Annotated in this window: 45 protein-coding genes and 2 tRNA genes (1 of these 47 running past the window's edge); 13 read left to right on the top strand and 34 right to left on the bottom strand. The window is 42.1% G+C overall.

Translation table 11 applies throughout. The features are described 5' to 3' along the window. A protein-coding gene (gene gltX, locus VJ786_RS11655) for a glutamate--tRNA ligase (RefSeq protein ID WP_336557776.1) crosses the window boundary here: on the bottom strand, positions 1–159 show its 5' portion. 1,362 nt of this gene lie to the left of the window's left edge; the window shows 159 of its 1,521 coding nt (coding positions 1–159); the start codon lies at positions 157–159; the stop codon falls past the left edge of the window. Positions 160–237: 78 nt separating this feature from the next. Between gltX and VJ786_RS11650 the strand changes: the two genes are divergently transcribed. From VJ786_RS11650 to VJ786_RS11630, 5 genes are all read left to right on the top strand, one after another. Then, the gene (locus tag VJ786_RS11650; protein ID WP_336557775.1) at positions 238–1,458 is read left to right on the top strand and encodes a sensor histidine kinase; all 1,221 of its coding nucleotides are present in this window, start codon (positions 238–240) and stop codon (positions 1,456–1,458) included. Next, positions 1,439–1,975, top strand: a complete 537-nt coding sequence (locus VJ786_RS11645; protein ID WP_099367799.1) for a DinB family protein — start codon at positions 1,439–1,441, stop codon at positions 1,973–1,975. The genes VJ786_RS11650 and VJ786_RS11645 overlap by 20 nt, the downstream gene beginning before the upstream one ends. Next, complete coding sequence (locus VJ786_RS11640) at positions 1,962–2,390, top strand: hotdog fold thioesterase (RefSeq protein ID WP_336557774.1); 429 nt, start codon at positions 1,962–1,964, stop codon at positions 2,388–2,390. The genes VJ786_RS11645 and VJ786_RS11640 overlap by 14 nt, the downstream gene beginning before the upstream one ends. Before the next feature lie 210 nt (positions 2,391–2,600). Next, entirely contained in the window at positions 2,601–3,866 is a 1,266-nt protein-coding gene (locus VJ786_RS11635; protein ID WP_336557773.1) for a sugar MFS transporter, read from the top strand. A 134-nt stretch (positions 3,867–4,000) separates the two neighbouring features. After that, the gene (locus VJ786_RS11630; RefSeq protein WP_336557772.1) at positions 4,001–4,849 is read left to right on the top strand and encodes a DUF2911 domain-containing protein; all 849 of its coding nucleotides are present in this window, start codon (positions 4,001–4,003) and stop codon (positions 4,847–4,849) included. A 169-nt stretch (positions 4,850–5,018) separates the two neighbouring features. Here VJ786_RS11630 and VJ786_RS11625 read toward each other — a convergent pair whose 3' ends face one another. The 3 genes from VJ786_RS11625 to cdaA form a co-directional block, all read right to left on the bottom strand. After that, positions 5,019–7,940, bottom strand: a complete 2,922-nt coding sequence (locus VJ786_RS11625; RefSeq protein WP_336557779.1) for an FAD-binding and (Fe-S)-binding domain-containing protein — start codon at positions 7,938–7,940, stop codon at positions 5,019–5,021. 7 nt (positions 7,941–7,947) lie between these two features. After that, complete coding sequence (locus VJ786_RS11620; protein ID WP_336557771.1) at positions 7,948–8,853, bottom strand: DUF1338 domain-containing protein; 906 nt, start codon at positions 8,851–8,853, stop codon at positions 7,948–7,950. Between the two features lie 104 nt (positions 8,854–8,957). Further along, positions 8,958–9,752 carry a diadenylate cyclase CdaA gene (cdaA, locus tag VJ786_RS11615; protein WP_099367805.1) on the bottom strand — a complete coding sequence of 265 codons (795 nt, stop codon included), beginning with the start codon at positions 9,750–9,752 and terminating at the stop codon, positions 8,958–8,960. Between the two features lie 95 nt (positions 9,753–9,847). On the opposite strand from cdaA, the gene VJ786_RS11610 reads away from it, so the two are divergent. Then, complete coding sequence (locus VJ786_RS11610) at positions 9,848–10,567, top strand: pyridoxine 5'-phosphate synthase (RefSeq protein WP_336557770.1); 720 nt, start codon at positions 9,848–9,850, stop codon at positions 10,565–10,567. 305 nt (positions 10,568–10,872) lie between these two features. On the opposite strand, the gene lepB is transcribed toward VJ786_RS11610, so the two are convergent. Genes lepB through VJ786_RS11585 form a run of 5 tightly spaced genes read right to left on the bottom strand, consistent with a single transcriptional unit; the run spans position 10,873 to position 15,559 of the window. Further along, on the bottom strand, positions 10,873–12,303 hold the full coding sequence (lepB, locus tag VJ786_RS11605; RefSeq protein WP_336557769.1) for a signal peptidase I: 1,431 nt from the start codon (positions 12,301–12,303) through the stop codon (positions 10,873–10,875). Positions 12,304–12,306: 3 nt separating this feature from the next. Beyond that, entirely contained in the window at positions 12,307–13,050 is a 744-nt protein-coding gene (gene dapB, locus VJ786_RS11600) for a 4-hydroxy-tetrahydrodipicolinate reductase (protein WP_336557768.1), read from the bottom strand. A 19-nt stretch (positions 13,051–13,069) separates the two neighbouring features. Further along, on the bottom strand, positions 13,070–13,840 hold the full coding sequence (locus VJ786_RS11595; RefSeq protein ID WP_336557767.1) for a DUF5683 domain-containing protein: 771 nt from the start codon (positions 13,838–13,840) through the stop codon (positions 13,070–13,072). Further along, positions 13,840–14,760 (bottom strand): ParB/RepB/Spo0J family partition protein, encoded by a 921-nt coding sequence (locus VJ786_RS11590; RefSeq protein WP_099366730.1) that lies wholly within the window; start codon positions 14,758–14,760, stop codon positions 13,840–13,842. Before VJ786_RS11590 ends, VJ786_RS11595 begins: the two co-directional genes overlap by 1 nt. Position 14,761: 1 nt before the next feature. Then, complete coding sequence (locus VJ786_RS11585) at positions 14,762–15,559, bottom strand: ParA family protein (protein ID WP_099366731.1); 798 nt, start codon at positions 15,557–15,559, stop codon at positions 14,762–14,764. 216 nt (positions 15,560–15,775) lie between these two features. Here VJ786_RS11585 and VJ786_RS11580 point away from each other — a divergent pair, with 216 nt between their 5' ends. Beyond that, the gene (locus VJ786_RS11580; protein ID WP_336557766.1) at positions 15,776–16,297 is read left to right on the top strand and encodes an NADPH-dependent FMN reductase; all 522 of its coding nucleotides are present in this window, start codon (positions 15,776–15,778) and stop codon (positions 16,295–16,297) included. A gap of 101 nt (positions 16,298–16,398) precedes the next feature. Then, positions 16,399–17,091 (top strand): 3-keto-disaccharide hydrolase, encoded by a 693-nt coding sequence (locus tag VJ786_RS11575; protein ID WP_336557765.1) that lies wholly within the window; start codon positions 16,399–16,401, stop codon positions 17,089–17,091. 415 nt (positions 17,092–17,506) lie between these two features. On the opposite strand, the gene VJ786_RS11570 is transcribed toward VJ786_RS11575, so the two are convergent. The 20 genes from VJ786_RS11570 to nagA form a co-directional block, all read right to left on the bottom strand. After that, positions 17,507–17,581 (bottom strand) — tRNA-Val (locus VJ786_RS11570). 44 nt (positions 17,582–17,625) lie between these two features. Continuing rightward, positions 17,626–17,703: transfer RNA gene (locus VJ786_RS11565), tRNA-Val, on the bottom strand. A 560-nt stretch (positions 17,704–18,263) separates the two neighbouring features. After that, positions 18,264–20,252 carry a putative porin gene (locus VJ786_RS11560; protein WP_336557764.1) on the bottom strand — a complete coding sequence of 663 codons (1,989 nt, stop codon included), beginning with the start codon at positions 20,250–20,252 and terminating at the stop codon, positions 18,264–18,266. Positions 20,253–20,305: 53 nt separating this feature from the next. Further along, positions 20,306–21,121, bottom strand: a complete 816-nt coding sequence (locus VJ786_RS11555; RefSeq protein WP_336557763.1) for a purine-nucleoside phosphorylase — start codon at positions 21,119–21,121, stop codon at positions 20,306–20,308. 67 nt (positions 21,122–21,188) lie between these two features. Further along, positions 21,189–22,700 (bottom strand): sodium:solute symporter, encoded by a 1,512-nt coding sequence (locus tag VJ786_RS11550; RefSeq protein WP_099366736.1) that lies wholly within the window; start codon positions 22,698–22,700, stop codon positions 21,189–21,191. A 9-nt stretch (positions 22,701–22,709) separates the two neighbouring features. Further along, positions 22,710–23,528, bottom strand: a complete 819-nt coding sequence (murQ, locus tag VJ786_RS11545; protein WP_336557762.1) for an N-acetylmuramic acid 6-phosphate etherase — start codon at positions 23,526–23,528, stop codon at positions 22,710–22,712. A gap of 85 nt (positions 23,529–23,613) precedes the next feature. Further along, positions 23,614–24,207: a polysaccharide deacetylase family protein gene (locus tag VJ786_RS11540; protein WP_336557761.1), complete on the bottom strand. Its 594-nt coding sequence runs from the start codon at positions 24,205–24,207 to the stop codon at positions 23,614–23,616. An 86-nt stretch (positions 24,208–24,293) separates the two neighbouring features. Next, positions 24,294–26,096, bottom strand: coding sequence for a glycoside hydrolase family 9 protein (locus VJ786_RS11535; protein ID WP_336557760.1), 1,803 nt, complete (start codon positions 26,094–26,096; stop codon positions 24,294–24,296). 42 nt (positions 26,097–26,138) lie between these two features. Continuing rightward, on the bottom strand, positions 26,139–27,986 hold the full coding sequence (locus VJ786_RS11530) for an outer membrane protein assembly factor BamB family protein (protein WP_336557759.1): 1,848 nt from the start codon (positions 27,984–27,986) through the stop codon (positions 26,139–26,141). A 2-nt stretch (positions 27,987–27,988) separates the two neighbouring features. After that, positions 27,989–29,440, bottom strand: a complete 1,452-nt coding sequence (locus tag VJ786_RS11525) for a glycoside hydrolase family 10-like protein (RefSeq protein ID WP_336557758.1) — start codon at positions 29,438–29,440, stop codon at positions 27,989–27,991. A 104-nt stretch (positions 29,441–29,544) separates the two neighbouring features. Then, complete coding sequence (locus VJ786_RS11520) at positions 29,545–30,963, bottom strand: DUF4623 domain-containing protein (protein WP_336557757.1); 1,419 nt, start codon at positions 30,961–30,963, stop codon at positions 29,545–29,547. Between the two features lie 31 nt (positions 30,964–30,994). Further along, positions 30,995–32,797 carry a RagB/SusD family nutrient uptake outer membrane protein gene (locus tag VJ786_RS11515; protein ID WP_336557756.1) on the bottom strand — a complete coding sequence of 601 codons (1,803 nt, stop codon included), beginning with the start codon at positions 32,795–32,797 and terminating at the stop codon, positions 30,995–30,997. 18 nt (positions 32,798–32,815) lie between these two features. Further along, positions 32,816–36,274 (bottom strand): SusC/RagA family TonB-linked outer membrane protein, encoded by a 3,459-nt coding sequence (locus VJ786_RS11510; protein ID WP_336557755.1) that lies wholly within the window; start codon positions 36,272–36,274, stop codon positions 32,816–32,818. A gap of 185 nt (positions 36,275–36,459) precedes the next feature. Continuing rightward, complete coding sequence (locus VJ786_RS11505; RefSeq protein WP_336557754.1) at positions 36,460–37,695, bottom strand: exo-beta-N-acetylmuramidase NamZ family protein; 1,236 nt, start codon at positions 37,693–37,695, stop codon at positions 36,460–36,462. Positions 37,696–38,030: 335 nt separating this feature from the next. Further along, positions 38,031–39,008 (bottom strand): phosphodiester glycosidase family protein, encoded by a 978-nt coding sequence (locus VJ786_RS11500; protein WP_336557753.1) that lies wholly within the window; start codon positions 39,006–39,008, stop codon positions 38,031–38,033. 2 nt (positions 39,009–39,010) lie between these two features. Further along, positions 39,011–39,832, bottom strand: coding sequence for a DUF4397 domain-containing protein (locus VJ786_RS11495; RefSeq protein ID WP_336557752.1), 822 nt, complete (start codon positions 39,830–39,832; stop codon positions 39,011–39,013). Positions 39,833–39,848: 16 nt separating this feature from the next. Further along, the gene (locus VJ786_RS11490) at positions 39,849–41,435 is read right to left on the bottom strand and encodes a SusD/RagB family nutrient-binding outer membrane lipoprotein (RefSeq protein WP_336557751.1); all 1,587 of its coding nucleotides are present in this window, start codon (positions 41,433–41,435) and stop codon (positions 39,849–39,851) included. A 10-nt stretch (positions 41,436–41,445) separates the two neighbouring features. Beyond that, positions 41,446–44,532 carry a SusC/RagA family TonB-linked outer membrane protein gene (locus VJ786_RS11485; RefSeq protein WP_134776139.1) on the bottom strand — a complete coding sequence of 1,029 codons (3,087 nt, stop codon included), beginning with the start codon at positions 44,530–44,532 and terminating at the stop codon, positions 41,446–41,448. 615 nt (positions 44,533–45,147) lie between these two features. Continuing rightward, positions 45,148–46,800 carry a glycoside hydrolase family 10-like protein gene (locus VJ786_RS11480; RefSeq protein ID WP_336557750.1) on the bottom strand — a complete coding sequence of 551 codons (1,653 nt, stop codon included), beginning with the start codon at positions 46,798–46,800 and terminating at the stop codon, positions 45,148–45,150. Positions 46,801–46,871: 71 nt separating this feature from the next. Next, the gene (gene nagA / locus VJ786_RS11475) at positions 46,872–47,984 is read right to left on the bottom strand and encodes an N-acetylglucosamine-6-phosphate deacetylase (RefSeq protein ID WP_336557749.1); all 1,113 of its coding nucleotides are present in this window, start codon (positions 47,982–47,984) and stop codon (positions 46,872–46,874) included. A gap of 111 nt (positions 47,985–48,095) precedes the next feature. On the opposite strand from nagA, the gene VJ786_RS11470 reads away from it, so the two are divergent. Genes VJ786_RS11470 through lipB form a run of 4 tightly spaced genes read left to right on the top strand, consistent with a single transcriptional unit; the run spans position 48,096 to position 52,569 of the window. After that, positions 48,096–48,488: a RidA family protein gene (locus tag VJ786_RS11470; protein ID WP_336557748.1), complete on the top strand. Its 393-nt coding sequence runs from the start codon at positions 48,096–48,098 to the stop codon at positions 48,486–48,488. 4 nt (positions 48,489–48,492) lie between these two features. Continuing rightward, entirely contained in the window at positions 48,493–50,598 is a 2,106-nt protein-coding gene (gene recG, locus VJ786_RS11465) for an ATP-dependent DNA helicase RecG (protein ID WP_336557747.1), read from the top strand. A gap of 41 nt (positions 50,599–50,639) precedes the next feature. After that, positions 50,640–51,830 carry a GTPase HflX gene (gene hflX / locus VJ786_RS11460; RefSeq protein WP_336557746.1) on the top strand — a complete coding sequence of 397 codons (1,191 nt, stop codon included), beginning with the start codon at positions 50,640–50,642 and terminating at the stop codon, positions 51,828–51,830. A gap of 40 nt (positions 51,831–51,870) precedes the next feature. After that, entirely contained in the window at positions 51,871–52,569 is a 699-nt protein-coding gene (gene lipB, locus VJ786_RS11455) for a lipoyl(octanoyl) transferase LipB (protein ID WP_336557745.1), read from the top strand. An 89-nt stretch (positions 52,570–52,658) separates the two neighbouring features. Here the strand turns inward: lipB and VJ786_RS11450 are convergent, their stop codons facing one another. After that, the gene (locus VJ786_RS11450) at positions 52,659–53,483 is read right to left on the bottom strand and encodes a hypothetical protein (protein WP_099367622.1); all 825 of its coding nucleotides are present in this window, start codon (positions 53,481–53,483) and stop codon (positions 52,659–52,661) included. A gap of 465 nt (positions 53,484–53,948) precedes the next feature. Further along, on the bottom strand, positions 53,949–54,161 hold the full coding sequence (locus VJ786_RS11445) for a hypothetical protein (RefSeq protein ID WP_099367623.1): 213 nt from the start codon (positions 54,159–54,161) through the stop codon (positions 53,949–53,951). 99 nt (positions 54,162–54,260) lie between these two features. Here VJ786_RS11445 and VJ786_RS11440 point away from each other — a divergent pair, with 99 nt between their 5' ends. Continuing rightward, positions 54,261–54,653: a S1 family peptidase gene (locus tag VJ786_RS11440; protein ID WP_336557744.1), complete on the top strand. Its 393-nt coding sequence runs from the start codon at positions 54,261–54,263 to the stop codon at positions 54,651–54,653. A 77-nt stretch (positions 54,654–54,730) separates the two neighbouring features. Here VJ786_RS11440 and VJ786_RS11435 read toward each other — a convergent pair whose 3' ends face one another. The 3 genes from VJ786_RS11435 to VJ786_RS11425 form a co-directional block, all read right to left on the bottom strand. After that, positions 54,731–55,564: an MBL fold metallo-hydrolase gene (locus VJ786_RS11435; RefSeq protein WP_245153259.1), complete on the bottom strand. Its 834-nt coding sequence runs from the start codon at positions 55,562–55,564 to the stop codon at positions 54,731–54,733. Between the two features lie 16 nt (positions 55,565–55,580). Next, on the bottom strand, positions 55,581–57,008 hold the full coding sequence (locus VJ786_RS11430) for an L-serine ammonia-lyase (RefSeq protein ID WP_099367625.1): 1,428 nt from the start codon (positions 57,006–57,008) through the stop codon (positions 55,581–55,583). Positions 57,009–57,445: 437 nt separating this feature from the next. Beyond that, the coding region (locus VJ786_RS11425; protein ID WP_336557743.1) for an integrase core domain-containing protein at positions 57,446–57,671 on the bottom strand (226 nt) is incomplete at its 5' end.

Here is a 57,671-nt window from a genome sequence, read left to right as displayed (position 1 = left end):
AAAACGGGTCTGATCGGTATCCTCTATCCTAAGGATAAATTCTCCACCATGATGCTTAGCAAATAAATAGTTGAACAAGGCAGTGCGCACACCACCTAAATGTAATCCGCCGGTTGGGCTTGGGGCAAAACGCACCCTTACTTGTTTTTGTGAACTCATAAACGCAAAATTAAGCATTTCTAAATTTCTTTCTCGAAGCTATTGGAAAATGATTATTTTGGAATCACTTTTTAGGCTATGAAGCAACATCCTTATCGTTACAATAAACAACAGTGGAAATTTTTGCTGTTTATTTTTGCAGCATTGATCGCTGCAGCTTCCTTGCTGTACAGTAATTATTTGGTCAAGAGTTTGTCCCTATCCGAACGTACCAAAGCGCAGGTTTGGGCAATGAGTACCAAAAGTGTGGTCAGTATGCCCGATGTGGATGATGAATTCATCAGTTTCATCTTTGCAGTTCGGGACAGTTTGAGCTTGCCCGCTATCATTACCGACCAGAACGACAAGATCATCCTTTGGCGAGATTTAGACAGTACCAAAACGGCCATTGAAGATTCTACCTCCACTTTGGAATACGACCCGGTTTATTTTGAAAAACAGCTGAACCAGATGAAAAAAGCGCATCCAGCCATTGAACTATCGCTGGATACGAACGAAAAATGGTTCGTTTATTACCATGATTCCAAAGCCTTAAAACAACTCCGCATATTCCCTTATATCCAGTTATCGTTAATTGCTTTCTTTTTAGCCATTGCCTATACCGTATTCAATTCCATCAGAGATTCCGAACAGAATTTGGTCTGGGTGGGAATGGCCAAAGAGGCGGCCCATCAATTGGGAACCCCCATTTCTTCCCTGATGGGATGGCTCGAGTTAGCTCGGGTCACCTATGAGCCGAAGGACGACACGCTATTGAATGAAATGGAACGGGATGTGCAACGGCTAGAGATCGTGGCAGACCGATTTTCAAAAATAGGCTCTACGCCTTCCCTTTCCAACCATGTGGTTTATGGAATTGTGGAAGATTACGTCAATTACTTTAAGATCCGCACCAGTAAAAGGATCACATTTGAGCTCACGGGAGACCAACATGTCGAGGCCAAACTCAATGTACAGGTCTTCGATTGGATCATTGAAAATCTACTTAAAAATGCAGTAAATGCCATCGAAGGTGAGGGCAAGATTACTGTTAACATTTCTGAAAACATTGCAAAAGAGGAAATTTTTATAGACATTAGCGATACGGGGAAAGGCATTCCCCGCTCTAACTGGGAAACCATTTTCCTACCCGGATTCACCACAAGGCAGCGCGGTTGGGGTTTGGGCTTAAGTCTAACGAAACGGATGGTGTATTACCACCGAGGTCAGATCTTTGTGAAGGACTCCGAAATAGGAAAAGGCACCACCTTTAGAATAGTATTAAAAAGCAATCTACGATATGAGCCCACTCAAATCTGATGAGTATCCAGCGATCTTCAACGATTATATCGAAACTGTTACAGGCGATGTATATGATGATCTGAACGACCAACTGACCACCTTTCCCGAATTTATAGCCAGTATCCCCGAGGATCTGGGCAGCTATAAATATGCGGAAGACAAATGGTCCATCAAAGAAGTATTGAACCACATCATCGATGCCGAACGCATCATGACCTATCGTGCATTAAGGTTTGGCCGGAATGACATGACCGCATTAGCTTCTTTTGAACAAGACGAGTTTGTTGCCAATGGTCGCCATAACGAACGAAAAATGGAAGATCTTGCGCAGGAATTCTATCACCTCCGCAAAGCAAACCTCTACCTTTTCAATTCCTTTGATGAAACGGAATTGGCAAGAAAAGGGATGGCTTCAGACCGATTGATTTCTGTACGCGCATTTCTGTACATTATCGCTGGCCACTTGAACCACCACGTGTTAATCTTAAAATCACGTTATCTTAAAGATCAGAACATCAACAATGATTTGGCATAGAGAATACAGCTTGGAAGAGGTGAATGAACTGTTCGCCATCAACATGACAGGCTTCTTGGACATTAAGGCAACCTCCATTTCCGATGATGAAATCATCGCCGAGATGCCGGTCAACGAGAAAGTAAAACAACCTTACGGTCTATTGCATGGTGGAGCATCCTGCGTATTAGCAGAATCGGTAGGCAGCATTGCTTCCAATATGGTCGTTGATGGCAATGTATATGCAGGTGTGGGTTTGGAGATCAATGCCAACCACATCCGACCAGTCACCAAAGGTAAAGTTACTGCCATCTGCAAACCATTGCATATCGGCAAAACAACCCATGTGTGGGACATCAAAATCAATAATGAAAGAGGTGCATTGGTCTGCATTTCCAGGCTGACCATTGCGGTCATAAAAAAACCTTCGATCTAAAAACAAACCGCCAGTCTGTTTGTTCATCCGATAATAATACCATTTTGGTTTTATGATACGGTTTAGGTTTTGAAGAGACATCGCCCATTCGATGTCTCTTCATATTTTATCAGAACGCAATCGTTTGCTTATTAAATTTCATTTTATTTTTCCAATTTATTTTATTAGCCTTGTGGTTAGCTAAAATTATTAAATCCATAAATCGAATTTATGAGTAACCAACAAAATCAATCTACCCTTGGACCCATGATCATCATCGGTTCCTTGTTCTTTATTTTCGGATTTGCCACCTGGCTAAACTCCTTATTAATACCCTACTTAAGGATCGCCTGTGAGCTTACCGAAGTTCAATCTTACTTTGTAACCTTCGCTTTTTATATCGCTTATTTGGTCATGGCTCCAGTTTCTACTTGGGTACTGAACAAATTTGGATTTAAGAATGGTATGGCTATTTCATTAGGAATTATGGCTGTAGGTGCTTTATTATTCATTCCAGCAGCATATTCCCGTACCTATCTGTTATTTTTAACCGGATTATTCATCATGGGTGGTGGTCTGGCTATCCTTCAGACAGCCTCCAATCCTTATATTACCATTATTGGTCCTGTGGAAACTGCGGCGCGCCGTATCAGTATCATGGGTATCTGTAATAAATTTGCAGGCGCTTTAGCTCCAATCATTTTAGGTTTGTTCCTAAACTTGAGCGAGGCCGATAAGGTTAAAAATTCCTTAGCGACCATGAGCCCTGAAGAATCGGCTGCAGCTTTGGACAAAATCGCCCTACAAGTGGTTAACCCGTATATCGGTATCGTTGTTGTTCTTTTGGTATTGGCATTCTGGATTTCCAGAGCAAATTTACCGGAAGTAGCGGGTGATGAGGAAGAAGATGCTGCCCATCATAACATTACCGAAGGAAAACAGAGTATCTTCGATTTCCCACACGTATTGTTAGGATTTATCGCTTTGTTCGCTTACGTAGGCGTGGAAGTATTGGCTGGTGATACCATTATTGCCTACGGAACCTATTTGGGTATTCCATTGGATACCGCAAAATTCTTCACCTCATTTACCATGGGTGCGATGGTGGTTGGTTATTTGATCGGTATTGTGGCCATTCCTAAATATCTTTCTCAAGAGACTGCATTAAAGCTTTGTGCGATCTTGGGTATTATCCTTACGGTAGGTATCGTCATGACGGACGGTATTGTATCCCTTACGATGGTCGCTTTATTAGGTTTGGCCAACTCCTTGGTATGGCCGGCAATTTGGCCTTTGGCGTTGAAAGGTGTGGGTAAATTTACAAGTGCCGCTTCCGGTATCTTGGTTATGGGTATCGCCGGTGGAGCGGTAATCCCATTGCTTTACGGACAATTGGCACATTTCACCAATTCGCACCAAGCGTATTGGATCGCATTGCCTTGTTACCTGTTTATTTTATACTATGCCATTGCTGGACACAAAGTTCGCAAGCACTAATATTAATCGAGAAATAATATTAATCGAGCATTATTATTAATTAAAATGACATAAAGCAAACGTAGATATTAACCTATCTCCGTTTGTTTTTTTATTAGGTATTAGTATCTTCGAAGAATAGAACATTTATGATTATGAAAAAATTAGCATTCACCCTATTGCTTGCAACGGGTCTATTGTTCCATGCTCAACATGCTGATGCACAGATAAAACTCCCTCCAGCAAGTAGCACGCAATTTATTATCCAGGATCTTGGAATTAGCCAGGTAAGTATCATCTACCAAAGACCTAATATCAAAGGCCGGAAAGTATTTGGTGATCTAGTGCCTTATAATCAGATCTGGCGTACTGGAGCAAACAATGCCACCAATATTACCTTTCAGGATGAAGTGAAGATTGAGGGCCAGACTTTAGCTGCAGGAACCTATGCCATGTTCACTATCCCTACGGAAAAGGAATGGACCATTATCTTTAACAGCAATGCCAAACAATGGGGCGCATATACCTATGATAAGGCAGATGATGTGTTACGTGTGAAAGTAAAACCTATCAAATTAAAAGATAAGGTAGAATCCTTTACGATCAGTTTTGATGATGTGAATGATCAGCACATGAAAACTTCATTGGCATGGGAAAATACAAAGGTTTCGTTCTTGATTGAGGTTGATCAGAAAGCGGAGATCTTGGCGAGCATTGATTCGGCGATGAAAGGCGAAAAGAAACCTTATTTCCAAGCTGCGCAGTATTATTTTACGCATAATGTAGATGTGAAGAAAGCTGCTGAATGGATGGTAGAAGCGGATAAAGGGAATACCAAAGCTCCTCATATTAAGTATTGGAAATCGTTGATTCTTGCGAAAGCAGGTGATAAAGCTGGTGCGGTTAAAGCTGCACAGGAAGGCTTGGAAATGGCGAAAAGAGATAAGAACTCGGAGTATATTAAGTTGAATACGCAGGCTTTGCAAGCTGCGCAGAAGAAATAGAGCGGTGATTTGAGATGGCTCTGCCATCAGAAATATTGGGCCTTGTCATAAGAATAGGACCATGTCATCAGAATTTGGCCATGTCATCCTGAGCGAAGTCGAAGGATCTGTACGGTTACAAACGAACAGATCCTTCGACTTCGCTCAGGATGACAATAATATTACACATTCACCTCAGCGCCTTAAACAATATCTCCACCGGATGCAGCGCCAATTCCTTAGTTCCATCCATGATCTGATGCCTACAGCTCGCTCCTGGCGCAGCAACAACCACCCCTCCTTTCTTCTCCCGAACTGCTGGAAACAACACCAACTCCCCGATCTTCATCGACACCTCATAATGTTCCTTTTCATAGCCAAAAGAACCAGCCATCCCACAACATCCTGAAGGTATATTCTTCACCTTAAAATTCTTCGGAATACCCAACACCCTTTGCACAATAGGCAACAATCCCCAAGCCTTCTGCTGACAATGTCCATGCAACAAAATCTCCGAGCTTTCTTCCGTAAACTGTTCCTGCCTAATATTCCCCGCCAAAAACTCCTCCAACAAAAACTCTTCTATCGTCAATGCCAATGGCGCAATCCTTACCGCATCTTCCATCAGTTCCTCATCCACCAAATCCACATACTCATCCCGAAAAGTCAGAATCGTCGATGGCTCCACAGCAACCAGTTTCACTTCTACCGACAATCTCCCCCGAAAAACCTCCACATTTCTATTCGCCAATTTCCTCGCCTCCCGCAATAAGCCTTTCGACAACAATGCCCTACCGGAAAAAGCATGCGGGACCATCAACACCTGATAGCCCAGCCTTTCCAATAGCAGAATGGCCTTCTTCCCAATCTCCACATCGTTATAATTCGTAAACTCATCAAAAAAGAAATAAACCGATTTGATGGGACTCGAACCCGCCGTATATACCTTATCCTTCTTCACATACCAAGTCCGCAATGTCCTGGAAGCAATTTTAGGGATATGCCGTTTCGAAGAAAAGCCCACCATCTTCTTCACCAGATTTCCGGTAAGGACATTTCCGGCAACCGCATTGTACAGCCCCGCTATGGGCTGCATAAACTTGGTCAAGGTATCCACATGCCCAACCATCCTCGCCCTTAATGGCACCCCATTCGTATCATAATAAGCCTGCAGGAATTCAGCCTTCAATTTCGCCATATCCACACTGCTCGGACATTCCGATTTGCAGGCCTTACAGCTCAAACAAAGATCCATTACCTCCTTCAGTTCCGGATGATCAAAGGGGTTTGCCTTGGTCGAATGGGTCAACATTTCGCGAAGCATATTCGCCCTTGCCCTGGTGGTATCCTTTTCCTCCTTGGTCGCCATATACGATGGACACATGGTTCCACCGGATAGATGCGTTTTCCTGCAATCTCCCGAACCGTTACATTGTTCGGCATGCTGTTGTATCGTTTGTGGTCCATAACGGAACACCGTTTTTATTTTCCTATCCTGCTGTCCGGGTTCATGCCGCAGAAAAGTGTTCATGGATGGGGTATCCACAATCTTCCCCGGATTAAAGATCCCATGCGGATCCCAAGCCTTTTTGATCTCCTTCAACAATTGGTAATTATGATCTCCGATCATCAAAGGGATAAACTCCCCACGCAACCTTCCATCACCATGTTCCCCACTCAACGAACCTTGGTATTTCTTCACCAGATGCGCAATTTCTAAAGCTATCGTTCTGAACAAGGAATTGCCATCCTCCGTTTTGAGGTTGATGATGGGTCTTAAATGCAGTTCTCCGGTAGCTGCATGCGCATAATGCACCGCATACAAGCCATATTTCTCCAATATCTTATTGAACTCCTCGATATAAGCCGGAAGATCCTCCACATCAACGGCCGTATCCTCGATCACAGCCACCGGCTTTTCATCGCCCGGCACATTGCTCAGCAAACCCAATCCCGCTTTTCTTAGGTTCCATACCCGTTTTTTATCAGCTCCTAAGATCAATGGGAAATGATATCCCAATCCATTCAATCGCATTTCTGCTTCCACTGCCAGCACCTTTTGCAAAATCTCCGCCTCATCCTTTCCATCATACTCCACGATCAATATGGCCGCCGGATCGCCCTCCACAAAAAAGCGGTTCTGGAACTGCTCCAGATTACCCTTCGTACATTCCAGGATGTAGGCATCCATCAATTCACTCACCAAGGGCCGATGTTTCAGGGCAATAAGATTCCCCCTTAAGGCATCCTGTAAGGAATGGAAGTGTACACACAATAGCCCAGATGGATTCTCGGGCAATGGATCAACATGTACTTTAATAGATGTGATAAAGGCTAAGGTTCCTTCCGAACCACAGATCAGTTTACAGAAATTAAAAGGTTCGGCATCTGCCACAAATGGATCGGAATCCAATAATAGATCGACCGCATAACCCGTATTCCGTCTCAGGATAGAAGCTTTAGGGAAGTTGGAACGTATCTGTTCCTGGTTATCATAATTCCCCAACATGCTCCTCATTTGCGCATATAAGGCTCCTTCTAAGGTCGGAAGATTACTCTTCTCGATAAACTCATCAAAAGATAAGCTCTTAAAGCACACTTCCGAGCCATCACTCAGTAGGGCTTCGATCTCCAGCGTATGCTCCCTTGCACTTCCGTAGATTAAGGAATTGGATCCGCAGGAGTTATTGCCGACCATACCACCTATCATCGCCCGGTTGGCGGTGGAGGTCTCAGGTCCAAAATATAATTTATGCGGTTTTAAGAAAAGGTTCAGTTCATCCCGGATCACGCCAGGCTGCACCCTCACCCAGGATTCTTCCGTATTCAGCTCCAAGATCTCCGTGAAATAACGGGATACATCCACCACAATACCCGATCCCACTACCTGTCCGGCCAAGGAAGTCCCTGCCGTTCTTGGAATCAAAGAAGTTTTATGATTCTCGGCAAATCGGATCAACTGTTTGATATCCGTTTTGTTTTTCGGATAAGCAACAGCCAAAGGCATTTCACGATAAGCTGATGCGTCGGTGGCATAGAGCACCCGCATCTTCTCATCCCAAAATAGCTCACCCTCCAACTGCTGAGCAAGCAAAGACAGCTGCTCTTCCATCATGGTCTTATCCTTTTATTTGTGTGGTATAGGTACTCTCGAAAATCTTATCCGCATTATTGGTTTCAAAACCATCCCTGCGGTGCTTGGATTCAATTTCTTCCTTCGGTAAATCCTTGGATTGAGGGAGCACACTTCGCTCCGCAAATTCCACATAGCTACCCGCGATCTGAATGGTTTTATCGTCCGCAAATTTTGCATCGTATAACGCAGAAACCGTGCTGCTCTGACGAAGCAACCCATCTTCACTAGTCTTGATCTTCCCTCCGGAAGTATTCAATTTCACACCGATACTTTCCAGAAAAGCATTAAATTCTTCCAAGGTATTGTATCCATCCTTTAATTCATGGATACTGATCGTATAGTGATTCAGGTAATACCTATTGTAGATTACCCAAGCGGCGTATTCACTTTCCGCCAATAAGGTTTCATATTCTTCCGAAGTTGGGAGCCCCCAAAGTGGCTGTTGTAAAAAGGCAGCAACCTCCGGACCATTGTTCAGGTCCAGATCATCTACCGGATCTGAGGTAATCTGCGCGGTGTATTTATAGATGATATCCTGAGCAGCCTGACTCAATTCATTCACCCTAAGTTCCGAAACAAAGATTCTCGGATAGCCTTCAATCGCTGGCGCATACCAATAGGCGTTCAATTTCTTACCCTCAAAATGGAAATAATCCTTCTTTGTATACCCAAAAGCCAGGAATATTTTTTCAAAGGACTGGATTCCCAGATGCGGAACACCCAATGTTCTAAAAGCAATATGGTCGTTTACTATATCATCTTGGGATTGTACAACCTGACGGTCCAAAAGAGCTTTGGTTATTTTATCGACATCAGCGACATTCTTGCGATAATGTTCGAACAGGTCATTCAGAACAAAATCAACAGGTTTATTTTCATCAAAATGCATCTCAAATAATTTAAATTTACAATTAGAATAAAGTTATCGAAAAATTGACAAACAAAAACAATTATTCAGTAAAATATTAAATAATGAAAATATTATTCAGCGAATTATAATTCTTCCATAAGAATCTTCTCCAACTCGTCGGCAGTAAGGTTCATGTTGATGTTTCCATCTTTGGCAAAGGAAATCTCCCCAGTTTCTTCCGATACGATGACAGCAACGGCTTCCGAAACCTCGGTTACCCCAATGGCTGCACGGTGTCTCAATCCAAATTGTGGCGGAAGGTCTTCAGAGTCTGATAAAGGAAGCACCGAACTCGCGGTCATGATACGGAAATCGACGATAATAACCGCACCATCGTGTAATGGGGAATTTTTGAAGAAAATGGATTCCAAGAGTCTTTTGGAAATCGGAGCGTCGATCACGGTTCCACTGGTCTGGTAATATTCTTCGTCGAAGTACCTGGAAAAGACCAATAGTGCACCGGTCTTTGCGCGCGACATATTCTGGCACGCTTCTACGATCGGACGGATATATTCGGAGTTATCTGCATGGCTGCTCTTTTTCGTACCGAAAATATTCCAGAAGAACTTTTTCCGTCGGAGGGAAATGTTCTTACCGATATGGAGCAGGAATCGCCGTATTTCCTGCTGGAAGACGACAATCAAGGCGATGGAACCCACGGAAATAAAACCACCGAATATTTCGGTCAGCAAACGCATTTCCATCTGCTTAACGACCAGGTAGATCCCGTAGAACAGACCAACACCTATCAGGATATTTACCGCAATCGTACCCTTGATCAAACTATAGATATAGTAGATAATGATTGCTACGAGTATGATATCAATAAAATCCTTGAGCCTGAAGCCACTTAAGAGGTTGAAATCTAGTCCATCCATATGTTATGCAATTTAAAAAAATTTATCCATTGATTTAGCGTTATTACTTAGTAAAAGGAATGCTAAAACATTAAATTTGTAAAAACAGATAAATCATGACTAAACTATCCGTCAATATCAACAAGATTGCAACCCTTCGTAATTCTCGTGGTGGGAATGTTCCAAATGTACTATCCGCAGCATTGGCCTGTGAACGTTTTGGTGCTGAAGGGATTACTGTACATCCTCGCCCGGATGAAAGACATATCCGCTATCAGGATGTGTATGATTTGAAAGCGAATATCAAGACCGAGTTCAATATCGAGGGGAATTGTCAGGAGCAAAAATTTGTGGATCTGGTGTTGGCGAATAAGCCTACGCAGGTGACTTTGGTGCCGGATGCGCTGAATCAGTTGACGTCGAACCATGGTTGGGATACTATTGCGAATAAGGATTATCTTATTGAGATGGTGAAGATGTTCAAGGACCAAGGGATTAGGGTTTCTATTTTTGTTGATCCGGTGGAGGAAATGGTGGAAGCTGCGGCGGAGACAGGAACTGACCGCATTGAGCTTTATACAGAAGCTTATGCAGCGGAGTTTGGATTTGATAAGGAAAAGGCTATTGAGCCGTATTTTAAGGCAGCTGTGAAGGCAAGGGAAGTAGGTTTGGGATTAAATGCTGGGCATGATTTGGATTTGAATAATTTGGAGTATTTTAATCAGCATATTCCGGAGTTGTTGGAGGTAAGTATTGGACATGCTTTGATCGCGGATGCGATTTATTTAGGCTTGGAAGAAACGATAAAGAGGTATTTGGCTGCGCTAAAGGGGTAATTCGCTGGAAGGGTCGTTCGCATCATTGCGAACATTACGTCATTGCGAGGGCCATGCGTCATTGCGAGGAGGTACGACGAAGCAATCTTTGTACTTTGTCATCCTGGCCGTAGTCTTTGTCATCTTGAGCGCCGTCTTTTTGTCATGAGCGTAGTCGAAGGATCTGTACGGTTACTAACGAACAGATGCTTCGACTACGCTCAGCATGATATGCGGGAAGATTGCTTCGTTCCTCGCAATGACGTAGGCTCGCATGGTCGCATGGCCCTCGCCCCCCCACAAGGCCGCAAGGCCCATATCCCCCCCTATTCTATCCCTTTAAAAATCCGATTCCACCTAATCTTACTCAAGAAAGAACCATCCTTATCCCAGCTCATCCAAGTAAACAACGCCTTTCCAACAATATGATCCTCCGGCACAAATCCCCATCCCCTAGAATCAGCTGAATTATGGCGGTTATCCCCCATCATCCAGTAATAATCCATCTTAAAGGTATAACTATCCGATTTCTGTCCATTAATATAAAACCCATCTGCACGTTTCTCCAATTGATTCCCCTCATACACCGTAATCACCCTCTCATAAATCGGCGCTGAAAGACTATCCAACTTCACAGAAGCCCCCTTCTTAGGTACCGTGATCGGGCCAAAATTATCATAGTTCCAAACCGGACCATTCTGATAATGCGGGAAAGCATCACTCAACGCATCCGTCGTTCCCTTCGGATAGATCAACTCCTCAAAACGTTTCACCTGTGGCCAGGTTCTCACCTGCTCTGCCTCTTCTTTCGTCATATGGATCACATACAAACCTTGATCAGGATTGGTATAATTCATATCCAACTCCAATCGCAATTCCACCAATCTATTCAAGTCCAACCCATTAGGATCCGTCTGAATAATATAATTGGTCTGAAACTCAGGCGAAGTATAAGCCTTCTCCCCATTCACAAACAAGGTCGCATCTTCCATGGAGATGGCATCTCCAGGTAAGCCCACACAACGTTTGATGTAATTCTCTCTTTTATCGATTGGTCTATGCGTTTCTTCCGGATAGTTGAAAACTACCACATCATTACGCTTGATTTCCTGAAAACCAGGAAGACGTTTGTAAGGAACCTTAATGATTTCCGAATACGCCTTACCACCCGTTATCGGCATGGTATGATGTGCGAAAGGAAAAGCAATCGGCGTCATCGGCACACGTGGGCCATAATTCAATTTACTCACGAACAAGAAATCACCTACCAATAGGCTTCTTTCCATAGATCCCGAAGGGATCATATACGCTTCGATCAAGAAACCACGGATCAACGTAGCAGCAACCGTAGCAAATATGATCGCATCTGCCCATTCCCTACCCGTAGATTTCTCATAAGGGTATTTTTTCTTGAACTCTTCCGTGGTCGATTGACCTAGATATTTGGTGTTCGGATCCCTGCCCCACATCGGAAGCACAATGAACGGCACCAAAACGGCCGCAGCATTTTCCCAGAACCTTCGCTTACCGAAAGCCTTAATAAAATTCAGGAAAAGATCGTAAAAGATGAACACATTCACGATCGGCACAAACAACCAGATGATCCACCAGGTAGGTCTACCGACCAGTTGCGCCATGACGTATTGCCCATAAAAAGGAACAATAGCTTCCCATCCCTGTTTTCCTGCTTTTCTATATAGCAGATATAGGCCGTATAAAGACCCAATAACAAAAATGGCTAAGAATATATACCACATATATTAACTGTTAAAATCAAACATTTCTGTAACCTGGAAAAACCCTTTTTTCCCTTGTAGCCACTCGGCAGCAATCACTGCACCCAGGGCAAATCCTTCACGGCTATGCGCCGTATGTTTAAACTCGATCTGATCCACTTCCGAACTATACAACACGGTATGTGTTCCTGGAACCTCTTCGATGCGTAAGCTTTCGATCAGCAATTCATCAGGTTTGGCGATCACTTCCTCGCCAGAACCTTCCACCGAGTTTACCCAGGATTTCTTCTGGTCCACTTCGCCAAGGATCCCCTCAGCAATGGTGATAGCAGTTCCGCTCGGTGCATCCAATTTATGGATGTGGTGGATCTCTTCTACCTGAACATCATATTGTTTGTAGGGATTGATCGCTTTCGCCAACATCTTATTGATATGGAAGAAAACATTCACCCCAATACTAAAATTAGAACCATATAATAGGGATTGGTCGCTAGAAAGTGTAATTTGTTTCACTTCTTCTAAATTTTCATACCAACCCGTTGTTCCCACGACAATAGGAAGGTTGGCTTCAAAGCATAAACTGATGTTATCCAGTGCCGCATGCGGGGTACTGAAATCAATAGCCACATCAGCATCCTCAATATCTTCCAGCTCGATGGAATCCCGGTTTTGCTCATCAACGATCAACACGACTTCATGGCCTCTTTTGAGCGCGAAGCGTTCGATCAGTTGCCCCATTTTTCCATAACCCAATAAAACGATTTTCATATTTAAATTGGTTAATATTTTATTTTAACGTAAAAGTCATCTTGATACCCGGAGCGAACATGCTCTTTCCAGAAAAACCATTCATGCCCAGGGCATAGGAATTGGTCGGCATAAAGGTTGGTGACATTTTAAAGGAAAGGTCGTCACTCACGTTCCAACGGTTCTTAAGGATGGAATCCACATAGGCTTCCACGATATTCAAACCGTACCAGCCCAGGGTAACCAATACCGTAAGGTCTCGGTTTCGGCGGCCATAGTCCTTGAATTTGACCAAACCCGCTACATCCCAGTTGCTATCGATACCCAAAACCCCGTTCGATGGTTGACCTTCGGCTGCCCTATACTGCAATTCATCCAGAAATAGCTTATAATACCATTGCCAGTAATCAAACACGAAATAGGAAGCTACAAAACCCCCATAGATCACCGGAACCTTGATCCACCATAACCCTTGGTTGGTATATTGTCCCCAACCGGGTAGGATCATGGATCTCTTCCAGGCAACACGGGTCAGGCGTTCGATCTCCAAACGTGCAGAATCCTTTAAAATATCCTTGTAATAATATTTCGCACGTTCCTTTTCCGCCTTTTCTCGTGCCTTCCGCTCTGCTCTGGTTTCCTTTTTGGTCGTATCCTGTTGGGCAACCGATTTTAGCGTGTCCTGCGGATCGATCTTTTTCGTTGTATCCTGTAAAGCGACCTTTTTGGTTGGCGGAATGCTGTCTCTATTCTGTCCATAAACCAAGTTTATAGCCAACAACAATCCCAATAGCAAGATAATCCTTTGCATTACCAATCAAGTAATTCTAAAATACGGCTTAAATCATCTTCGGAATCAAAAGGAATTTCAATGGCTCCTTTTCCTTTGGTAGATTTCACATTCAGTTTAACACGGGTAGCGAATTTGGAAGCCAGATCATCCTCAATTTTTTGGTATTGGAATGTCAATGCTTTTTCTTTCTTACCCTTCTGTTTTTTATCCTTGGCTTGCTGCACCTCACGAACCAATTGTTCGGCGGTACGTACAGAAAGACCTTTCTCTACAATCTCTTTGAAGATATACAGCTGTTTGTCCACTTCGCCAACATTGATCAATGCGCGGGCATGACCCATCGTCAGATCGCCGTCGCGGATGGCTGCCTGAATCACCGGAGGTAATTTCAATAGACGCAGGTAGTTGGTTACTGTTGACCTGTTTTTGGAAACACGGTCGCCCAATTCTTCCTGTTTAAGGCTGCATTCTTCGATCATACGCTGAAAACTCAATGCAATCTCAATGGCATTCAGGTTTTCACGTTGTATATTTTCGATCAAGGCCATCTCCAACATCTGTTGGTCATTGGCAGTACGTACGTAAGCAGGGATCTCCGTGATACCGGCAAGCTTGGAAGCGCGTAATCTACGCTCTCCACTGATCAATTGGTATTCGTTTTTCGCTACTTGGCGTACGGTAATTGGCTGAATAAGGCCTTGAACTTCTATGGATTCCGACAATTCCCTCAGCGCTTGCTCATCAAAATCAGTACGTGGCTGAAAAGGGTTGATGGAAATTTGGTCTACTTTGATAAAATTGATACTACCAGCCGGACTGGTAGACGGTTTCGCTACAGGAACTTCAGCAGGCGTATTCTTTGCAATTCCGATATCATCTTGCTGCAATAAAGCGCCTAATCCTTTTCCCAATCCTGTTTTCCGCTGTAATGCTGCCATATTATGCTGTTACTGTTTGCGTATTTTCTTTTAATAATCCGTTTTTCTCTAATATTTCCCGAGCAAGGTTCAGGTAGTTGATTGCTCCTTTGCAGGAAGCATCGTGCATGATCACCGAAATACCAAAGCTTGGTGCTTCACTCAATCGGGTGTTACGCTGTATGATCGTATCGAAAACCAGATCATGGAAATGGGTCCTTACCTCTTCAACCACTTGATTGGATAGGCGCAGGCGCACATCGTACATGGTCAATAGAATTCCTTCGATCTCCAACGCCGTATTCAATCTGTTCTGAACGATCTTGATCGTATTCAATAGTTTACCCAATCCTTCCAAGGCGAAATATTCACATTGAACAGGGATAATCACCGAATCAGAAGCGGTTAGGGCATTGATGGTGATCAAACCTAAAGATGGTGAACAATCGATGATGATAAAATCGTATTCATCTTTCAGGCTATCCAAAACGCGTTTCATCTTATACTCCCGCTCTTCCAGGTTGATCATTTCGATCTCCGCACCGACCAGGTCGATATGCGCCGGAAGAAGGTCCAGATTTGGTGTGTCGGTATGTTGAACGGCTTCTTTTGGATCTAAGTCATTGATCAAGCATTCGTAGATGCTTGCTTTGATGCCACGCGGATCAAAACCAATCCCCGAAGTAGAGTTTGCCTGAGGATCTGCATCCACTAGCAACGTCTTGTATTCTAGAACGGCTAAACTTGCTGCAAGATTGATAGAAGTTGTCGTTTTACCTACTCCCCCTTTTTGATTGGCTATGGCAATAACTTTTCCCATTGTGTAATTCCTCGATTATGAAAACTAATTTTGAAGCGTCGATACGGACGTCCCTTGCAAAATAACATACTGCATCGATATATGATAATTAAATGATGTTAAATTTGCTACTTTTGGACAGTATCCTGCACATAACGCTCAGGATGCTAAGATACAAAAAATAGATTTAGGTAAGGATATCTATCTAACATGCTTTTTATAAGTAACATATAAACAATGAATTTAATTATATCCGGAACGAATAGAAAACATGCCAACTCCCTTAAGGTGGCAAAATTTTACCAAAAAGAACTCGCAGAACGCGGCGAAGAGTTCCAAATCCTGTCGATGGAAGAGCTACCGAGCAACCTCATGGAAACGGATCTTTTCGGAAAACGTTCGGAGGAATTTGCAGCTATACAGCAGCAGGTTTTTGATGCGGATAAATTTGTATTTATCATCCCTGAGTACAATGGAAGCTACCCAGGCGTGCTGAAATTATTCATTGATGCCTGCGCTTTTCCAAGTAGTTTTTACCATAAGAAAGCGGTATTGGTAGGGGTTTCTTCCGGGAAATATGGAAACATCCGTGGCGTTGATCATTTTACAGGGGTTTGTAATTACCTGCGTATGCATGTATTGCCCCTGAAGATCCATATCCCTCATATACAATCCGAATTGGATGAGCAATTGAATTTCCATGATCCCCTGACCTTAAAGTTCATCAACGAACAACTGGATGAGATCGTTAAATATTAAGTCTTTAGGGTTATTAAACAGTAAGCCTTTAGGGATATTAAACAGTTAGCCTTTAGGGATATTAAACACTAAGCCTGTAATGGTTTAAAAAATCTAAGTTTATGAAGCTTTTACAATCACTAGGAATACTTGTTTTGGCCGTTTTAACGGGATGCCAATCTGGTCAAAATGCCCAATCGGAAAACAGTTTCTTCAATGGGAAGGATTTGAGTGGGTTTCATGTGTTTAATCAGGGCAATGAACCATCCAAATGGAAGGTGGTCAATGGAGAGATCATCTGTGATCCTAAAGGTACAGGTGTTTTTGGTGATCTGATCACGGATAAGGAATATGAAAATTTTGAATTGGATTTTGAGTGGAAGGTTGGAAAAGGAGGAAATTCAGGCGTATTCATCAATGTAAAGGAAGATTCAAGCTTTGCGGCTACCTTTGCGACGGGATTGGAAATGCAATTGCTGGATAATGCGAATGCGGAACCTAGGCATCAAGTGGATTCTACGCATTGGGCAGGATGTTTATATGCCGTGGAATGTATCGGCAGTAACTCCAAGCCAAACTCTTATGGAGAATGGAATAAGGGCAAGATCAGACAAAAGGATGGTGAGGTTACTTTCTGGCTGAACGATAAGATCACCTTTCAAGAAAATGTGACTACAGAGGAATTTAAAGCGAAGGTCGCTACTACGAACATGAAGAATTACCCAAGCTTTGGGACGTTTAGAAAGGGAAAAATCGCCTTTCAGAACCATACTGATTCCGTAGGATTCCGGAATTTAAGGTTAAAAGAATTATAGTCGTTTATATGCAGCCTGTTTTTATAGATGCAGCTTGTTTTTTTAGATGCAGCTTGTTTTTTTAGATAGGTTCGGAGTAATAGCATACTGAAAGTATACCTAAAGTATGTAAAATGTATGTTCGGTATACTTTTTCCATACTTTAACCTGCCTTTAAGCATACTTAAAGCACGATTCTACCCCTAATAAAAACATATTTTGAATAGTCAGCATAGAATGAGTCCAGAGTAAATGGATAATAAAAGTTAGGATTAGTTGCGAGAGTCGCGTCATTGCGTGAGTCGCGTCATTGCGAGGAGGTACGACGAAGCAATCTTCACACTAATCGAAAGATTGCTTCGTCGTGCCTCCTCGCAATGACGTAAAAAAACATGTCCAATAAAAAAAAGCTCATCTTTCGATGAGCTTTCGTCTGTGGAGGCTACTGGATTCGAACCAGTGACCCTCTGCTTGTAAGGCAGATGCTCTGAACCAGCTGAGCTAAGCCTCCTTGTTTTTCCTTTTTTATTTTGAAACAGTTAAGGATTCTGTTTTTGGTGGAGGCTACTGGATTCGAACCAGTGACCCTCTGCTTGTAAGGCAGATGCTCTGAACCAGCTGAGCTAAGCCTCCTTTTTTCCGTCTTGCGGTGTGCAAATATAGGGCTAAAATCTGATTTACAAAATATTTTGAATCTTATTTTGATATTTTTTTAGCAATATATTCAAATACAAAGAGATAAATTTTGGATTTTTTTTTACGGGGATGGGTGTTTAAAGGGGATTGTTGTGCCTGCATTACCCGTGCCCCTATCAATAGCACGGGTAAACAGGACTTATGTAAGTTGAAACTATGTGCGTATTGCTGAGGTAAAGATATGGTTTATTTAGAATGATTATAAATAATTTGAAGGATTTTGTGTGATATGACATTGAGATTATTTATTACGCAAAACGGGAGGAGGAGTCATCCTGAGCGTAGTCGAAGGATCTGTACGGGTACCACATGTAGATGCTTCGACTTCGCTCAGCATGACATGTCTAAAGATTGCTTCGTTCCTCGCAATGACGATAGGCGCGCAAAGATAGGCGTGCAAAGATAGGCGTGCAAAGATAGTCGCGAAGAGATAGGCGCTCAAACATGGCCGCCATAGGTCTAACTACTAAATACTCACTACTAAATACTCCAAAAAACTAGTCATAAAACTTCCAGGAAACACCAAACCTCAAGAATGCAGGGTTCATCGGGTATCTTCTTACCGTATAATACCCATTCGGATAGATATGCTGATTCGCGAAATTATAACTCAAGAACAAATTAACCCTATCAATATTCGCTGTCAACCAAAAATCAACGATCGGATAGGTCGAAAATTCGATCCCTACATTATCATTATAAAACTGTCCTGCATTGATCGCATAGGAAGGGGTCTTAAATGGCGTATTAAACTTCACATCCATACCGATCCGAAAATCCATCACATTATACAGGATATTCGCATAGTATAGACTATGGAAAGTATACAACTCCGGCGTTGCCAACACATCCATGGCATCCGATTTCTGATAAACCACCATATTATCCAAGTGGAACTTCCGGAACTTAAAGTTCTGCCCTACGGTCAGTTTCAATAGGTTTAAGTTTCCAGCTTGGGTAGGCTTGATCTGCCTAGCGAAAAGAATATCATTGCTAGGGTTCTCCAACTCCCGGAAATACGTGTAATTATTGATCAGAAAGTACTCCGCCTTTCCACTAAATCCAATCTTTGAGTTCGAATAGGAAAAGGAAAGGTTCTGTGTTTTTATCTTATCCAGGTTAAGATCCTCTTCCCGCCAATTATGATAAGAAAGATTGGCATTCTGAAAAATCATTTCCGGCGATTTATTCTGCGAATAAGCGCCTATCCTCAATTTTCCGATTACATCACTCAGATGCACATCGGCATAAGCTTCATATAGGAAATCCCCAAAATTACGGCCCAACACGATCTGGTTAGCCGCAAAATTAAGATCCACCTTATCACTGAACTTATACCCTATCGACCCTTTCACCATGGAATTCTGATAGAAATTATTCATGAGCGAATCCGAATACCAGATCAGGTCATTTTGGAATCCCAGCTCCACCTTCGCCTCGTTCTTCAGATTCCTCCCTCGAAGGAAGAAAGAATAGGTAAAATCGTTGGTAATACTGGTTATCTTGGTCGTATCATCCACCCGCACCAATGAATCGGAAGGAAAGGCATTATACAAATCCGCCTGATTCTTAAAGAAGATAAATTTCTGCTGACGGATACTGGAATTATGGGCCACCACATTGGTTGGATGGATCTCCCCATCCGGACCATTACCATTCACCGTATCGATCCTGCCCAGATAATAGGACTGCCTTAGGAATAGGGCCATATCCTTCCATTTATTGAATGGTCTATTCGCCTGGGTTCCATTCAGTTTCACAGGATAACGAGAAGGCGAGGTATTATCAGACGTATCCCTAAATACGGTATCATTCAGGATGGAACCATTTTCAGTCGCATCCAAGGTGTTAAAAGTTAAGTTGGAAACCAGGTTATACCGCTTACTTGGCGATTCGTACCAGGCAAAAACGGCTCCCTTCCGATCGCTATAGGCCTGGTTGTTATAATAGCCATCCGTATTGGTTGCATGGTATTCTGCCCCAATATTCAGATGCGGATTGATATTCTGCGCTAACCGAGCTTTGAAAACCTGATCATCGAAAAAGAATCCTACTGCATATAATTCGGAGAATCTTGCCCTTGCCCTAAAATATTGGACAGAATCTGAAGTTACTAGATAACGCTCCAGGGCATGGTAACCCGATTGAAAACCAATCGACTTATTGGGGTTGAAGAGTAGATCTCTGGATGCCAGACCATAAGAACCTAAGTTTATGGTTGGGTTCCAAGGAAGATTCTGTTTATTGTAATACTGGAAATTAACGTGGGAGGTATCAAGCGCATAGGTCCTGGTCAGGCGTTTCAAGGTGGCCAGGTTGGTATACCTTACATATTTTGCCGTAAAAACCACAGAGTCCTTTTTATTGTCTTCTTTGTTCCTAGCGGAATCCAAGGCAGAACTAAATTCATCCTCGACCTGGGCATAAAGCTTAGGCGAAAGGCTAAACAACACTAATACAAACAATAACCGCTTAAGTATACTCATGTAAGGACCGATACAAAAATTTAATTCAGCAAAAATAGTTCAAAAAAGCAGAATTATTGCAATGCGATTAATTCTTTTAATATACTTGTCATTTTTGGTTCTGCTTCTGCCGCTACTGCAACGATTTCATCCAAAGAAACAGGTTGTAGGTTTTCGTGGAATCCCTCATCGGTAATCACGGAAATAGCAAATACCGGAATTCCCATATGATTGGCCACGATAACCTCCGGAACGGTACTCATGCCAACGATATCGCCGCCTATGATGCGCATATATCGATACTCAGCACGGGTTTCCAAGTTGGGACCTGGCGCAGAGACATAAACCACCTTATGGGCTTTGATCTGCAATTTATTGGCAATTTCAAGACCTTGCTTCAACATATCGAAATTATAGGGCTGGCTCATATCCGGAAAACGCGGACCAAACTCTTCATTGTTCCTTCCCCGTAATGGATTATCGGGCAAGAGATTGATATGATCTTCAATGATGCCTATATCGCCCTTTTTGATCTCCGGATTTAGGGATCCGGAGGCATTGGAAACAAACAGTTTCTGTATGCCCAATGCTTTCATCACGCGAATAGGAAAAGTGATCTCCTGCATACTGTATCCCTCATAGTAATGTAGACGCCCTTGCATGGCCACTACATTTTTCCCATTGAGCTTTCCGAAGATCAATTTACCGGTATGGAATTCAACCGTTGAAATCGGGAAGTTCGGGATATTGGAATACATCATCTGATGCTCCACGTCGATCTCGTTGACTAATTTACCTAGACCAGTGCCTAAGATGATACCAAATTCGGGATTAAATTCGCCTATTTTGCGGCGTATAGCTAGTATGGATTCTTGAATCTGTTGATACATGTGTGCAAAAAAACTTTATAATCAAACTTACATTTATTTTTTTGCACACACAAATCAGCAAATAAGGCTAACGACTTCCTGCAATCTTGCCTTCTACCTTACCTGGGGAGGTAAGCAATAAAAGAAGGTAAGTTACCAGTCCGTTATATACGATCAGTTCAAACCCGATCTTATAGTTCGTATGCGGCAACACATAGGTTGTCAACAAGAACATCAGAATAGGTGATAAGACACAGATCAGAGGGACCAAATTGTCATTTACACGACGTTTGGTCAGGATTCCGAAGGAGAATAAGCCCAATAAAGGACCATAGGTATATCCTGCGATCTTGAAGATGGCAGAGACCACCGATTCATCGTTGATCCAATGGAACAACAAGATCACCAAAAGCATAACCACGGAGAATGCCAGGTGCACCATATTACGTTGTTTCACCAATTTTGGATCATTCGGATTTTCCTTTTTGTTGAAGTTCAGGAAGTCTACACAGTAGGATGTGGTCAATGCAGTTAGAGCGGAGTCTGTTGTAGCAAACGTTGCTGCTGTTAAACCCATCATAAAGATGATCCCTGGTAATAAGGTTAAATGACGCAATGCAATTTCAGGGTATAAATAATCGGATTTACCCAGTTCGGCCAAGGTGATTCCGTTCGCTTCTGCATAGAAATACAACAAAGCACCTACGGCTAGGAAGAACAGGTTGATAACCACGAAAATACTGGTGAATACCATCATGTTTTTCTGCGCTTCGCCAATGGTTTTCATACTCAGGTTCTTCTGCATCAAATCCTGATCGAGACCCGTCATCGCAATGGTGACGAAGATACCGCCAATGATATGTTTCCAGAAGTTACGGGTATCTCCCAATAGGTTTTCCCAGATAAAGATCTTGGAATAAGAACTTTCCTTCACTTTTTCAAAAGCTTCGAAAACGGTCAATCCAAGACCATCGGCCATGAAATAAATAGAAAGGATAACCGCCAAAAGAAGGAATGTGGTTTGTAAGGTATCTGTGATAATGATGGTCTTAAGACCACCTTTATTGGTATAAAGCCAGATCAGCACCAAACACACCGAAACGGTTAAGAAGAAAGGTACATTCCAGGCATCAAAGATATAGCGCTGTAATACGATAGCTACCAAGTATAAACGGAATGCGGATCCTATGGTCCTGGAGATCAAGAAGATCATCGCTCCAGATTTATAGGATTTATGCCCTAAACGTTCCTCCAAATAGGTATAGATGGACGTCAGGTTCATCCGATAATACAAGGGCAACAGGACATAGGCAATGATGACAAAGCCGATGGCATTTCCGAGTACGAACTGGAAATAACTGAAGTTATTGGGATCGGTCATTCCACCAGGGGTATTTCCTACATCTCCAGGAACGGAGATAAAGGTTACTCCTGATAGGGCCGTACCGATCATCCCGAAGGCAACCATATACCATTTGGCATTGCGGTTGGCAACGAAAAAGGTAGAGTTATCGGCAGAACCCTTGGAGGTAAAATAAGATACCGCCAAGAGAATTCCGAAGTACACGACCAGGAAGGTTAATAAAATACTAGGTGACATATTGGGTGTTTACTGTTTGTTTTTCAGATTGTAGTTATCGATCGCTTTACGTACATTTCCGAATTCTTCGATCAATGCAGATGCTGTTTCCTCATCCGTTCCGGTTTCGGCCATCACCATACGAACGCCTCTACCGACTAATTTATGGTTTGACAATTGCATATCCACCATCTTATTGCCCTTTACACGCCCTAATTGAATCATTACAGCGGTACTGATCATGTTCAACACCAATTTTTGGGCAGTACCCGCTTTCATCCGGGTGGAACCTGTAACAAACTCAGGTCCTACGATCACTTCAATTGGATATTGCGCACGAGCAGCAATAGGTGAATTGCCATTACACACGATACAGCCAGTTGCAATGCCTTTGGCATTTGCTGTTTTAAGCCCACCGATCACATATGGAGTCGTACCAGAAGCAGCAATACCGATCACCACATCATTCGGGTTGATCGCATATTCCTCCAGGTCTATCCAAGCTTGGTTCATATCGTCTTCCGCAAACTCAACTGCTTTACGGATTGCAGAATCCCCTCCAGCAATTAAACCAATTACCCAATCGAAAGGAACGCCATAGGTTGGCGGACATTCAGAAGCATCCAAAATACCTAACCGACCACTCGTCCCAGCACCGATATAAAATAATCGTCCACCTTTTTTCATCCGTGAAACAATAACTTTTACCAATGCCTCGATTTGAGGAATAACTTTCTCTACCGCCAACGGAACGGTCTTATCTTCTTGATTAATGTTACTTAGGATCTCGTTGACCGACATTTTGTCTAGGTCTTGATAATTCGAATCCTTCTCCGTTGTGTTGATCATAGCCTTCTGCATGTGCAATACTTTCAATAACTTTCCGTAAATATGCGACTTTTTAATAAAAAACGCAAAAACCCGCATGCTAAATTTATATTTCGTTTAGCGGCACGAATTTATAATTTTTATCTTTCAGTCCTTTAATCAATTTTTCCAACTGATTAAAAAATTTATCCGTTCTGTCCGGGTCCGACCCGATATGGATAATAATAATAAAACCATTTAATCCGAACTGACTTTCATGTTTGTACAGTTGCTCCAATATTGCTTCTGAACTCATATACTTATTTCCCATCGCTGGGAAGGTATAATCAGCAGCCGTTCGTAATCCTGGTGTGAAATTGTATAAAACTAGGTTAACATCTTTGGCCCATTCTGTAATGGTTTTATTGTACCATTCATAGGGCGCCACAAATTTATCAATGTTTTGAATACCTAGTGCATGAAGTTTGGAAATGTTTTCAGTTAAATCTTTGTTAAAAACTTCTTTTGTAACAAGTAGACTGTCTCTTTTTTCCCAAGTAGCATATAATAAGTGCTGATCCGAATGTGGACCAACCTCATGCCCTTCTTTATACATGTTCTTCAACAGGTTCGCAGATTTCCTATCTTCCAGGAATCTCCCGGTCACAAAAAAGCTTCCTTTGATGTAGTTTTTGTTCAGGGCTTTCCGAATAGTGCCCAATCCTTCCCGAAACTCATCTCCGGTAAAGATCAGACTGATCTGCTTTTTATGTTCATCCCCACGGATTATTGCCCCGTGGGAATCAATTACTCTTTTTTTTTTGATTCACTCTCTTTGGCTGACAAGAGGTAAATCAACGATGCCGTACCATCCATGGTCGGTTCATTGGTGCTGTAATCCCCAAAATCGTCATGATAAACCACCAGATCGCTCTGGAATTCCGCGTATTCATCAGGGTTTATCAATTTGATGCCGATCAGGTTCTGGTAGATACTGGAATAGACCGGTCCGTCCACCAGACCACCATCTATGGGATAAGCGTGTAAATAGGTAAACGCTGAATGTGGGTCGATTGGTGTGTCGCCATCGGCCGGCAGGCCATAAACCATGCTTGTGCCCCAAGGATTTACGCCAAACAACCAATCTATATTTGCCTGTTCCAATTCCTCAAAAGATTTATCGCCACTCTGTTCTTTGTACCAATGGCATTGGATAGCAAAGGAGGTGGTGAGGTTGTTGCTGCACCAGATGAATGGAACGCCGCGGTAGAACATATTCTCTTGTGCCCTATCCCACACCTGTTCGATTCCTTTTTTATAATAGGTTAGCACTTCTTTCTTGCTGGATCTATCCCCTTGTTTTGCCAGTTCATAATGGCCAAGATTGATAAAGGGATAATATTGGTAATGATTGGCCGTATCACGGATCATCCAAGGCGTAATGTTCTCTTGGCGGGCATAGTTCAATGCCTTGTTCAAGTGCTGTTGATCTTGGGTAAGACCAAACATACTGGCTTCCGCTAATTCCATATCATCAACCCAATTGTCCTCGGCATAGATATAGGGCGATTTTACAGATACGGTCTGGGTTACACCGGGTTTGATATGGGCATATTGATAGGCTGTAAGCGCTTTTTCTTTTAGCATCTGTGCAAAAGCCTGGTCTTTTTGTTGGTAGAGTTGGTGACCCAAACCAAAAGCGGAAACAAACTTTGCCGCTGTTGAACTGGTACCGGTGGTATTGTTGAGGAATTTACCCCGCTGTTGTGGTTGACCATCAATAAAATAAACCGGTCTTTCATGGCCACGGCCATAGATAGAATCCTGTCCGGGCATGCGCAGTTTGATATGATCGCGATCATCGGCGATCTGGTTGAACATGATGTTAGGTTTTGGATGCATTTTGAGCAACCAATCCAGTCCCCATTTTGCTTCATCCAGCACATCGGCAATGCCGTTTTTCCCGTCCAGGCCATTGGCTTGCTTTTGATCGCCAAAAACCTGCGGAAAATCACGATATGCCGCTAAGAGATGGTAAGTGGCATTCGCAGAGGTAGTAGCATATTGCAGGTAATCGGAAGCATCATGCCATCCCCCTCCCACATCGACGCGGGTACTATCTGGCATTCCTACCGAACTGGCATACATGGTAAACCCATCATGGGTATGACAGCTGTCTTTTAAGAATGGATTGAACAGGGTCCTTTGCTGCCGCATATATCTTAATGCAAAGTCGGCAGTACCCTCATACACCTGCTCATTGATCTTAAATGCTGGAGATTTTGTTCCATCATCGCTTAGGATATAGAATGTTCCATTTCCTTTAAATGCAGAAAAGTCTAATCGATATCCCTTCTGAAATGGACCATATTTTCCAAAGGTTTTACCTGCTTTGTTGGTATACACCACTTTCTGGCTATCGGAATTGATCAGTTGGAACCGTTTGACTTCGCTGTTTGCTTTGGAAACCCAAACTGCCACCTTTTTCTGTTGTGGAAGGTAGCCCAATTGGTTCACCCTGATCCATGATTGTTCCTGCGCAAACCCATGGTGGGAAAACGCTGAAAGCAGTAATAGACAGAAAAGTATAAAGCATGTAGGTTTATTCATAGGTTAACCGATTATTTCATGTTGAACATGAAAACAATGTTATCAATAGGATAGCATGACAATCTTGCCATCCATGCTGCTAAATACAATTTTATTTTTTAGGACCAATGGCGGATTGATCATGCCATTGGAGACTTTATATTGCCATGCCGTTTCCCCAGATTTGGACAGTACGGCTGTCATCAATCCTTTATCGGAAGGCATAAATGTTAATTTCTTATCCGAATAGATAGCCGTTGGTGCCAATTCGTAAGGCAACCTTACTTTGGCTTTCCAAGTGATATCCATATTTTCGGAATTAACCGGAACTCCGATCAATTCGCCATCCATGGTTTTTGCATAGACCATCTGATGATCTGCCGATAACCCTAGGGATTCTCTCACACGGTAATCATCCTTTTTCTCTCGCCAGATTGTTTTTCCGGTCTGAAGATCGATGGCCGTCATGTACCGATCAGGTGCTACGATGAATACGCGGTTATTGGCCACAACAGGATAAACTGCTGCGGCAGAGAACATGCGGTTCTGATGCCCGTTGCTCCACTCCCATTCCAATTTACCTGTTTGTTGGTTCAGGGCATAAAAGCCATTGCTCCAACTGCCAAAAAACACCTTTCCATCGGCTAGGGTCGGTTGGGTGGATACATATCCTTTTACCGAACTGAAAGACCAAATGACCTTTCCGGTCTTGACATCAATCGCCCAGAAAACACCCTCAGAACCCCCAATGAAGGCTTTGCCATTGGCAACTGCAGGAGACCCTAAAACGGCTTTTGTCGCTTCGATCTTCCATTTTAGTTGACCTGTTTTCGCATCAAGGCCATAGATATAGTGGTCGGAAGATCCTACCACAACTATTCCTTGATGCACCATAGGCGTAGAATAGACTTTTCCGCCAGTTTTATAGGTCCAAGCTTTTTTACCGGTTTTTAAGTTCAGGGCATAAACTTCGCCAACGGTGTTGGCCGTAAATAAATGCTTTTTATCTGCACTGATGCCGGCACCGATATCCCCATGGTCCTCATATTCCCAAACGAGTCGGGCTTTCGAGGTTTTATTGACGGAGTAATCGGGTCTTTTTATTTGCTGATTGTTACTTGCTGTAAGTTGCTTTAAAGGCAGTTTCAGCCAATAATCCATGGTTTGGAGCAAAGGCTTACGAACCTGAAAGAACACAGAATCCTTACTGATGGTGAGGATATTGTATCCACCTACCGCATCTTTAGCGCGCAGATTGGATCGTACCATCACGCCGGGAATCCTTTCCCAGTCGTACAATTTATTGATATGCCCATGTCCGCAGGTTGCCAATTGCACATTCCGCGTTTTTAGGCGATCGATAGCTTCATACCAGTTGTTCAGTGAAGAATCAAGTGGGTAATGGTTAATCGCAATAAGGGGTTTGGAGGCATCGGGATTTGCTTTGAAAACCGAATCCATCCAAACGAGGTTTTCACGGGGGATTTGCCCAGGGCTCATCCGCATATTTGGTCCCGAAGTGGTTCCGATGAACTGAAATCCTTTATGTTCGAAGAAGAACATTTCTCCGCCAAATACTTTGCGGAAGCTATTGGCGCCACTTTCGGACCAATTACTGTCGTGGTTCCCCGGAACGACATACAGGGGCAATTGGAGGCTATCCAAAATTCTTTTGGCCAACGCTAATTCCTCATCAGAACCGAATTCCGTGACATCTCCGGAAAGAATGACGAAGTCGATATCCTTTTGCTGATTAAGATCAGCAACGGTTCTTCGAAGATCATCTGCTCCAGTAGATCCACCCACGTGGGTATCGGTTACCTGTGCAAACTTGAAGGTTTGGGCGGTTAACGCCGATGTGCAGCATAAAAACAATGCACAAAAAGCCGACTTAATGATGGATTTCCTCATTTTTATTTTTGTAATAACTCGGATTCTTTACTTTCTAGGTTATCTACATTTAAACCGGTTACACAATAGAAACCTGATTTTGATATTTGCATTTTATTTTCAGTGGTCACTCCTACCAGCTCGCCTGTCGCAGTTTTGCTCGAGAAATAATAAACTGCTGATCGGGTATTGTTTGTCGCTGCAGTCCAGGTTATTTCAGAACCTGTGATTTTTACATTGGTTGGGGTAGTTGGTTTTGCGGCTACTTCACGTCCAAAGAATGGCATCAGCACATCTTTAGCATAAAGTTCCTTGATCTTGTCGGTAATTGCAACCTTATTTGTCATGATACTCTTCATGCTGTACATGACACTACCGAATACCCGGTCGTTGTTTCTGGTCAGGTTAAACTGTCTTTGTAATTCATCGGGACTTTGGAAAGCGGCTCCCATTGCTGGATCACCGAATTTGTAGGCCGCATGGCCAACCACTACCTTAGCTTGACCACGGAACTGAACCCAAGTGGCTAGATTACGTTCGAAAGGATTATATTGATTTCCAATTTCTTGGTATAATTGAGGCATTACAATGTCCACCCAACCGGAGGATGTCCATTTTGCAATATCCGCAAATAACACATTGTAGTTATTGTCTTTGTTAGGAGCAGGTGATACGGAAAATACCACTGCTGGTTTGGTTGCTTTGATGGTATTATAAACTCCTTCAATAGCTTTATCTACATTTCCACGACGGAAATTTTCTTTGGATGAATAGCCGGCTCCATATTTGGTATACTCGGCGTCATCATTATGGTTCTGTCCTTCCGGATAGAAATAATCATCGAAATGAATACCATCCACATTGAACTTGGTGATGAGATCCTTGACGATATCGTTTAGTCGCTGTCTTACTTCAGGGACTGCTGGATTATAGATACGGATAGTTTCGTAATCTTTTACCCAAGATGCATCGATGGATGCATGTAGTGCAGGGAAAGCTGTAGCGCTTGAAGCACGTGTAGAAATACGGTATGGGTTGATCCATGCATGGAATTCCATTCCGCGGGCATGTGTTTCATCGATTAAGAATTTCAACACATCATAACCTGGATCTACGCCTCTGGTACCGGAGATAGCAGCAGACCATGGTTCATAAGGAGAATTGTAGAAGGCATCTCCCATACCTTTAACTTGAAATACAACCGCGTTGAATTTCAATTCTTTTAATTTATTTAACTGCTCGATATATTTTTGCTTCTGCGCAGCTTCACCGCGGATTCCTGGCCAATCCAATTCCCATACGGTAGCTACCCAAGCTGCTCGCATTTCCTTTCCGGGAAATTTCAGGGTGCTAACTGGAGGTTCTGGTTCAGGTTCAGGATTTGGTGTAACAGGGTCAGAGTCCTTACTACAACTTACTAACAACAAAGTCCATGATAGGAAAAGGCAAAGGTATAAAGAGAGTTTTTTCATCATAATAAAAGTAAAAGGTTCAATAAAAAGATGAAAGGACATCCTGCTCAAATAGTAGAACTAAATTTGCATAACAGATGCCCTTTCACCATATATAAGACTTAAAGTTAATCCTCTAGTACATTAATAGGGAATTCCACGATGGTAAAACCAGCATCAGAGGTTGCCCCATAGATCATTAATTTTTCATCTTTTCCTTCGGCATTCTTCACAATATGGAAACCAGATTGTGTACCAGGAGCTGTATTGGCATTTCCTGAGATACCAAACTCATATACCGGTTTTTTATCTCCTTGCTCGAATGCAGTTAATGCATCAACGATGCTAGCGCCTCTCGTAATGTTGTAAACACGCATTACGGCATCAACAGCTGCACCACCACGTGGAACAGTAACAACCAATAAATAGCGTTCGCCGTTGAATTCAATAACACGAGGGTCACCGGAGTGTACCGGAATTGAGCTTGCTCCCATAGAATAGCTTACTCCACCTCCATTATTGGCAACAGAGATCACTTTATCATGTCCAGTAACAAAGAAGTTCTCCGAATTTCCAATGCGGTTATAATAAGACCATTGGCCATACGTAGCAACGGTATTAAATGCTACCGTTTCGGTTACATTCTTATAGTTCTCAATTTTCAAACGCATCACCTGGGTTCCGCCACTAATAAAGAAGGCATAACCATTGCCGCTTGCATCTAATCCGATAGAGAAGTTATCTCCATGACGAGCACCAGATCCGGCAATTGATCCAACATTGATATTAGCAATTACCTGAGGAGCTGCTGCAGGATCTTCCCACAAATACAGTTTCAAAGGTGATGCTCCAGAGGTAGATAAACTAGCCACATAGGTACGACCATTCACTTGGGCTCCCATATTAACTGGGAAAGTACCACCTGTTACACCCGTAGTGTTTACCTGGATCGGTTTGATTTGATTGTTTTTCAAATCTTCCACATTTAATAAATGAACTCCAGGGGTTCCTCTAGAGATTATTAATACATGTTTTCCATCGAATCCCGTTCCACGGACCAATCCACCTGAGAATGCAGTGTATGCGGCATTTCCAACTGGATTTGAAGAGTAATCATATACCGTAGGTTTTCCGAAATCTGCTCCAAAAACAGGAACATCGAAACGGATTACTGCTTTATATTCCTTAAAACGAGGAGAGTTAACCACTTTTAGAAAGATATCCTTAGAAGCATCCCCACTTTGAAATGGAATGGCAATGGTATCTTTTTCCAGTTTCGCACCTTCAGAAGTTTCTGCTTCAAAGATTACACCTGAAAAGTCGGTTAGGGTATCCAATCTTGGAAAGGTAATCGTTTTGGTTTTTTCATCAATGGATCCTTCCAAAACTTCGTTTCCTAGCGGTCCAGCATTAACGATCTTAATGGATTTAAGATCGGTATATTTATCGGATTCCATATTTTTTGGGAAATCCTCCGAACAAGAAGTAAATCCTACAAAACTTACAAAAGCTAGTAGTATACCTCCTATTGTTTGATTAAAATTCATTTTCATCTTGATCATCAATTAAGATTCATAATTAGTTCTGAGGCCAACCTTCTGTTTGATCCAACGTATAACCTGCCGCCTCATATTCATTGATCTGATTAGAGCCTATTGGAGATAAGTAAGGATTGATATTCGTTTGGTTGTAGAAAGGTAAACGGTCCTTGTTCAGTGTATATCTGTAAAAACCTTTCATTTTGTCTTTACTAGTAGGGTCACTTGGATTATAAACCTCTATTTGGCCGTTTAATTTCACGACAGAAACAGTAGCTTTCAATTCTCCAGGAGCTTCTGTTGGGAAGTTAACCCATCCACCTGCTAAAAGATCTGGATTTTGTTCCGTATCCATGTATTGCAATTTCGACCATCTTCTCAGATCAGCTAAACGAGAATCCTCAAAAGTCATCTCCATACGACGCTCTCTACGGATTTCCCATAACAAAGGACTTACCGTTACATCACGATCAGGATCTGAAGGTAATGCCCCGATGTTCATTGCCGCTGTTTTCTTCACGCCTTTTGCAGCAGCATCTGCTGCGATTGGTCTATTTCTGATTTTATTTATCGAAGCATCGATATCTGCTTGGGTAACTGCTGGACCACCAAGGGTAGCCAATTCAGCCTTAGATTCGATCCAGTTCAATAGCACCTCTGCATATCTCAATACCGGAGCATCCGTCACGTTATTTGCACCCGAAAACTCAGTACCTGGAGAGCCTCCTGCTGCAACGCGAGCTTCCACATCCCTTGGTAAGAACTTAGTAATGTACATAAATGATGCACGGTTCTTAGGTGTAGGATTCGTATGGAAAGTAGCTTCAAAACGCGAATCTCTGTTTTTAACCATTTCCACATTAGTGAAATCAGAAGCTTTTGTAGAATCTGAATTTTGCCAAACTTTACCATCTGTACAGATATACGATTTCAATAGGTCTGCTGTAGGACCATAAGTAACATTATCTGATAAATTATGAATGGATAAGATGGAATGTCTAATCGCTAAAGCCGCATCATATTGTCTATAAAGGATCATATCTTTATTTCCGGCTAAATTATCGGATGTGAATTGAGATGTGTAATCCGTAACGATATCATATCTACCGCTACTTTTCACCATTTCTCCAGCCTCAACCGCCAATTCAAAGAATTTCTTAGCTCTTTCATCATTCTTATAATAATATTTTTGCCAAGAACCTTCCGACATAGCGATTTTAGAAATAAAACCTGCCGCGATAAATTTATTTACTGTTTGAGCACCATCATTTGCACGAATATTTTCCATTGCAAATTTCATGTCCTCATAAACAGCATCCATCACTTCATTCCTTGGTGTTCTTTTCTTATAAAGTTCATCAAGTTCGGTATCATCTATAGGTCTATCGTAATATGGAACATCGCCATAAGCATAAACCAAATCCCAATAACGCATCGCTCTAAAGAAGCGACCAATACCGATCCAGTGGTTAAAAGCTTCTGGTGCAAGAACATCTTGCATTCTAGTCTGAATCCGGTCGATCATAATGTTCAATGAACGAACCGTGGTATAGCTCCAGATTGCACTTACCGGCACCGATCTAGTGAATTGAGATTGGTTGCCTTGGTATAGCACATCGTCACTAAAGGTATAGGACGCTAAAAGTGCTCCATCTGTACTAAAACCTAATCCATAACCTGGGAAAAAGGTGGTATAATATTGTCTGGCATATAGACGTACATTATCTTCTGTTGTCCATGCAGTTTCGTCATTTGCCTGCGTAAGCTGAGGTCTGTCTAAGAATTTCTCACAACTGGTGAAAAATAAAGCTGCCGCAACGAATAAACTATATTTAATTTTCATAATAATTTCCTCCTGTAATTATAAACCAATTTGAATACCGACAGAAGCTGATTTGAACGATGGATTTCCTGTACCCGTACGGCCAAGGTTGTAATTACCATTCGTCAATAACATACTGTTACCTGAAATTGCTTCTGGATCAATTGGAAGTCCTCTCAAATTATCGAACGTAAAGAAGTTTTCTAAAGAGACATAGATACGCGCTGTTTTAAAGTTCGCTCTACTTAACAAGGCTCCTGGAAGGGAGTATCCGAAATTGATGTTCTTAATCTTAAAATAAGACATATCCAATAAGTAACGTGTTTGAGGTCTCATCACGTAACCTTCGTTAGCTCCACCTAAATGCCATGCTCTTGGATAGAATGCATCTGTACGATCCTCTCTCCAATAGTCTTCAGCGATTGCTTGTGGCATAGCACCATCTTTAACATGGAAACCAGGAATAGCTAATTGACCAGCACCCCAGATTTCACGTTTTCCAACGCCTTGTAAGAATACCGAAAGATCGAATCCTTTAAAGTCTGCGCCTAATCTGAAACCATAGTCGTAACGAGGAGTTGAGTTACCAATTACCATACGGTCACCTGGATCGCCGAATGTACTGCTTCCTGAGGTGATATATCCATCTCCATTCACATCTACAAATTTTACGTCTCCAGGCATCATTTTCATGACGTTGTTACCATCTTCAAAGAATGTTTGATAAACCGGATTATTACCAGCTAACATATTTGTGGTTTTGGAAACACCTTGGAAAATAATGGCTGTTTGCTCAAAATTGCCATCTGCATCATATACAAAGTCGTCTTTTTGGTAAAGGCGATCTGTTACATAACCCCATACATCACCATATCTACTTCCAGTTACGAATTCCGTTCCAACAGATCTGTTTTCCCAATCTCTATTCCACTGCAATCCTTTATAGGTGGTTGTGATAGCATCCGCGATATTAGCATTAACGGTCAAACGTAATCCATTATCGAAGCTATGGTTGTAATCAATGGCCAATTCCCATCCTTTTGTAGAAAGGTTACCAAAGTTTCCTCTAGCTGGAGTTGTACCAAATGTACCTGGTAATGATTCACCAGGAATAATCATATGATTGGTTTTTCTTTCGTACCATTCAAATACCACCCCTAATTTGTTGAAGAATTTCAAGTCGGCACCCACGTTCAGGTGTTCGATATCCTGCCATCTAATATCATTACGTACCGCACCTGGGGTTGTCATGGAGTAATAATAATTACCCGATCCATCCAACCAGTTGTTTGGTCCGATATCCATGGTAGGCACATATAATGAGTTGGAAACGGATTGGTCACCAATCATACCCCATGAACCACGTAGTTTTGCAAAACTCAACACATTGGAAATTCCCTGCATGAAATTTTCATTGGAAATAATCCATCCTGCTGATACCGAAGGATAATATCTCCAACGCAAGTGAGAAGGGAATTTTGAAGTTCCATCATATCTCAAACTGGTCTCGAAAAGGTATTTCTCTTTGAACGTATAGTTTAAACGTCCGAATACCCCTACTTGGGAATCCCAGTTGGTGTCTCCACCACTTTCCTGTACCCCAGTCGCAAAATCAAACTGTGGATTTTCCTCATTGATCAGATTGGTCCTTCTTGAGAAATGATTTCTCCATTTAAAGGCCACAATGTTTGTTCCCAACATTGCTTTAAAGTCATGGTCTTCTCCGAATTTCTTACCATAGGTAGAGAATGCGTTGAACGTATGTCTTTGGGAGTTGAAGGAACGTTGATAAATATTAGATTGTGCTTTGGTAATGTAGTTTTCGAAAGGGAATTTAAAGGCCATTGTTCCACCGTTGTCGGTTGGAAGACCATTTTCATCCACGTAGATTCTATTACCATTCTCATCATTCCAAGGTTCTACACCATACCAAGTACTTTTACCAGAGAAAGTAGGCATAGATGATCTATTGCCGTTATTTTCTGAACTAAATGTATAGTCTGCTTTCACATCCCAACCTGTCATCAGGTCTACAGTAGTTCCTAAATTCAAGTTGGTATAGCGATCGATTTTATACGCCGTATGTGATTTTGCGGTATCGAAATAAGGGTCACGGATATCTACACCATGTTCCTGCACACCAATAGGGAAAGCTCTCGACCAACGGTAAAGGTATAACCATGGATCCGCCGTAAAGCCGGTTGCAGAGTTGGCATAACGTTTTGTACCATCAGAATACATGGCACCACCTCGTAGGGACAAATAGTCGGTTACTTTGGTGGAAACATTCAACGTTGCATTATATCTCTTGAAATCATCATGCTTAGCCGCTTTCATCATACCATTCTGGTTCAAGTAACCAGCGCTGATATTATAGGTTGTATTTCCAGCCTTTCCATTTAATCCTAGGTTATGTAGGTTGGTTAGGGCATTATCCTTGATCATTACCGCTACTGGGTCGTACATACGAACACCGAACTTCTCGTTGTTCTCCACGTACCAGTCACGGCCATAAACTACAGGATCTGAATTACCGATTACACCGCCGTATTTTTCCTGCCATTCCTTCGCTCTTCGGATACTTTCTTCCGATATGCGCCAGAAACCACCTGCCGAACCTGCAGACTGCATGTTCTTATGGGCATCCAACGTATATTGCAAACCATCGATACTTGCGATATCAATTGGTTTGAATGGTGTTTGAAGGGAAAAGTTATTGGAATAGGTGATATTGTTGGTTTCTGTTTTTGCGCCTTTTTTCGTGGTGATCAAGACCACACCAAATGCTGCTTTTGATCCATAGATGGATGCAGATGCTGCATCTTTAAGCACGGAAATCTCAGCGATATCATTCGGGTTGATCATATTGATACTAGGTATCTCCACGTTGTCAACCAAGATCAACGGGTTGCTGCTACCGGAAATGGAAGCAACCTGACCACGGATTTTCATAATTGGGTCAGAACCTACCTCACCAGAAGGGATCTGTACACTTAAACCTGGAACCGCACCTTGCAATCCACGACCTGCATCAGAAATCGGGCGGGATCCTAAGGTTTTTTCCACGTTTACAGAGGATACTGCACCTGTAAGGTGTTCCTTTTTTTGCGCACCGTATGCTACTACCACTACTTCCTCCAACGCATCGCTGGATTCGGTTAAGGTGATATTGATAGTGCTTCCTGTTACAGTTACGGTCTTGGTCTCTAAACCTACAAAGGAAACGCGCAATGTAGCTCCAACAGCTGCATTGATCGTGAATTTACCGTTTGCATCGGTTACCGTTGTTGCTGTTGAACCTACTACGGTAACCGTAGCCCCAGCAATCACACCGTCAGGTCCTGATACCGTACCTGAAACCGTATTTTGCAATACCGATGTGGCCTTAGTCCAGCCAGCATTTTTTCCTAGAGATTCTTTGCCCTTTGCTTCAGCAAATGAAGCATAAGTTGGCATCGTCAATCCAAGAGCGAGAGAAAAGAGTAGAAGTCTTCGCATTGCTAAATGATTAATAATTTATAATTTGTTTTTTATCTTATTTAGGTCCAACCCTGATATTTGTTTCAGGATTAGATCAGTTATTATTCATAATAGGTATTACTCCATATCCCCTAAGGAGGACAATTTCACCAGATTGGATTAACGTGAATAGGCCCAAATTAATTGAGCCTTCCACTTGTTTTTCATTCGAAATCTGGGTAGAGTAGATATTTTTTACGCATCTGTTTGTATGCCGCTAATTCAGGCTGCCAACTTTCGCGTATTTCTTTTTCGGTTTTACCGGCTAAAATCTGCTTCCGCAATTCATCTGTTCCTGCCAACTTATCGAAGAACTCTGGTCTGGCAAAGAATTTCGACTTGTCCGGCATTTTATCATAGAAGTACAGTACGTATTTTAGGGTGAATTTAAATTCATCCGGATTGATATTCCTAAGGTCCAATCCGTAATTTACTGCTCCCTTACCTTCCACATGTTTTACCATCCCTGCTTTTTCGCCTGGGGTGAAGGTAAAATCACCATAAACTGGGTTGGTATATCCCACCACTTGGAAAGGCCAATCTGTTCCACGACCCACCGAAATATCGGTTCCTTCAAAAAGACATAAGGCAGCATATAAACGAACAGAAAGGTGGTTCGGTAAGCTTGGAGAAGGGATTACCGGTAATTTGTAGATAGAACTATGGGTATAATTCTGTACGGGTACTACCGTTAATTTACATTCCTTTCCATTTTCCAACCATTTCTCGCCATTGATCATTTTTGCCAACTCGCCAACGGTTAGACCATGTACCATAGCAATCTTATGGAAGGAGACATTGGATTTGAACTTATCATCTTTACGTACTGGGCCATCCACTTGGTCTCCACATGGATTTGGGCGGTCCAATACGATCAATTCCTTATTATGTTTTGCACACAGCTCCATTACACGGTGCAAAGATGTGATGTAGGTATAGAAACGTGCGCCTACATCCTGAAGATCGAAGATCATCACATCGATGGATTTCACAATCGAATCCTGTTTCGCATTTCCACCATATAAAGTGAACAATGGCAGGCCTGTTTTGGCATCCACATCATTCGAAACCTTCTCTCCTCTTTCGATATCTCCACGGAAACCATGTTCAGGAGCAAATCCAAATTTCAGATCCACCTTTTCGCGCAGCAACACATCCACCAAATGCTCATTATTCGGCCCTACAACAGAAGTCTGATTTCCCATCAATCCTACTTTTTTTCCTTTCAATAAGGGCAGATAAGCTTTAAGCTGATCGGCAGCAGGGACAATGGCTTGGTTAGAGACATTCTCCTGAACGGCGGGCACAGCAGGATTGGAAGTCTTGTTGATTTTCGACGAACCGCAGCTATTGGTCAATAGAACTGCTAAAAGTAGACTATGAACTAAAAAATTTTTCATTAATAGATTTCGTTTCTTTGCGGATTCTACCACATTTATGGGATAAAAATAATAGAAATAACGCACAATAAAGCAAGTTGATGCATGATTTACGTCACTTTCAGCAAAACAATTTGCTAAAAACGCATAAAGCAGAATATTGATATTTTATTTCTTGGGGGAAGAAAATCCGTAAAATCCCGTAATTCAGCGTTTAAAGCTGATTTTGAGTGCAATCGGTTGCACGACTTAGTGTAAAATAAACACTTTTAAGTAACATTGGTGTTACGGAACTAGGTTTATAACAAAAAAAGGGTTGCCCTAAGGCAACCCAACAACAAACTAATATATCACCATTACTTTAGTACAAAGCCAATACCATTGGTTGTTCCGGCAGGAGTGGTTGTAAAATTTTTATTGATCCAAGATTGTTCTGGATTCAGGATATCAAGAACGGTCATGGCTGTCAAATTTCCACTAGTGGGTTGCATCGCTGTATAGCAGCCTATTGCACGCATCATGTCCCTTAGATCATTAAGCGCAACGCCTGCTGAAAAATTAGCAATGACTCCATCAGCGGCCATTAAGTAAAGCTTGGTTGATGCCTCGTTGATTCCAACCGCAATACGCGCAGCTCCACTTGAACTTGTGGAAACATCTTCACCCTTATATAAAAGGAAGTAACTACCTCCGACCAGATGTTTGATTTCCGCTAAATTTATGGCATCCGTAGGGTATTTAGTAGCATCAGGACTATTGAAAAATTGTATCGCATCGGATCCTTTTTTTACACCAATATAGGGTCTTGTTTTAGAGGTACTTGTTTTGAGGACTTTCCCAAATTTCACAAAAGATCCAGTCGGTTCGCCCGAAGTGACCGCATCCCCATTTATGGCCGCCAATAGCTTCCCTTCAGCCGTTTTTTGGTTGAATTTCACCATTTCAGGCAGGTTCTGAACCGCAAACATGTTTTCATTATAAGGAGTCAATGCCTGCATGGTCAATTTTGGATTGGAAATATCCAATTCCATAATATGTATACTGATAGGTACATCCTCTCTATTGATAAATCTGGCATGCAAGTATTCAACCCCTGGTGAAATAGTCTGCGTCGTATCCATTTGAAATACTTTCAAATAAGATGTCTTATCCTTAATGAGTTGGACAATTGGTGTGATCTGATTATCAGGAGGAATTATATCTTCTTCCGGCTCTTCTTCTACAGGTTCGCCAAATTCTGGAAAGTCATCCCTTACTTTACAAGAATCCAAAGAACCCATTGTAAATAGAGCGATAGATAAACCTATAATTATTTTTATATATCTTCTTTTCATAATTATCGAACTAACATAAATGAAATATATGGTTTCATAATGGCATCGGTCTTTCCTGCCCAACCCATAGCATAAGCTGTATATTGCCTTTGGTTTAAGGTGGATCCGGCATTCGCATAAAACGCTAGAACCGTAGCATTGGTTACCGCAGCTCCTGCTGGCCTAACTTTCCAAGTTCTGGTTATCGCGCGATTCAATACAAAGGTTGGAGAGATTTCCCCATATTTAATATTACTTAACACCAAAGAATCTTGATCGGGTTTTTGCGCGGTAGCTGAAGTCGAATAAAATCCATAATATAGATCTACTGCTGGAACATTCGGAATCAAGTTCACGAACCGATAGGATGCATAGGATGAATCCGGAAGGGCAAATGTTTCTTCTGTTGGAATCACCTTCGTATTGGCTCCTGTATCCGTTACATGGAAAGTATAACGACTATTAGCCTTTATATTCAGCGTTGTTTTATAAAGCAAAACCGAATCTGTTCCGTCATCCTTGGTTTTCGGCAACACCACTTTAACCTCTACATCTCCGCCCTTAACCATTAAGAATTCAGAACTTGAAGGTCCCCTGGTATTATAACCGCCACCAGGATAAGGTTCCCGACCTCGGATTTTTGGAGTTACCCGCACATCGTTAAATTTAACGATCATGTATCTATCGTCTGGATAAGCCGAAGCCATATTGATCTTAACAATGGAATTCGATTCATCCATGAATTCTACAGCTCCGAAATCCTGGATTTTATCTTTATTACAACCCCCAATGGTAGTGAGTGTAACCAAACCCAATAATAAAATGAATAAACTATATCTTTTCATAATAATTTCTCTCCTTTTAATAGTTATCTAATACAAACCAAGTTGGGGTGATCACATAATTGGCTTCCAATCCGCCCCATTTCTCTAACTCCTCTGCATTCCACATGTATTCCGAATTGAAACGTGGCCGCACGCGATAACAGTAACTTCCCTGTGCTAATTCCGCACCTGACCTTGTTACAAATTGCCTGAAAATAGCAGGATCATATCTATATTTCCGAAGATCAGACCAGATATCGTATCCCCCCCATCCCCATAGGGCAATATATTTTTGGCCCATAATATCAGCCAATGTCAACTCAGCAGCAGTTTGAGCAACTTCCGTAGAATCCATGTACGAATTTATTTCCGCTGCCGTAATCTCTAATGGATTGAAAATGGTTCCCTGGTTTTCATCTTTGACCGCCGTATATTTATTGACAAAGGTCATATGTCCACGGATACCGTTTAAATAAGCTTCATGCGCAACGGGAAGATCGCCTTTTTTTAAGGCCACCTCCGCACGGATAAATTGCAATTGCGAATACGTCATGATTGGAAAATCCGTTGTGTTTTTGAACATATAGAAATTTCCCACTGCAGGCACAGTCGAGTTTGCCGATCTTCCATCCGGTAAAGCTGCCCGGTATATACTATCTGTAGAAGCTGTTGCTGAAGTACCAAATTTGAGCATCCGGGATAATCTTGGATCGCTTGAGGTCTTTGCCTCTTCCTCATATTCGCCACGCACTCCGCCAGTTAAATAACGCAATATCGGTGCTCCTGCCCTATTATAATAGGTGCTGTTCAATAAAGCTTGATCTTGACCATATACATTGGAGTTTTCTGAACTTGACCCTGTGAACTTTACTGTTGCGTTATCTGCTTCAGATGCAAATGACAAGCTGGTATATTTCATTACAGAATCCGCATAATTGGTCAAAAAATCAGGTTTATTGATATATCTCGCATAGTTCAGGGCTTTTATTCCGTAGATGAATTTTCTCCATCGCTCCATATTACCACCATACATAAAATCATATTTGGATAATATACCCGTATTATCGGCCATACTTTTCTGCCCTAAGAAATACAAAGCCGAATCACACCAAACCTGCACTCGTTTATAAACATCCGGCTGATCTTTATATTCAAACTGTAACCGATCTTCATAAGCACCATCCAATACGATTGGCCCGTGATAATCTGTTAATAGCTGATAATCAAAAGCTTTAATGGCATAACCAATTGCCGTAAATTCATATTTTTTACTAACCTTAGAATCGGCAAGCAGATTTTCCAAGTTCTTCCCATGGTTAAAATATACCATTCTCCACATCACACCTCCGACATCACTTACCCCACCAGGGTAACTGTGCTGTTCCCAAATATAGGATGCACGATCTGTTGAAGTTCCCAGCATCGCTTGGGTAAATTTGTTAATGATCCGTTGATCCTGCCCATATCCGTTAGCGATCTGGTATTGAATGGGTGATAAATACAATTCCGCCGAAACTTCTTGTGGAAAAGAAGGACTGAAATTGATATCCAATATTTTTTTACATCCTACGGTTAATAAAGAAACAGCCGCTATGACATAGGTGATTATATTATTCTTTTTCATAATGTTCCGATTAAAGTTTCAATCTAAATCCAAAGTTAAATCCAATTGGCCTAGTCATGTTTCCATAATCAATACCATATCCGCCAATACCACCAATACCCGGTGTATTAGAGTTTGATTCTGGATCTAAGCCGGAATAATTAGTTAACAAAACCACATCTGTCAATGTACAGAATAGGGAAAGGTCAGATTTAGGCCCAATTCTTCTTACTAGATTTTTTGGCATTAAATAACTTAATGTGATATCACGAAGCCTTACCGTCCAAATATTCTTTTCAACAAATTTCTCACCGGTTACTGAACTATAGTAATAGCCAGAAGTATAATAAGGAGTTACTGCGATGTTATTTGGTGTCGGATTATCGGTGTTTTCTAGTCCGTCTTCTAATACACCCTGAACTACACGAGGTTCTTCCCGGTTTAAGGTTTGACTACTTAATCCAAGGGTGTATAATCTATAGTCCAAAAGGTTATAGACGTCTCCACCCACTCTAGAATCCCAAAGGAAATTCAAGGTAAAGTCTTTATACCTGAACTTATTGACGATACCTAGGGTAAATCTTGGAATACGATCACCGACATAGCCAAAAGTAGATTCACTTGGCAATAATGGCAATCCATTTTGAGGATTGATCAAGATGTCTCCACGATCATTACGCTTAAATTTAGTAGCTGATAAAGAACCAATACTCTCTCCGATGAAAACTGCCGAACGAACCCCGCCTGTTAACCAGGTGTCGGAATCGTAGGACTCTGGAATATCTTTCGCCAATGATTTAACAATACTACGTTGCTTGGTGTAGTTAAAAGTGATATCCCAATTAAAGTTTGGTTTACGAATTGGTGCTACATTACTTTGGATCTCAATACCATTAGCTTCAATAGTACCACCATTGATCAGTTTCAGAATAAAACCAGTGGCATAACTTAAGCGAGGATTGAAAATCTGGTCAATACTGCGACGACGGTAATACGTGAAATCCATGGTAAACCTCCTTTTGAAAAAGCTAAGGTCCAATCCACCCTCCATATCTTCGGTTGTCTCCACAAATAAATTCGGATTACCACCATTCACTCCATAAGCAAAACCACCGCCTGAAGTCATTTGAGTTTCTAGGTTAGAACGTGTAGCAAATGATCTAAATGGTCCCTTACCTGTTCTGGAAATGGAAAAACGCAATTTTCCTTCATCCAACCAATTATAATTCTCCTTAACTGCATCAAATTCTGAAAAATTGAAGGCTAAAGATGCTGATGGATAAGCAAAGACAGGATTATTTGGCATCAATCTAGAAGACGCATCGACCCTTCCGGTAAGCGTCAGTGACAACAGGGATTTATAACTTAATACCGATTGAAGAGATGCTCCCATGATCCGGTATCGATCGATATAATTTTTTGCCCTACGTTCATCTGGATCGGAATTATTGATGTTATAAAAATTAGGATCATACATTTTGCGACCATACTGCGAATCGGTATTATAATGATAGTCGTAAATATTCGCAGCAAGGTTATTTTGCATGGTAAACTTTTTATCAAAAAAAGAGTTTCTGGTCGTCACGCGGTATCCACCAGTAAATATTCTTGCACCTCTCGTATAGATGTACATTTCTCCTAAATCCGGATCGCTAGAGTTTCCTGACCCATTATAGGATTGACCATGATAAATCTTGAATCCGTTGGTAACGGAATATTCCATCCCCAAAGTTGCCTGCATACTGATCCAAGAATTCGGTTTATAGTTGAACTGGGAGTTGGCAATCATCCTGTTCACATCATCGTATGCGGTATTTTTATAGGCATCCCAAAATGGGTTATCAATTTCATTGTAAATATCTGAAGCATGCAGCACCCTATTTCCCCCTTCATCGATCCAATCACGCACGTCCCATCTTGGGTTAAACCTCAAAAGCGCCATCAAATAGCCCACATCACCCTTATTAGCCTTATCGTTATGAGAATTCATATAGCTAAACGTGGTGTTCATATCCATTTTGGAGTTAATTTTTGAAGTACCCGTTAATCTGGAAGTAAACCTTCTGAGACTCGTATTAGGCACTACCCCTTTATTGTCAAAATATTCATTGGACCAACGATAAGTAATCGCATCAGAACCACCTTCTATGGTAAGGTTGTGTTTATGGTTAAAACCTGTACGAAAGAAGTTTTTGGTATTATCAGTATGCAACACCTCATTTTCATTATATTTTGGACCTAATGCATAGGCAGAAGTTGCGGTGTAAACACCATTGGTTCCTTGCGCATAGATATATTGGCGTTCCGGATAGCGATACGGTTTCTCAAAACGACCAGAATAGGAATAATTTACGGAAGCCCTACCAGCTTTACCTTTCTTAGTCGTAATCAAAATTGCACCCCCGGCACCCATACTACCATACATCGCGGTAGCTTCGGCACCTTTCATGATCACATAACTTTCAATATCTTCAGGGTTGATATCAATACCACGGTTGGAATAATCGTTTTCCCTATTGGTTCCTACATGCACCATATCTGCCTCATTGACAACCGAGTTATCGATTGGAACCCCATCGACGATAATTAATGCATTGTTATCGCCGGAGATAGAAATGAATCCCCGTAATACAATCTGCGCAGAAGCACCTGGCAATCCACTTGACGAATTCACCGTCAGCCCGGGTACACGACCTTGAAGACCATTGAAAAAAGCCTCGCGTTGTGTTTCCGCAACCTCATCCCCGGATACCTTTGGCGTAGAATAACCTAAGGTTTTCCGATCACGCTCAATACCAAAGGCCGTAACAACCACCTCATCAATATTGGATTGATCTTCCGTTAAGGATACGTTTTGGATGTTCCCTGAGGGCTTTCTCTCTGCGGTTGTATAACCGATAAAGCGAAACACCAAGGTTGCATCTTCTGAAATACTAATGGAATAATTTCCGGAGCTATTGGTCAGTGTCTGGTTCCCCTTTCCTTTCTCCTGCACCGTTACACCTCCTAGTGGGTCACCCTTTGAATCCGTAACCTTTCCTGAAATGCTGCGCTGCGCATAGAGATTGGAACTAATAAAGACTAGCCCAATAACGAATAGAAGTAGCCTTCCTTTCATAATTTAAGATTTAGATGTATAATTTAAGTTCTGTTAGTTTTTGTATTACCAAGGCAGATGTCAAAGTAATACATGGTTCGTTTTTCTTATAACAAGTATAAAAATAAAAGGTTGATATTTTGCATTGTTTTTTATTTTATTTTATGAAATACGCATAAATACGCACTGCAACAAGAATTAATTTCAAGGAATTGTCACAAAAAACGAATATAAATCAATAGAATCTACTCTTATGATTCGAATCTTTGCAACTTTCAAAACAAAATAATGGATTATGCGGTTTTGCAAAGGATTGTCTACATCGCAATTTCTTTGGTGATGGAAAAGGTTATTAAATGAAATAAAAGCAGTACCATAATACAATAGTGTTTATCAGGGATAGACTTGGCACAAGAGAGGTCCTTTATTTCGGCGCGTTGGAAGCATCCTTTAAGTAATATGTAAGTAAGTGAAGGCACTTACACCTCACTTGCAACTCACTTACACCTCACTTGGACCAAGAGCCCAAACACCTTACATATTCAACAAAAAGAGGCTGTACCTAAAATAGATACAGCCTCTTTTTTTATCTTTACTAAAGTTAAATTAACTCTATATACTTAAATTATTGCAAATTTATTCGGTAATCTCCTCTGCCATATAATCCCCTTCATTTCCTAAACGATCAATACCTTTAATAGCTACCGCATTCAATTTTTGACCGTTTTTGGTTTTCGGGAAACTATACTCTGTCTGCGGCGCATCCAAAATTTCCATCTCCCAAGTATTTCCATACCTTGCATAAGCTACCCATTTGAACACCTGCTCAGGCTGTTTGTGCAACCATTTAGCAAATACACTGCTGGTCTGTTTGGTCAACATCAAGGTAGGTTTCAAGATCGGGTTGGCTGAAAGCCAAGGAGAGGCCGGCACTAAGGCAGGAGCACGATAAGGTCCTTCATAAAGCGCTTTCAACATCAATGGATTTTTTGTCAATCCGGCAATGCTCCAGTGCACCGCACCGGTACTGTTCGGCGTAACATCCCTGGTCACTTCGATCTGACGCTTGATCTCCTCGATTTTGTTGGAAGAACGAACTTCCACCGTATTCAATCCCGGCCATAAATGGCGATTATGCTTGTTTTCCGACTCCCACCATTTCAACAAAGAAGTAAAACTCTGTTTTGGCGGGTCGATTGGCCAATACAATTGAGGTGTAAAATAATCGATCCAACCTTCGTTCAACCATAATTTCGCATCTGCATACAACTCATCATACTGTGAGGATCCCGTAACACCAGCCGGGTAACCTGGTTTCCAGATTCCAAAAGGGCTCAATCCAAACTTAACAAATGGTTTTTCTGCTTTGATCTGGGTATAGATTCTTTTGATGAATTTATTGACATTATCACGTCTCCAATCGCCACGGCTCAAATTACCACCTGATTTTCTGTACGCATTCCAAGAGGCATCATCCGGAAAATCAGCTCCTCCATTATAGGAAGCATATGGGTAGAAATAATCATCAAAATGAACCCCATCGATATCATAACGTTTTACGATATCCATTACCACCTCCGAAGAGTGATCCTGGGTTTTTTGATTTGCCGGATCGAACCAGTACATGCCATTTCGCAATCTTACAACGTGATCAGCTGCCTTACGAACCATGGATTCGCTGGTTACTTGACCACCATTCGAATGATGCGCACGGTAAGGATTCAACCAAACATGCAGTTCCAATCCACGCTTATGCGCTTCATCCACCCAAAATTCCAAAGGATCGTAATAAGGCGAAGGTGCCTTTCCAGTGGTACCGGTCAAGAAATAAGACCATGGTTCGAATTTAGAATGGTATAAGGCATCTGCAGATGGGCGCACCTGAAAGATCACCGCATTAAAATTATTCTTCTTCAACAAATCCAATAAGGCAATTGCCTCCTGTTTTTGCTGTGCTGTAGAAAGGTTGTTTTTACTTGGCCAGTTGATATTGGCTACGGTTGCTACCCAAGCAGCACGAAACTCGCGTGGTGCCTTTGGCAGATCGGTACGGAATTCTTTAAAAGGTTCCTCTTTCTTAACCACTTTAGCTGGCTTTTCAACAACAGCTCCCTTCTTCACTTCCTTTACTTCTTCCGCCTTTTTAGGTTGGTTTTCAACCTGGGTACCCTGCGCTACCTCCGCTTTTGGCTGCTCATTAGCCTTTGCCTGCCTGTTTTTAGATCCACAGGAAACTACTAGCATCAAGGCAACAGCAAACACGCATAATTGCAAAAATCTCATCTTCATAAACATATCTTAACACGCAAAACTACGGTTTTTATTACCTTGGAATCAAATTGTAACTTATTCGTTATAGATTAAAGAAACGTTTCACCTTCAAAAATGACCTGTTGAACCTGAAAATCAGCATCAAAAACCAGTACATTCGCCATTGATCCTTCTTCCAGATTTCCGATATCCGATCTTTCGATCAAACGGGCGGGGTACAACGTTGCCATTCGGATACTTTCATCCAACGGAATTCCTACATTTTGCACACAGTTCTGTACAGATTGCAATTGAGTCAATGCCGATCCAGACAATGTTCCATCCGGCAGCACGAAATGATCCCCATTCAGTACATGCTGATATATCCCTTTATGACAAGTGGCCACAGCATCCGTGATCAGAAACAATCGCTCACCCATTGCCTGTTTACTAATTTTCACGGCTTCATAATTCACATGTATACCATCTACAATGATAGAGGAATAGGCTTTTGGATGATTAAAAACAGCGCCTGGCAGTCCAACTTCCCGGTGCTGCAGCGGCGACATCGCATTCCAAAGGTGGGTAGCTGTTTTCACCCCATGATCAAAGGCTTGCGTAGCCTCTTCAAAAGTGGCTGTACTATGACCTGCCGACAGCAATAAGCCTTTCTTATTTAGGTAATCCACACATTCCTGTTTGATTTTCTCTGGCGCAATGGTCATCATTTTAACCACATCGTCGTTGCCTTCCAGAAGGTCTTCCAAAATAGGCAAGGTCGCTTCCATGATCAGTTCGGCAGGATGAGCCCCCCTTTTTGCTTCATTTAGAAACGGTCCTTCCAAATGCAAGCCAAGGGCTGCGGAAGGTTTTGTTTGCCGAAAAACGGCTATAGCCTCTTTAAACACCTCCAAGGTATTGGTGGCCAGGGTCATCATGTAAGCAGTACAACCCTGTTTAAGCAGGTTGAGGTTAATTTTTTCCAAAGATTCGGCAGTCAGTTCAGCGGAGAAAAGATCCTCTCCAGTTCCATACAATTGCAGGTCGATCAATCCCGGGCAGATATTCGCGCCTTGCACATCCACCACCTGATATCCTTCAGGAACAGCCTCTTTACCAACAATCCCTGTAATCCTATCTTGATTGATCAGTAAAACTGCATCCTCACGGATTTCATATCCATTATAGATGGTCCCATTGACCAAAGCTAATTTCTGTTTCATCCTGCAAGTTAGTTAATGTATGCAAATGTTGAAAATCCAATGGGCTAATCGTATATTAGTCGGTATTAAAGAAACAATAACATAAATTCAACTACGATAATACTGCCTATCATGTCTAAAAAAGAGATATTAAATACAGAGAAAGCACCCGCAGCCATTGGACCATATAACCAAGCGATCAAAGCGGATAATACTTTATATGTTTCCGGACAGATTCCATTGATTCCAGAAAGCATGGAACTGATCACGACAGGTGTAGAAGATGAAGCACACCAGGTATTGAAAAATGTTGGTGCCATCCTGAAAAATGCAGGTTATGATTTTGAAGATGTCGTAAAAACATCCATTTTCTTAAGTTCTATGGATTACTTTGCAACGGTAAACGAAGTGTATGCGCAATATTTCAAGGACAACCAACCGGCCAGGGAATGCGTAGCGGTAAAAACACTTCCCAAAGAAGTGAATGTAGAAATCTCCGTCATTGCATGGAAAGCACGGGATTAATCCCATGGCTGAACTATCGTTAATAACTCCTATTGAATACCTGAAAGGTGTAGGCCCTCAAAAGGCCGACCTTCTCAAAAAGGAGTTGATGGTCTTCAGTATTGGCGATCTCCTGCAATGTTACCCCTTCCGATACATCGACCGGACAAAATTCCATAAGGTTCGGGAGCTCCATGCCGATATGATCGGCGCGCAGGTGCTTGGCCGTTTGATTAGCCTGCAGGAAGTAGGCGAAAAAAGAGGACGCCGATTGGTGGGCCAATTCCGGGATGAAACTGGTATGATGGAACTGGTTTGGTTCCAAAGCCTTACCTGGCTAAAAAAAACGTTGCAGGTGGGGTCCGCTTATATTATCTACGGAAAACCGAGCGAATTCAATGGAAATATCTCCATGACCCACCCCGAAATGGAGCTCTATCAACAGCAGGCGAAAAAGATCGGTAACCAGACGATGCAACCCGTTTACTCCTCCACGGAAAAGCTGAAAAAGGCCAACCTGGATAGCCGTGGAATTCAGAAACTCCAGGAAACGGCTTTGATGACGGTTTTAAAAGGTGTGGCTGAAACCCTTCCCGCTTACCTGATGGAAAAACACCAGTTGATTTCTTTTCAACAGGCTTTATTGGGCATCCATTTTCCGCAGAACGAGCAGATCCTGAAACTAGCTATCCGTAGGTTGAAGTTTGAGGAACTGTTCTTCATTCAGTTAAAACTATTAAGGAACAAACAGTTAAACACCCAGAAATATAAAGGCCATCGGTTCGATCAGGTTGGGGAAAAATTCAATAGATTCTTCACCGAAAGACTGCCTTTCCCATTGACCAACGCGCAGAAAAGGGTTGTTAAGGAAATCAGGTTGGATTGTAATACCGGCGCGCAGATGAACCGATTGGTTCAGGGGGATGTGGGTTCAGGAAAAACCGTTGTGGCCTTGATGAGCATGCTATTGGCTATAGACAATGGTTTCCAGGCCTGTATGATGGCTCCTACCGAAATCCTGGCTACTCAACATTACCATGGAATAACCTCCCTATTGGGCGAAGACATCTGTAAGGTTCGACTATTGACCGGATCTACCCCAACAAAAGCCCGAAGGATCATCCACCAGGAATTGGAAGATGGCACCTTGGATATCCTGATCGGTACCCATGCCCTGATTGAGGATAAGGTGAAGTTCAAGAACATTGGATTTGTGGTGATCGATGAGCAACACCGCTTCGGCGTAGAACAACGGGCCAAATTATGGCGTAAGAATATCATTCCGCCCCATATGCTGGTCATGACCGCCACTCCGATTCCTCGTACATTGGCTATGACCATGTATGGCGACTTGGATATTTCCATTATCGATGAATTGCCGGCAGGAAGAAAACCTATCAAAACCGTACATTTCTTTGAGAACCAACGGCTGAGGGTGTTTGGATTTATGCGGGAAGAGATTGCTAAAGGAAGGCAGGTATATATTGTTTATCCCTTGATCAAGGAAAGTGAAAAATTAGACCTTTTATACCTGGAAGCAGGATTGGAGGGTCTGATGCGGGAATTTCCGCTTCCGGATTACCGCATCAGCATCGTCCATGGCAAGATGCCCGTGAAGGACAAGGACTTTGAAATGCAACGCTTTATTAAAGGCGAAACCCAGATCATGGTGGCCACCACGGTGATTGAGGTAGGGGTCAATGTGCCCAATGCTTCCGTGATGGTGATTGAGAATTCGGAACGATTCGGGCTCTCCCAACTTCACCAGTTACGAGGCCGGGTTGGCCGTGGCGCGGAGCAATCGTTCTGTATCCTCATGTCGGGCGACAAATTGAGCAAGGAAGGTCGGACCCGCCTAGAGACGATGGTGCGGACCAATGACGGTTTTGAGATCGCGGAGGTTGACCTGCAATTGCGGGGACCTGGAGATATCTCCGGAACACAGCAGTCCGGTGTGCTGGACATGAAAATTGCAGATCTGGCAAAGGATCAGGCTATCCTGACGGAAGCTCGGCAATCCGTCATCCAGCTGTTCCAGGAGGATCCTGAATTGGGGGCACCGGAAAACCGCTTATTGCTGAATTATATCCAAAAAGGGCAGCCAAGTATTTCTTGGGACAAAATCTCCTAAAAACTTTACCTTTGTAAACTTGTTCCTTATAAAAAAACTAAATGGCAAGAACGAAAATATATGAAACGGCCCATAAGCCGGAAACTGCGGTATTGGTCAGTGTGATCACGCCGGATGTTTCCGACGAAACGGCAAAAGAATACCTCGAAGAACTAGAATTTTTGGTGAGCACCGCTGGTGGAATCACCAAAGGGATCTTCACCCAGAAATTGGCCTATCCAGACCGTGCTACTTTTGTAGGTAGTGGTAAATTGGATGAGATCAAGGAATATATCAAAGCGGAAGAGATCGACATGGTCGTATTCGACGATGAGCTTTCCCCTTCGCAATTGAGAAACATCGAAAAATATTTTGAGATCAAAGTATTGGACCGCTCCAACCTGATCCTGGATATCTTCGCCAAACATGCACAAACTGCACAGGCAAAGACCCAGGTGGAACTGGCGCAATTGCAATACCTATTACCTCGCTTGACCCGAATGTGGACCCACTTGGAGCGTCAGCGTGGTGGTATTGGTATGCGTGGTCCGGGTGAATCCCAGATCGAGAGTGATAGACGGATGATCTTGAACAAAATCTCTTTGTTGAAGGATCGTTTGAAGCAGATCGATAGACAGAATGAGACCCAACGGAAGAACCGTGGAGAAATGATCCGGGTGGCATTGGTTGGATATACCAACGTAGGTAAATCTACCATCATGAACATGATTTCCAAATCGGAAGTATTGATCGAGAATAAGCTTTTTGCAACCTTGGATACCACGGTGCGTAAAGTCGTGATCGACAATCTACCTTTCTTATTATCTGATACGGTAGGATTTATCCGTAAACTTCCTCACCATTTGGTGGAGTGTTTCAAATCTACCTTGGATGAGGTTCGTGAAGCCGATGTATTGATCCACGTGGTGGATATTTCCCATCCCTATTTTGAGGATCAACTTATTGCGGTAAACGAGACATTGAAGGATATAGGTGCTGTAGATAAGCCGATCATTACGGTTTTCAATAAGATCGATGCCTATAAACCAGCGATCGAAACGGATGAGGATGGTGAAGAAATCAAGATCACGTTGGATGATTTCCGGAATTCTTGGATGGCAAAAAATGCGGATCCGGCTATTTTTATTTCGGCTACCGATAAGATCAATGTGGAAGAATTGAAGGATAAGCTTTATGAGGTGATCGTGAAAATGCATAATGCTCGATATCCTTATAATAACTTGCTTTATTAAATTTGATGTTAATCTACTTTATTAATTTGCCTTATTTAAAATGCAAAACAAAGAAGTAAAATATTTGGATTGGGGGCTACAGGATTATCAGGCAGCTTGGGATAAACAAGAAGCGATATTTGCTGAAACCCTCGCCATAAAACATAATAATAGGGTCAATAATACCAACGATCCTACGCCTAATTTTTTGGTTTTTACTGAACATCCACATGTGTATACCTTGGGTAAAAGTGGGCATGAGGAGTACCTTCTTTTGGATGAGGCTGGATTGAAGGAGAAAAACGCTACTTTCTATAAAATTAACAGAGGTGGTGATATTACCTATCATGGTCCTGGGCAGATTGTGGGTTATCCGATCTTGGATCTGGATAATTTCTTTACGGATATACATTTGTATTTAAGGACCTTGGAGGAGGCGATCATTCTTACTTTGGCGGATTATGGTATTGCGGCTGGTCGATATCCGGGGTATACCGGTGTTTGGCTGGATGCGGATAATGAAAAGGCGCGTAAGATCTGTGCGATGGGTGTTCGGGCATCACGTTGGGTAACCATGCATGGTTTTGCTTTTAATGTGAATGCTGATCTGGAATATTTTGGAAATATCATTCCTTGCGGAATCGATGATAAGGATGTAACTTCTATGGAAAGGGAGTTGGGGCGGAAATTGGATATGGAAGAGGTGAAAGGGAAGTTAAGGAAGCATATCGCGGAATTGTTTCAGATGGAGATTGTTTAGAGGAAGGATTATTTAGGCAGCCCTGAAAATAAAAAGGCCATCAGAAATATTATCTGATGGCCTTTTTTCAATTTCAACTTTGAGGTTGTTTAATATGGTAAATAACCAGCTTTCAAATCAACAACTTTGTGCGTTACTTCTGTTTCCACGTTCAATGGCGTTGTTCCGTTGATTGCATAGGTATAAACTGAACCCTTGAATTCTTTGGTAGAACTAGGATTGTAGGTAGCAACAATGATATATTTGAATTGACCAGCAGGGCTGTAATCAAAATTCCATGCAGTAATATCTCCTGTTCCGTCATTTGGCAGGGTCAATACTTCTTGAACATCAAATCCACTATTAGAAAACCTGTACAATTTACGACCGCTTGCAAAATACCAGAAACCTGCTCCATTTCTATAACGTATACCTATTTGGTTCATCATTTCCGGCATTTTCTTCCTAGCAACAACGATATGTTTATTTGGCAAATATCCATTTACAGATGATTGACTAAAATCAAACCGGTGAAGCGCAACGTCATCGCCATTTTTAGTTAAAACAAAGCTGTTTACCCAGGTAATATAATCTTCGACTCCACCTAATACTTCATGACCTTTAAAATCTTCCTGAATCAAATGATCTAATGTTGTTTGATAGGTGTTTTCTGCAGCTCCATATTTACTTGCGAATACTCTTAATTTTTCATTCCTATAATCATAACCTACTAAAAACAGTCCTTTGAAAGTTCCTTCATTCACGTAATAATCCCCTTTTCCAAAATCATAATTTAAAGGATCATTATATACATCGGTACTCACAACACCATTAGCGATAGCTCTAATCTTTTTTCCAATACTAGTAGTACCTTGATTTTGATTTATTTTAACTCGGCTAGGTTGGAAACCACCCGCAACGGGATCAAAAATCATAGATGTTTGACGATTGAAAAGTAGGATTGGCAAATTGGTTCTGCTACCTGCTCTTATTATCGGATTCTCTCCTTCTTCAGTTGCAACAGTAATCGTCGTAAATTGACCATTTGACGCTGAAGTTGCATAATGGTAGAGTTCGACACTTAAAGGGTTTTTCCCAAAAGTATATTCTCCATAATTGTTATCGTGGTAAAATTTACTTGTCCGCTCATTTCCCTTTAAAAATAAGTGCGCATTTCTATTTTCATCTTCTGCCAGTAGATAATAACCTCGAGTTATACTTGCCGCTAAATTTATAACAAAATGATAGTTGTTTTTTGTATTCGTGGATTTATCGAAAACATAAAAGTTTGAACGAAGAACTCCAGGATTAACCCCTTGTGTATTAAAAACAAGGTTTTTTTCATGACTTACTGTATCTCCATTTATTACCCAAGCAAATGTGTAATCATTGTCATCTGATTACATTGAGCTATAGAGTGTGGGCTTAATCTCCAACGTTTCTCCCATAGATAATGAAAATGTGGTTGAAGCTAATGGACGACCCGTAGCAATTGTTACCGAATCGATTTTATTCAAATCCTGGTAATCATAGTTTCCTAAATCTTTACTACATCCTGTAAATAATGCAATGGACAGGAAGATATATAAAATATTATTAAAAGTATTTTTCATAATAATAAGGTTTTAAGGAATTAAGATTCTAGGTTTAGTTCTACCATCCACCTGATGTTGGCCGATTATGCCGGAAACTAATACCGGATAGATTCTGTATTGAGCTATAGCAAGGAGGCCGATATCGATATCCTTAAAGCCAACCTGAACGGAAAGAAGATTGCCGCCAATCCGATTGGAACTGATTTGAAGGCAGGTTCAGACGTGTTTGTCATTTCCCATCCAAGAGATTATTTCTACTATTATACCTCTGGTAGAGTTGCCTGCATGACGGAAAGCAATGCCGGTATCATGAGCAGAAAAATGGAGACCACGGCAGATTATGCTGCTGGGTCAAGCGGTGGGCCAATTTTCGACAATAAAGGAAATATTGCCGGAATTGTCTCCCTAACCCGATCATTTTATTACAACCAGGCGGAGCAGAAAAACCTCCAAATGGTCATCAAAGAAGCCATCCCTGTAAGTGCCATCAAAAATTTGATCCAGCACTAAGTTAGCAATCGTTAAATACATCCACAAAAAAGCCCTTATCCTGCTCAGGAAAAGGGCTTTTATTATTTTTATTTCAATTAATCGGAATAGCCTTCAATCTGAATGGATTGATAGGTAATCGATGTATAGCTTATTTCCGTTTCCACTGGTCTAGCGATTTGGAACAAAGCACTGGGTTCGGTTCGTTTCGCCACCGACAGTATCATCTCTACACAATGAGGAGCAAATAATTCTTCCACCAGTTCTACCCTATTGTTCTCGCCGGAGAGGTGGCCAAGGATCAGGTGTTTCATCCGGGAAGAACGATGGGCCAAAAAGGCATCCATCGAAATCCTGTTGGAAAGATGGCCCTCTCCTCCTCGGATCCTATTCTTTAGGTAATAGGGATATCTTCCATTCTGCAACATATCCTCATCGAAGTTGGATTCCAGGAACAGCACATCGGAAATCTCGATCGCCTTCATCACATTTACACAGATCCTTCCGATATCGGTCAATACCGAAATATTGATTTCTCCATCAGTAACCATGAAACTGCAGGGTTCCTTTGCGTCATGGTATTTAGGAATGCCATAAACGGATAAGTCACCAACATTTACAATGGAATCGGCTTTGATAAAATGCAAGAGATACTCCGGTAATTGAATTCGGGAGGATTCATAGGTCCCTACGGTCAGATAAACCGGTATCTGGTACCTTTTGGCAAACACGGCCAATCCGCAGATGTGGTCCGTATGTTCATGGGTAATAAAAATGGCATCGATGCTGGCAGGGTTAATTCCCAGACTAGCCATCCGCAGATGCAGATGCTTATTGTTGATGCCCACATCCACCAGAATAGCCGTATTCCCTTTCGCTATATAATAGCTGTTTCCATTACTCCCTGAAGCTAACGCACAATACCTAATCATGGAAAAATTTAAAGGATTAACATTCTGGTAAACTCAATGGCACTTTGATGGCCAATCCACCATCAGCCGTTTCTTTATATTTGGCGTTCATATCCAATGCGGTCTCCCACATGGTGCTCACTACCGCATCCAAACTCACTTTGGCTTTGTCCGGATTGGATTGAAGCGCCAATTGGGCTGCTGTAATGGCCTTGATCGCGCCCATGGTATTCCGCTCAATACATGGAATCTGAACCAGACCACCAATAGGGTCGCAGGTCAGTCCTAAATGATGCTCCATGGCTATCTCTGCTGCCATCAAGACCTGGCGTTGGGATCCTCCCAAGCACTCGGTCAATGCGCCCGCCGCCATCGCGGAGGAAACACCGATCTCAGCTTGGCAACCGCCCATAGCCGCAGAAATCGTCGCTCCTTTTTTGAAGATAGAACCGATCTCAGAAGCTGTTGCGATGAATTGAATGATCTTCTCTTCCTTATAGGCATCATGAAATGCCAGATAATATTGCAGTACGGCAGGAATAACCCCTGCTGCACCGTTTGTAGGTGCTGTTACCACACGGCCAAAGGAAGCATTCTCCTCATTTACCGCCAAGGCAAAACAGCTTACACAATCTAATATATAACCAAAATCACGTCCACCGGCACGGATTGCTTCCAGCCAGGTATCATAATCATGGTAAGTACGCCCTTTCAGCATACGTTTGTTCAATTTGGATGCCCGACGTTCCACGTGCAATCCTCCTGGGAGTACACCATCGGTATGGCAGCCTTTATAGATACATTCCTTAATGGTATGGAAGATCTGCATCACTCCTTGCTTGGTTTCCTGTTCTGAGCGCCAGGAGCACTCGTTCTCCAGCACCAGTTCCGAAATTTTAAGTCCGGTACGCATGCAGGCAACCATCAATTCCTGTGCGGTATCGATGGGGAATGGCAGATCCAATTCTGTCAATACCCCTTCCGTATCATTTTCCTGAACAACAAAACCTCCTCCGATAGAGTAATAGGTTTCGCTGATGGCGGAACCATCGCTTAGGAAAGCCTGGAAAGTGACCGCATTTGGATGGAACGGTAAACTTTGGTCGAAAAGGAATAGTAAATTGGTATCGTAGTCGAATTCAATTTCCTTTTCAGCACCCAAGGTTAATTTTTTGTTGGCTTTGATACGGTCCACCTTGGGAACCACGTCATGCACATCGAATGTGACAGGATCATCGCCACTTAAGCCTAATAATACCGCAATATCGGTACCATGGCCAACACCCGTTTTGGCAAGTGATCCAAAGAGCAAGATATTCACCGTTTGAACACGGTCGAGTGCAGCTTTTTCTTTTAACACTTCCACAAATCGTTGTGCAGCACGCCAAGGTCCTAAGGTGTGGGAACTGGAAGGACCAATCCCAATCTTAAACATATCAAAAATAGAAATCTGCTCTTTTGCCATAATTTAATTTATTAAGACAAAAGTAGCCTTTCTTTTACCATTTTTAAAAAAAATGTTAGGAGGGGATTGGGGGAGGGGGGAGGATGAGTGGAGGGATGAGTGGTGGGATGAGTGGCGCCGCGTCATTGCGAGGAACGAAGCAATCTTCCCGCATGAAATGCTGAGTGTAGTCCAAAGATTGCTTCCTCGTACCTCCTCGCAATGAAGAGAGTTTGCTATGTAAAACACCATCTTTTCTATTAAAATCGTCCTTAAAACATACTTAAACCATGATTATAGCACCAAATCCCATGCCTTACATACTAAAAGCATACTTTCACATTACTTTCACCTTAGTTTAAGCTCGAACCCAACCTGTCTTGTCCTTATATAGCTATACAGATTATTGGTTTAATTCTGAATTGATTATACAGGCAAATTTGGTAATACTATATGTACTATACAAACTCTTTTTTCACTATTGGATATTTTTTCGGTTTCCATCTCTTTCTGAGCGCACCTGATCTCATGTGTGCCTGTTCAGGGGTGAGGTAGTCACAGCTCGCGTGCGGTCTCAGGTTGTTGTATACCCTGATGTTCTCCCGTATCTTTCCGGTGGTCTCCCTCAGGCCACCCTGTGATGCGTAGAGGTCGAACTCCGCCTTCAGTATGCCGTTCACCCGT

It is taken from the genome of Sphingobacterium tenebrionis (genome assembly GCF_037126265.1).
GTDB classification, from domain to species: domain Bacteria; phylum Bacteroidota; class Bacteroidia; order Sphingobacteriales; family Sphingobacteriaceae; genus Sphingobacterium; species Sphingobacterium tenebrionis.
This window is presented reverse-complemented; position numbering and strand designations above follow the sequence as displayed.

What these genes read in the sequence shown, in the direction of transcription:
- VJ786_RS11650 (WP_336557775.1), top strand. Translation starts at nt 238, where the DNA reads ATGAAGCAACATCCTTATCGTTACAATAAACAACAGTGGAAATTTTTG.
- VJ786_RS11645 (WP_099367799.1), top strand. Translation starts at nt 1,439, where the DNA reads ATGAGCCCACTCAAATCTGATGAGTATCCAGCGATCTTCAACGATTAT.
- VJ786_RS11640 (WP_336557774.1), top strand. Translation starts at nt 1,962, where the DNA reads ATGATTTGGCATAGAGAATACAGCTTGGAAGAGGTGAATGAACTGTTC.
- VJ786_RS11635 (WP_336557773.1), top strand. Translation starts at nt 2,601, where the DNA reads ATGAGTAACCAACAAAATCAATCTACCCTTGGACCCATGATCATCATC.
- VJ786_RS11630 (WP_336557772.1), top strand. Translation starts at nt 4,001, where the DNA reads ATGAAAAAATTAGCATTCACCCTATTGCTTGCAACGGGTCTATTGTTC.
- VJ786_RS11625 (WP_336557779.1), bottom strand. Translation starts at nt 7,940, where the DNA reads ATGGAAGAGCAGCTGTCTTTGCTTGCTCAGCAGTTGGAGGGTGAGCTA.
- VJ786_RS11620 (WP_336557771.1), bottom strand. Translation starts at nt 8,853, where the DNA reads ATGCATTTTGATGAAAATAAACCTGTTGATTTTGTTCTGAATGACCTG.
- cdaA (WP_099367805.1), bottom strand. Translation starts at nt 9,752, where the DNA reads ATGGATGGACTAGATTTCAACCTCTTAAGTGGCTTCAGGCTCAAGGAT.
- VJ786_RS11610 (WP_336557770.1), top strand. Translation starts at nt 9,848, where the DNA reads ATGACTAAACTATCCGTCAATATCAACAAGATTGCAACCCTTCGTAAT.
- lepB (WP_336557769.1), bottom strand. Translation starts at nt 12,303, where the DNA reads ATGTGGTATATATTCTTAGCCATTTTTGTTATTGGGTCTTTATACGGC.
- dapB (WP_336557768.1), bottom strand. Translation starts at nt 13,050, where the DNA reads ATGAAAATCGTTTTATTGGGTTATGGAAAAATGGGGCAACTGATCGAA.
- VJ786_RS11595 (WP_336557767.1), bottom strand. Translation starts at nt 13,840, where the DNA reads ATGCAAAGGATTATCTTGCTATTGGGATTGTTGTTGGCTATAAACTTG.
- VJ786_RS11590 (WP_099366730.1), bottom strand. Translation starts at nt 14,760, where the DNA reads ATGGCAGCATTACAGCGGAAAACAGGATTGGGAAAAGGATTAGGCGCT.
- VJ786_RS11585 (WP_099366731.1), bottom strand. Translation starts at nt 15,559, where the DNA reads ATGGGAAAAGTTATTGCCATAGCCAATCAAAAAGGGGGAGTAGGTAAA.
- VJ786_RS11580 (WP_336557766.1), top strand. Translation starts at nt 15,776, where the DNA reads ATGAATTTAATTATATCCGGAACGAATAGAAAACATGCCAACTCCCTT.
- VJ786_RS11575 (WP_336557765.1), top strand. Translation starts at nt 16,399, where the DNA reads ATGAAGCTTTTACAATCACTAGGAATACTTGTTTTGGCCGTTTTAACG.
- VJ786_RS11560 (WP_336557764.1), bottom strand. Translation starts at nt 20,252, where the DNA reads ATGAGTATACTTAAGCGGTTATTGTTTGTATTAGTGTTGTTTAGCCTT.
- VJ786_RS11555 (WP_336557763.1), bottom strand. Translation starts at nt 21,121, where the DNA reads ATGTATCAACAGATTCAAGAATCCATACTAGCTATACGCCGCAAAATA.
- VJ786_RS11550 (WP_099366736.1), bottom strand. Translation starts at nt 22,700, where the DNA reads ATGTCACCTAGTATTTTATTAACCTTCCTGGTCGTGTACTTCGGAATT.
- murQ (WP_336557762.1), bottom strand. Translation starts at nt 23,528, where the DNA reads ATGATCAACACAACGGAGAAGGATTCGAATTATCAAGACCTAGACAAA.
- VJ786_RS11535 (WP_336557760.1), bottom strand. Translation starts at nt 26,096, where the DNA reads ATGAATAAACCTACATGCTTTATACTTTTCTGTCTATTACTGCTTTCA.
- VJ786_RS11530 (WP_336557759.1), bottom strand. Translation starts at nt 27,986, where the DNA reads ATGAGGAAATCCATCATTAAGTCGGCTTTTTGTGCATTGTTTTTATGC.
- VJ786_RS11525 (WP_336557758.1), bottom strand. Translation starts at nt 29,440, where the DNA reads ATGATGAAAAAACTCTCTTTATACCTTTGCCTTTTCCTATCATGGACT.
- VJ786_RS11520 (WP_336557757.1), bottom strand. Translation starts at nt 30,963, where the DNA reads ATGAATTTTAATCAAACAATAGGAGGTATACTACTAGCTTTTGTAAGT.
- VJ786_RS11515 (WP_336557756.1), bottom strand. Translation starts at nt 32,797, where the DNA reads ATGAAAATTAAATATAGTTTATTCGTTGCGGCAGCTTTATTTTTCACC.
- VJ786_RS11510 (WP_336557755.1), bottom strand. Translation starts at nt 36,274, where the DNA reads ATGCGAAGACTTCTACTCTTTTCTCTCGCTCTTGGATTGACGATGCCA.
- VJ786_RS11505 (WP_336557754.1), bottom strand. Translation starts at nt 37,695, where the DNA reads ATGAAAAATTTTTTAGTTCATAGTCTACTTTTAGCAGTTCTATTGACC.
- VJ786_RS11500 (WP_336557753.1), bottom strand. Translation starts at nt 39,008, where the DNA reads ATGAAAAGAAGATATATAAAAATAATTATAGGTTTATCTATCGCTCTA.
- VJ786_RS11495 (WP_336557752.1), bottom strand. Translation starts at nt 39,832, where the DNA reads ATGAAAAGATATAGTTTATTCATTTTATTATTGGGTTTGGTTACACTC.
- VJ786_RS11490 (WP_336557751.1), bottom strand. Translation starts at nt 41,435, where the DNA reads ATGAAAAAGAATAATATAATCACCTATGTCATAGCGGCTGTTTCTTTA.
- VJ786_RS11485 (WP_134776139.1), bottom strand. Translation starts at nt 44,532, where the DNA reads ATGAAAGGAAGGCTACTTCTATTCGTTATTGGGCTAGTCTTTATTAGT.
- VJ786_RS11480 (WP_336557750.1), bottom strand. Translation starts at nt 46,800, where the DNA reads ATGAAGATGAGATTTTTGCAATTATGCGTGTTTGCTGTTGCCTTGATG.
- nagA (WP_336557749.1), bottom strand. Translation starts at nt 47,984, where the DNA reads ATGAAACAGAAATTAGCTTTGGTCAATGGGACCATCTATAATGGATAT.
- VJ786_RS11470 (WP_336557748.1), top strand. Translation starts at nt 48,096, where the DNA reads ATGTCTAAAAAAGAGATATTAAATACAGAGAAAGCACCCGCAGCCATT.
- recG (WP_336557747.1), top strand. Translation starts at nt 48,493, where the DNA reads ATGGCTGAACTATCGTTAATAACTCCTATTGAATACCTGAAAGGTGTA.
- hflX (WP_336557746.1), top strand. Translation starts at nt 50,640, where the DNA reads ATGGCAAGAACGAAAATATATGAAACGGCCCATAAGCCGGAAACTGCG.
- lipB (WP_336557745.1), top strand. Translation starts at nt 51,871, where the DNA reads ATGCAAAACAAAGAAGTAAAATATTTGGATTGGGGGCTACAGGATTAT.
- VJ786_RS11450 (WP_099367622.1), bottom strand. Translation starts at nt 53,483, where the DNA reads ATGATTTTTGATCCCGTTGCGGGTGGTTTCCAACCTAGCCGAGTTAAA.
- VJ786_RS11445 (WP_099367623.1), bottom strand. Translation starts at nt 54,161, where the DNA reads ATGAAAAATACTTTTAATAATATTTTATATATCTTCCTGTCCATTGCA.
- VJ786_RS11435 (WP_245153259.1), bottom strand. Translation starts at nt 55,564, where the DNA reads ATGATTAGGTATTGTGCGTTAGCTTCAGGGAGTAATGGAAACAGCTAT.
- VJ786_RS11430 (WP_099367625.1), bottom strand. Translation starts at nt 57,008, where the DNA reads ATGGCAAAAGAGCAGATTTCTATTTTTGATATGTTTAAGATTGGGATT.